46 protein-coding genes and 1 pseudogene (1 of these 47 running past the window's edge) are annotated in these 57,375 nt (G+C 67.6%); 35 read left to right on the plus strand and 12 right to left on the minus strand.

What is annotated here, in order from left to right; all coding sequences use genetic code 11:
* The first annotated feature begins 610 nt into the window (after positions 1-610).
* The 15 genes from mnmG to CUJ89_RS00615 all read left to right on the plus strand — a co-directional run bounded on the left by mnmG (position 611) and on the right by CUJ89_RS00615 (position 16,209).
* Positions 611-2,581, plus strand: a complete 1,971-nt coding sequence (gene mnmG, locus CUJ89_RS00545) for a tRNA uridine-5-carboxymethylaminomethyl(34) synthesis enzyme MnmG (RefSeq protein ID WP_114175414.1) — start codon at positions 611-613, stop codon at positions 2,579-2,581.
* The gene (rsmG, locus tag CUJ89_RS00550) at positions 2,578-3,264 is read left to right on the plus strand and encodes a 16S rRNA (guanine(527)-N(7))-methyltransferase RsmG (RefSeq protein WP_114175416.1); all 687 of its coding nucleotides are present in this window, start codon (positions 2,578-2,580) and stop codon (positions 3,262-3,264) included. The genes mnmG and rsmG overlap by 4 nt, the downstream gene beginning before the upstream one ends.
* Positions 3,265-3,317: 53 nt before the next feature.
* Positions 3,318-4,097 carry a ParA family protein gene (locus CUJ89_RS00555; protein WP_114175418.1) on the plus strand — a complete coding sequence of 260 codons (780 nt, stop codon included), beginning with the start codon at positions 3,318-3,320 and terminating at the stop codon, positions 4,095-4,097.
* A gap of 31 nt (positions 4,098-4,128) precedes the next feature.
* Positions 4,129-5,022 (plus strand): ParB/RepB/Spo0J family partition protein, encoded by an 894-nt coding sequence (locus CUJ89_RS00560; protein WP_114178437.1) that lies wholly within the window; start codon positions 4,129-4,131, stop codon positions 5,020-5,022.
* Positions 5,023-5,033: 11 nt separating this feature from the next.
* The gene (locus CUJ89_RS00565) at positions 5,034-6,164 is read left to right on the plus strand and encodes an SLC13 family permease (RefSeq protein ID WP_114175420.1); all 1,131 of its coding nucleotides are present in this window, start codon (positions 5,034-5,036) and stop codon (positions 6,162-6,164) included.
* Between the two features lie 565 nt (positions 6,165-6,729).
* Positions 6,730-7,260, plus strand: a complete 531-nt coding sequence (locus tag CUJ89_RS00570) for an ATP synthase subunit I (protein ID WP_114175422.1) — start codon at positions 6,730-6,732, stop codon at positions 7,258-7,260.
* Positions 7,261-7,372: 112 nt separating this feature from the next.
* Positions 7,373-8,224, plus strand: coding sequence for a F0F1 ATP synthase subunit A (atpB, locus tag CUJ89_RS00575; RefSeq protein WP_114175424.1), 852 nt, complete (start codon positions 7,373-7,375; stop codon positions 8,222-8,224).
* Positions 8,225-8,299: 75 nt separating this feature from the next.
* The gene (gene atpE, locus CUJ89_RS00580) at positions 8,300-8,569 is read left to right on the plus strand and encodes a F0F1 ATP synthase subunit C (protein ID WP_025990054.1); all 270 of its coding nucleotides are present in this window, start codon (positions 8,300-8,302) and stop codon (positions 8,567-8,569) included.
* Positions 8,570-8,696: 127 nt separating this feature from the next.
* Entirely contained in the window at positions 8,697-9,167 is a 471-nt protein-coding gene (locus CUJ89_RS00585; protein WP_114175426.1) for a F0F1 ATP synthase subunit B, read from the plus strand.
* Positions 9,168-9,169: 2 nt separating this feature from the next.
* Positions 9,170-9,709 carry a F0F1 ATP synthase subunit delta gene (locus CUJ89_RS00590; RefSeq protein ID WP_114175428.1) on the plus strand — a complete coding sequence of 180 codons (540 nt, stop codon included), beginning with the start codon at positions 9,170-9,172 and terminating at the stop codon, positions 9,707-9,709.
* A 44-nt stretch (positions 9,710-9,753) separates the two neighbouring features.
* Complete coding sequence (gene atpA / locus CUJ89_RS00595) at positions 9,754-11,295, plus strand: F0F1 ATP synthase subunit alpha (protein ID WP_027783165.1); 1,542 nt, start codon at positions 9,754-9,756, stop codon at positions 11,293-11,295.
* Between the two features lie 71 nt (positions 11,296-11,366).
* Positions 11,367-12,242, plus strand: a complete 876-nt coding sequence (gene atpG, locus CUJ89_RS00600; RefSeq protein ID WP_114175430.1) for a F0F1 ATP synthase subunit gamma — start codon at positions 11,367-11,369, stop codon at positions 12,240-12,242.
* Between the two features lie 75 nt (positions 12,243-12,317).
* Positions 12,318-13,712: a F0F1 ATP synthase subunit beta gene (gene atpD / locus CUJ89_RS00605; protein WP_114175432.1), complete on the plus strand. Its 1,395-nt coding sequence runs from the start codon at positions 12,318-12,320 to the stop codon at positions 13,710-13,712.
* A 103-nt stretch (positions 13,713-13,815) separates the two neighbouring features.
* On the plus strand, positions 13,816-14,241 hold the full coding sequence (locus CUJ89_RS00610; protein WP_027783168.1) for a F0F1 ATP synthase subunit epsilon: 426 nt from the start codon (positions 13,816-13,818) through the stop codon (positions 14,239-14,241).
* A gap of 240 nt (positions 14,242-14,481) precedes the next feature.
* Positions 14,482-16,209, plus strand: coding sequence for an AMP-binding protein (locus CUJ89_RS00615; protein WP_114175434.1), 1,728 nt, complete (start codon positions 14,482-14,484; stop codon positions 16,207-16,209).
* 288 nt (positions 16,210-16,497) lie between these two features.
* On the opposite strand, the gene CUJ89_RS38165 is transcribed toward CUJ89_RS00615, so the two are convergent.
* Positions 16,498-16,653 carry a hypothetical protein gene (locus CUJ89_RS38165; protein WP_201752256.1) on the minus strand — a complete coding sequence of 52 codons (156 nt, stop codon included), beginning with the start codon at positions 16,651-16,653 and terminating at the stop codon, positions 16,498-16,500.
* 268 nt (positions 16,654-16,921) lie between these two features.
* Positions 16,922-17,722 (minus strand): transporter substrate-binding domain-containing protein, encoded by an 801-nt coding sequence (locus tag CUJ89_RS00630; RefSeq protein ID WP_114175438.1) that lies wholly within the window; start codon positions 17,720-17,722, stop codon positions 16,922-16,924.
* 149 nt (positions 17,723-17,871) lie between these two features.
* Here CUJ89_RS00630 and hemE point away from each other — a divergent pair, with 149 nt between their 5' ends.
* From hemE to CUJ89_RS00650, 4 genes are all read left to right on the plus strand, one after another.
* Positions 17,872-18,966: a uroporphyrinogen decarboxylase gene (hemE, locus tag CUJ89_RS00635; RefSeq protein WP_321970379.1), complete on the plus strand. Its 1,095-nt coding sequence runs from the start codon at positions 17,872-17,874 to the stop codon at positions 18,964-18,966.
* Between the two features lie 448 nt (positions 18,967-19,414).
* The gene (locus CUJ89_RS00640) at positions 19,415-21,676 is read left to right on the plus strand and encodes a primosomal protein N' (protein WP_114175442.1); all 2,262 of its coding nucleotides are present in this window, start codon (positions 19,415-19,417) and stop codon (positions 21,674-21,676) included.
* 383 nt (positions 21,677-22,059) lie between these two features.
* Entirely contained in the window at positions 22,060-25,992 is a 3,933-nt protein-coding gene (gene putA / locus CUJ89_RS00645; protein WP_114175444.1) for a trifunctional transcriptional regulator/proline dehydrogenase/L-glutamate gamma-semialdehyde dehydrogenase, read from the plus strand.
* 84 nt (positions 25,993-26,076) lie between these two features.
* Positions 26,077-27,216, plus strand: a complete 1,140-nt coding sequence (locus tag CUJ89_RS00650) for a branched-chain amino acid ABC transporter substrate-binding protein (protein ID WP_114175446.1) — start codon at positions 26,077-26,079, stop codon at positions 27,214-27,216.
* 112 nt (positions 27,217-27,328) lie between these two features.
* Here CUJ89_RS00650 and CUJ89_RS00655 read toward each other — a convergent pair whose 3' ends face one another.
* A complete protein-coding gene (locus CUJ89_RS00655; RefSeq protein WP_114175448.1) occupies positions 27,329-28,837 on the minus strand; it encodes a class I adenylate-forming enzyme family protein in 1,509 nt (502 codons plus the stop codon).
* Between the two features lie 61 nt (positions 28,838-28,898).
* Positions 28,899-30,551, minus strand: a complete 1,653-nt coding sequence (locus CUJ89_RS00660) for an acyl-CoA dehydrogenase family protein (protein ID WP_114175450.1) — start codon at positions 30,549-30,551, stop codon at positions 28,899-28,901.
* A 122-nt stretch (positions 30,552-30,673) separates the two neighbouring features.
* Here CUJ89_RS00660 and CUJ89_RS00665 point away from each other — a divergent pair, with 122 nt between their 5' ends.
* The 4 genes from CUJ89_RS00665 to CUJ89_RS00680 all read left to right on the plus strand — a co-directional run bounded on the left by CUJ89_RS00665 (position 30,674) and on the right by CUJ89_RS00680 (position 34,992).
* Positions 30,674-31,342, plus strand: a complete 669-nt coding sequence (locus CUJ89_RS00665; RefSeq protein WP_114175452.1) for a TetR/AcrR family transcriptional regulator — start codon at positions 30,674-30,676, stop codon at positions 31,340-31,342.
* A gap of 211 nt (positions 31,343-31,553) precedes the next feature.
* Positions 31,554-32,708, plus strand: a complete 1,155-nt coding sequence (locus CUJ89_RS00670) for a pyridoxal phosphate-dependent aminotransferase (RefSeq protein ID WP_114175454.1) — start codon at positions 31,554-31,556, stop codon at positions 32,706-32,708.
* Between the two features lie 51 nt (positions 32,709-32,759).
* Positions 32,760-33,548 carry an ABC transporter substrate-binding protein gene (locus tag CUJ89_RS00675; protein WP_114175456.1) on the plus strand — a complete coding sequence of 263 codons (789 nt, stop codon included), beginning with the start codon at positions 32,760-32,762 and terminating at the stop codon, positions 33,546-33,548.
* A gap of 13 nt (positions 33,549-33,561) precedes the next feature.
* A complete protein-coding gene (locus CUJ89_RS00680; protein WP_114175458.1) occupies positions 33,562-34,992 on the plus strand; it encodes an FAD-binding oxidoreductase in 1,431 nt (476 codons plus the stop codon).
* A 45-nt stretch (positions 34,993-35,037) separates the two neighbouring features.
* Here the strand turns inward: CUJ89_RS00680 and CUJ89_RS00685 are convergent, their stop codons facing one another.
* Both CUJ89_RS00685 and cadR read right to left on the minus strand, forming a co-directional pair.
* Entirely contained in the window at positions 35,038-35,610 is a 573-nt protein-coding gene (locus CUJ89_RS00685; RefSeq protein WP_114175460.1) for a PadR family transcriptional regulator, read from the minus strand.
* A 68-nt stretch (positions 35,611-35,678) separates the two neighbouring features.
* A complete protein-coding gene (cadR, locus tag CUJ89_RS00690) occupies positions 35,679-36,110 on the minus strand; it encodes a Cd(II)/Pb(II)-responsive transcriptional regulator (RefSeq protein WP_011546785.1) in 432 nt (143 codons plus the stop codon).
* An 81-nt stretch (positions 36,111-36,191) separates the two neighbouring features.
* Here cadR and CUJ89_RS00695 point away from each other — a divergent pair, with 81 nt between their 5' ends.
* Both CUJ89_RS00695 and CUJ89_RS00700 read left to right on the plus strand, forming a co-directional pair.
* The gene (locus CUJ89_RS00695) at positions 36,192-38,744 is read left to right on the plus strand and encodes a heavy metal translocating P-type ATPase (RefSeq protein ID WP_114175462.1); all 2,553 of its coding nucleotides are present in this window, start codon (positions 36,192-36,194) and stop codon (positions 38,742-38,744) included.
* A 10-nt stretch (positions 38,745-38,754) separates the two neighbouring features.
* Positions 38,755-39,120 carry a zinc ribbon domain-containing protein gene (locus tag CUJ89_RS00700; protein WP_114175464.1) on the plus strand — a complete coding sequence of 122 codons (366 nt, stop codon included), beginning with the start codon at positions 38,755-38,757 and terminating at the stop codon, positions 39,118-39,120.
* 59 nt (positions 39,121-39,179) lie between these two features.
* On the opposite strand, the pseudogene CUJ89_RS00705 reads toward CUJ89_RS00700, so the two are convergent.
* Positions 39,180-39,797 (minus strand): annotated as a pseudogene (locus tag CUJ89_RS00705) (AraC family transcriptional regulator); the annotation flags it as partial.
* A 199-nt stretch (positions 39,798-39,996) separates the two neighbouring features.
* On the opposite strand from CUJ89_RS00705, the gene CUJ89_RS00710 reads away from it, so the two are divergent.
* From CUJ89_RS00710 to eutC, 4 genes are all read left to right on the plus strand, one after another.
* Positions 39,997-41,460, plus strand: a complete 1,464-nt coding sequence (locus CUJ89_RS00710; RefSeq protein ID WP_114175468.1) for a mechanosensitive ion channel — start codon at positions 39,997-39,999, stop codon at positions 41,458-41,460.
* Positions 41,461-41,703: 243 nt separating this feature from the next.
* Positions 41,704-43,116: an ethanolamine permease gene (gene eat, locus CUJ89_RS00715; RefSeq protein WP_114175470.1), complete on the plus strand. Its 1,413-nt coding sequence runs from the start codon at positions 41,704-41,706 to the stop codon at positions 43,114-43,116.
* A 99-nt stretch (positions 43,117-43,215) separates the two neighbouring features.
* Positions 43,216-44,613: an ethanolamine ammonia-lyase subunit EutB gene (locus CUJ89_RS00720; RefSeq protein WP_114175472.1), complete on the plus strand. Its 1,398-nt coding sequence runs from the start codon at positions 43,216-43,218 to the stop codon at positions 44,611-44,613.
* The gene (gene eutC / locus CUJ89_RS00725; protein WP_114175474.1) at positions 44,610-45,401 is read left to right on the plus strand and encodes an ethanolamine ammonia-lyase subunit EutC; all 792 of its coding nucleotides are present in this window, start codon (positions 44,610-44,612) and stop codon (positions 45,399-45,401) included. Before CUJ89_RS00720 ends, eutC begins: the two co-directional genes overlap by 4 nt.
* Before the next feature lie 30 nt (positions 45,402-45,431).
* On the opposite strand, the gene CUJ89_RS00730 is transcribed toward eutC, so the two are convergent.
* Positions 45,432-46,316: a LysR family transcriptional regulator gene (locus CUJ89_RS00730; protein ID WP_114175476.1), complete on the minus strand. Its 885-nt coding sequence runs from the start codon at positions 46,314-46,316 to the stop codon at positions 45,432-45,434.
* Positions 46,317-46,462: 146 nt separating this feature from the next.
* Here CUJ89_RS00730 and CUJ89_RS00735 point away from each other — a divergent pair, with 146 nt between their 5' ends.
* Positions 46,463-48,076, plus strand: coding sequence for an MFS transporter (locus CUJ89_RS00735; RefSeq protein WP_114175478.1), 1,614 nt, complete (start codon positions 46,463-46,465; stop codon positions 48,074-48,076).
* Between the two features lie 99 nt (positions 48,077-48,175).
* Here the strand turns inward: CUJ89_RS00735 and CUJ89_RS00740 are convergent, their stop codons facing one another.
* Positions 48,176-48,604 carry a pyridoxamine 5'-phosphate oxidase family protein gene (locus tag CUJ89_RS00740; RefSeq protein ID WP_415859031.1) on the minus strand — a complete coding sequence of 143 codons (429 nt, stop codon included), beginning with the start codon at positions 48,602-48,604 and terminating at the stop codon, positions 48,176-48,178.
* A gap of 331 nt (positions 48,605-48,935) precedes the next feature.
* Between CUJ89_RS00740 and CUJ89_RS00745 the strand changes: the two genes are divergently transcribed.
* The 3 genes from CUJ89_RS00745 (at position 48,936) to CUJ89_RS00755 (ending at position 52,517) form a co-directional block, all read left to right on the plus strand.
* On the plus strand, positions 48,936-50,462 hold the full coding sequence (locus tag CUJ89_RS00745) for an aldehyde dehydrogenase family protein (protein WP_114175480.1): 1,527 nt from the start codon (positions 48,936-48,938) through the stop codon (positions 50,460-50,462).
* Positions 50,463-50,734: 272 nt separating this feature from the next.
* The gene (locus CUJ89_RS00750; RefSeq protein ID WP_114178440.1) at positions 50,735-51,277 is read left to right on the plus strand and encodes a hypothetical protein; all 543 of its coding nucleotides are present in this window, start codon (positions 50,735-50,737) and stop codon (positions 51,275-51,277) included.
* A gap of 205 nt (positions 51,278-51,482) precedes the next feature.
* Positions 51,483-52,517, plus strand: coding sequence for a helix-turn-helix domain-containing protein (locus tag CUJ89_RS00755; protein ID WP_114175481.1), 1,035 nt, complete (start codon positions 51,483-51,485; stop codon positions 52,515-52,517).
* Between the two features lie 48 nt (positions 52,518-52,565).
* Here the strand turns inward: CUJ89_RS00755 and CUJ89_RS00760 are convergent, their stop codons facing one another.
* Both CUJ89_RS00760 and CUJ89_RS00765 read right to left on the minus strand, forming a co-directional pair.
* The gene (locus CUJ89_RS00760; RefSeq protein ID WP_114175483.1) at positions 52,566-53,660 is read right to left on the minus strand and encodes an ADP-heptose--LPS heptosyltransferase; all 1,095 of its coding nucleotides are present in this window, start codon (positions 53,658-53,660) and stop codon (positions 52,566-52,568) included.
* Entirely contained in the window at positions 53,657-55,360 is a 1,704-nt protein-coding gene (locus CUJ89_RS00765; RefSeq protein ID WP_114175485.1) for a thiamine pyrophosphate-binding protein, read from the minus strand. Before CUJ89_RS00765 ends, CUJ89_RS00760 begins: the two co-directional genes overlap by 4 nt.
* Positions 55,361-55,650: 290 nt before the next feature.
* Between CUJ89_RS00765 and CUJ89_RS00770 the strand changes: the two genes are divergently transcribed.
* Positions 55,651-56,112 (plus strand): hypothetical protein, encoded by a 462-nt coding sequence (locus CUJ89_RS00770; protein ID WP_114175487.1) that lies wholly within the window; start codon positions 55,651-55,653, stop codon positions 56,110-56,112.
* A complete protein-coding gene (locus tag CUJ89_RS00775; protein WP_114175489.1) occupies positions 56,109-56,393 on the plus strand; it encodes a type II toxin-antitoxin system RelE/ParE family toxin in 285 nt (94 codons plus the stop codon). The genes CUJ89_RS00770 and CUJ89_RS00775 overlap by 4 nt, the downstream gene beginning before the upstream one ends.
* Positions 56,394-56,403: 10 nt before the next feature.
* Here the strand turns inward: CUJ89_RS00775 and CUJ89_RS00780 are convergent, their stop codons facing one another.
* A protein-coding gene (locus CUJ89_RS00780) for an L-serine ammonia-lyase (RefSeq protein WP_114175491.1) crosses the window boundary here: on the minus strand, positions 56,404-57,375 show its 3' portion. 417 nt of this gene lie beyond the right edge of the window; the window shows 972 of its 1,389 coding nt (coding positions 418-1,389); its start codon lies off the right edge, out of view; the stop codon is at positions 56,404-56,406.

Consider the following 57,375-nt stretch of genomic DNA (forward strand, 5'->3'; position numbering starts at 1 on the left):
TTCACGTGAAACACGCCGTTTTTGTTTGGGGACCGAGGCGATATCTCGATGCCACGATGATCCGCGGCCAGGGGATAAGTGTCGGGGGAACAGTCGGAAGTCCTGTGCGATGCTGGCGGATAAGCTGTCCACAGCGCGGGTGACGATCTTGCGTGTCGTTGAGGAGTGGGTAGTGGCTCGTTCCACAGGCTGAATTTCCGGTGCACGAATCTCTGCACAGGCTGACGACGTGCTGCATCTCAGGGGATAAGTATCAGACCAACAGCTGGAAATTCTGTGAAAAAGAGGAAGAGGGTGGGCGCGGTAGGCACCGGCTGTCGCGTCCAGACTATTGTGTCGACCACAGGCGTTGATTCAGTCATGTGTTCCCCGTGTTGTTTTCCCGGCGAGCGGGTGGTCTTTGCACAGGCGCAACGATGTGCGGTGAGCCGGCCGGAAGCATTGCCGGAGCTGGCCGGCACCACGGATTCATCTATTCACAGCCGAAAAATCGACGAAATGCACAGACCCTACCATTCGGACGGCCTTCGGGCGAAATGCGAACCCGCTATAATTCGGCCCATACATTTCTCAGATAGGTTCGTGCGCAGTCCTGCGTCCGGAATCCACCATGCTTTTTCCCACAGAATTTGACGTCATCGTCGTCGGTGGCGGTCACGCCGGCACGGAAGCCGCGTTGGCGTCCGCCCGCATGGGCGCGAAGACACTGCTGCTGACCCACAACATCGAAACGCTTGGGCAGATGAGCTGCAATCCGTCGATCGGCGGCATTGGCAAGGGCCATCTGGTCAAAGAAGTCGACGCGCTGGGCGGCGCGATGGCGGCTGCGACGGACGAGAGCGGTATTCAGTTCCGGATCCTCAATTCGTCGAAGGGCCCGGCCGTGCGTGCGACGCGTGCGCAGGCCGATCGCATCCTGTACAAGGCCGCGATCCGCCACCGGCTCGAGAACCAGCCGAACCTGTGGCTGTTCCAGCAGGCCGTCGACGACTTGATGGTTGAAGGCGACCGCGTGGTGGGCGCCGTCACGCAGATCGGCATCCGCTTCCGCGCTCGCGCGGTCGTGCTGACAGCCGGCACGTTCCTCGACGGCAAGATCCACGTCGGCCTGAACAACTACACCGGCGGTCGCGCGGGCGATCCGGCGGCCGTGTCGCTGTCGTCCCGCCTGAAGGAGCTGAAGCTGCCGCAGGGCCGCCTGAAGACCGGTACGCCGCCGCGTATCGACGGCCGCACGATCGACTTCTCGAAGCTGGACGAGCAGCCGGGCGACTTCGATCCCATCCCCGTGTTCTCGTTCCTGGGCCGCGCGGAACAGCATCCGCAGCAGTTGCCGTGCTGGGTCACGCACACGAATGAGCGCACGCACGACATCATTCGCGGCGGCCTCGACCGTTCGCCTATGTATACAGGCGTGATCGAAGGCGTCGGGCCGCGCTATTGCCCGTCGATCGAGGACAAGATCCACCGGTTCGCATCGAAAGAGTCGCACCAGATTTTCCTCGAGCCGGAAGGGCTGACGACCAACGAGTTCTACCCGAACGGGATCTCGACGAGCCTGCCCTTCGACGTCCAGCTCGAGCTCGTGCATTCGATGCGCGGCCTCGAGAACGCGCATATCCTGCGTCCCGGCTACGCGATCGAGTACGACTACTTCGACCCGCGCGCGCTGAAGGCGTCGCTCGAGACGAAGGCGATCAACGGGCTGTTTTTTGCGGGCCAGATCAACGGGACGACCGGCTACGAAGAGGCAGCCGCGCAGGGGCTGCTGGCCGGCCTCAATGCGGGCCGTTACGTGCAGCAGAAGGATGCCTGGTGCCCGCGCCGCGACCAGGCCTACCTTGGCGTGCTGGTCGACGATCTCGTGACGCGCGGCGTCGCCGAGCCGTATCGGATGTTCACGAGCCGCGCCGAGTATCGCCTGAGCCTGCGTGAAGACAACGCCGATATGCGCCTGACCGAGATGGGCCGCGAACTGGGGCTCGTCGACGACGTGCGCTGGGACGCGTTCAGCCGGAAGCGCGACGCTGTTTCACGTGAAACCGAACGCCTGAAGTCGACGTGGGTCACGCCGAAGACGCTGCCGCCGGAAGAGGCGACCGCGCTGCTCGGCAAGGCGATCGATCACGAATACAGTCTCGCTGAGTTGCTGCGCCGTCCAGGTATCAGCTACGACGGCGTGTGCGGCCTGAAGGGCGGCGAATGCGGCCCCGCGGAGCCGCTGATTGACGACCCGGTGCTGCTCGCGCAGATCAAGGAACAGGTCGAGATCGGCATCAAATATCAAGGCTATATCGAGCGCCAGGCATCCGAGATCGAACGCAACGACGCGAACGAGAACACGCGCCTGCCGGACGGTATCGATTACCGCGAAGTTCGCGGCCTGTCGTTCGAAGTGAGCCAGAAGCTCAATGAGTTTCGGCCGGAAACGATCGGGCAGGCGTCGCGCATCTCGGGCATCACGCCGGCGGCCATCTCGTTGCTGATGGTGCACCTGAAGCGCCGCGGCTTGGGCCGCCGTAATGGCACTGCCACAGAGGCAACGGAGCAGGGGGACGGTGCCGTCCCGACGCAACAATGACGGCGCGTCGCGCGCCGGCCGTTAATCGGGACGTACTGGAAGGGATGCTCGTCGAAGGCACGACGGCACTCGACCTCAAGCTGACGGATGCACAACGCAACCAGCTCCTCGATTATGTCGCGCTGCTCGGCAAGTGGAACGCGGTCTACAACCTGACCGCGATCCGCGACCCGAAGCAGATGCTGATCCAGCACATCCTCGATTCGCTTTCCATCTTCCCGCATCTGCGTGGCCATGCGTCGGCCCGCGTGCTCGACGTCGGTTCGGGCGGCGGGTTACCCGGTATCGTGCTGGCGATCGTCCAGCCGGACTGGCAGGTCACGCTGAACGATATCGTGCAGAAGAAGTCTGCATTCCAGACGCAGATGCGCGCGGAACTGAAGCTCGCGAACCTGTCGGTTGTCACCGGACGAGTCGAATCGCTGCAGCCGGGTGTCGAAGTGCCGGAAAAATTCGACATGATCGTATCCCGCGCCTTCGCTGATCTGTCCGACTTCGTTAAACTTGCTCGACATCTGGTCGCGCCGGGCGGATCGATCTGGGCAATGAAGGGCGTACACCCGGACGACGAGATTGCACGGTTGCCGGAAGGCAGCCGCGTAAAGCAGGCGATGCGGCTGGCGGTGCCGATGCTCGATGCCGAACGGCATCTGATCGAAGTGGCCGTCGACGAGGCGATTTGACGGCGCGCGGCTTCGCGCGCCGAATGTTTGAAGGTAAGAGGAACACACCAACGATGGCAAAGATCTTCTGCGTTGCGAACCAGAAGGGGGGCGTCGGCAAGACGACGACATCGGTCAATCTCGCCGCAAGCCTTGCAGCGCAGGAGCAACGAGTCCTGCTGATCGATCTCGACCCGCAGGGCAACGCGACGATGGGCAGCGGGATCGACAAGGCTGCCTGCGACGCGACCGTGTACGAGGTGCTGGTCGACGGCGTGTCTGTGACCGACGCACGCGTGCGTCCGGAAGGCGTCACCTACGACGTACTGCCCGCGAATCGCGAACTGTCCGGTGCCGAGATCGAACTGATCAGCATCGACAACCGCGAGCGCCGGCTGAAGGCCGCGCTCGAGCACGTTTCCGACGACTACGACTTCGTGCTGATCGATTGCCCGCCGACGCTGTCGCTGCTGACGCTGAACGGGCTGTGCGCGGCGCATGGTGTCGTGATCCCGATGCAGTGCGAATACTTCGCCCTGGAGGGGTTGTCGGACCTCGTCAACACGATCAAGCAGGTTCACGCGAACATGAACCGCGACCTGAAGATCATCGGCTTGCTGCGCGTGATGTTCGATCCGCGCATCACGCTGCAGCAGCAAGTCTCCGATCAACTGAAAGCGCACTTCGGCGACAAGGTGTTCGACGTGGTGATTCCGCGCAACGTGCGCCTGGCGGAAGCGCCAAGTTACGGGCTGCCGGGCGTCGTGTTCGACCGCAGCTCGCGTGGTGCGCAAGCGTATCTCCAGTTCGGTGCCGAGATGATCGAACGCGTTCGCGCGTTCGAGGTGTCGTGATCCGGACATGAGCGAAGCGAGGAAGAAAGACATGAGCGCGGTACCAAAGAAGAAGGGCTTGGGGCGTGGCCTCGAAGCGCTGCTCGGCGGCAGCGCCGATATCACCGAGGCGGTGAAGATCGAAGGGGCGCCGAATACGCTCGCGCTTGGCAAGTTGCAGGCCGGCAAGTACCAGCCGCGAACGCGAATGGACGAAGGCAGCCTGCAGGAACTCGCGGCGAGCATCCGCGCGCAGGGCGTGATGCAGCCGATTCTGGTGCGGCCCATTTCGTCAGATAAATACGAAATCATCGCAGGCGAGCGTCGTTTCCGCGCGGCCCGCCTGGCCGGTCTCGACGAAGTGCCGGTGCTCGTGAAGGACGTGTCCGACCAGGCCGCTGCGGCGATGGCGCTGATCGAGAACATCCAGCGCGAAGATCTGAACCCGCTTGAAGAAGCGCATGGTATCCAGCGCCTGCTCGACGAGTTCGGTTTCACGCACGAACAGGCGGCCGAATCGGTCGGCCGTTCGCGCAGCGCGGTGTCGAACCTGCTGCGCCTGCTGAACCTCGCGTCGCCGGTGCAGACGATGCTGCTGGCCGGCGATCTCGACATGGGGCACGCGCGTGCGCTGCTCGCCGTCGATGCGGCAACGCAGATCACGCTCGCCCATCAGGTGGTCAACAAGCGCATGTCGGTGCGCGAGACCGAGAAGCTCGTCTCGCACACGACGAAGGAAGCGCCGGCCGTGAAGGCGCGTGCGAAGGACGACGGCGGCCGCGACACGCGCCGTCTCGAAGAGGAGTTGTCCGACCTGCTCGCGTCGACGGTGAAGATCAAGCTCGGCCGCCGCGGGCGAGGGCAGGTGATGATCGATTTCGGCAACCTCGACGCGCTCGAGGGCATTCTCGTGCGGCTGCGCGGCAACGTGGCGACCGAAGAGTAACGAGGCGATCGATGGAGAACACGGGCGCGGCGGCGCCGCGCCGGTGGCTCGGATGGGTACTGCAGGAGCCGGTGCTGACGGTGCTGGTGCTTGCGCTGATTGTCCTGCAATGGTTGCGCCCGCAACCAATTGACGCACTGGCCGGCCGCGTCGACTGGCAGACCGTCGCGACGCTCGCGGGCCTGCTGATGCTGACCAAGGCGCTCGAATTGTCCGGCTGCCTGATGTGGCTCGCGCACCGCATCGTGCATCACGTGCATTCAGAACGCGGGCTCGCGATGCTGCTCGTCACGTTCGCCGCAGTGCTGTCGATGTGGCTCACCAACGACGTTGCGCTGTTCGTCGTCGTGCCGTTGATGGTATCGCTGCGTGCGCTGACGCCGCTGCCGTTCCGGCGGCTCGTGATCGTCGTCGCGCTGGCCGTCAACGCGGGGTCCGTCGCGACGCCGCTCGGCAATCCCCAGAATCTTTTCCTGTGGCAATTGAGCGGCGTGTCGTTCGGCCGCTTCGTGGTCACGCTCGGGCCGCTCGCGATCGCGCTGATGGCGCTGCTGCTCGCGCTGACTGCATGCGCGTTTCGCGCGAAGCCGCTCGACCTGTCCGGCGACGTCGCCGCATTTCCCGTACAACGCATGCACGCGCTGATCGCCGCGGTGCTGTTCGCGGCATTCGTGCTGCTCACCGATGCGCACCATCCGCTGCCGGGTCTGGCTGCTGTCGCGATCATGTTGTTCGCTGTAAAACGTGACGCAGTCCTCAGGATCGACTGGCTGCTGCTGATGATCTTCGTGCTGATGTTTGTCGTGCTGCGCAGCGCGGCTGCGTTGCCCGTCGTGCACGACGCGATCGCGCATGCGCGTCTCGATTCGCCGCTGCGCGTATTCGCGGCCGGTGCGGTGCTGTCGCAGGGGATCAGCAACGTGCCGGCCGCGATCCTGCTGTCGGAGTTCACGAGCGACTGGCGCGCGCTCGCGTTCGGCGTATCGGTCGGCGGCTTCGGCTTCGCGATCGGTTCGCTCGCGAACCTGATCGCGGTGCGTCTCGCGAAGGAGTCGCGCATGTGGCTACCGTTCCACCTGGTCTCGATTCCGTTCGCGCTCGCGAGCGCGGCACTGGGCGCGTGGCTGCTCGTTCACGGTTGAGCGATGTGGGTGCGTGCGGCACAGGCGCACCGTTCGGGTGACGGGGAGGTGCACAGGGTTCGCGATGGTTGCGGGCTGTTGATAAGTGCGGCGATCCACAGTCGATCATCTGTGGTGGCGCGACAACTGATTGGCGGTATCGATGCGTCAGCGTCCGACCGAATTTCACGCATCGGGCACGGCTGATCGGCCGCAGTGCTTTGCTTGTCCGGTGTCCTCGCGCGGGGTTCGAATCGCGCGACCCTCTGCACAGCGGATTTTCGGCGGCAATCGTGCTGCACCGCCAGGGCCCGCGTCGGGCATCGTTTCCATGCCATTCCAGCGGCGCCGGATTTTTCGAGCAAGAACTACCGGCGCAAAAATGCGACCTTACAACTGTCATCGTACGTCGTCGAATCGCGTGTTTTTTTCACATGATGACGTGTCGTTTTATGCCGGTTTTTATCGCGTCTAAAGCCTTGAATCACTTGCAACTATCGCTTACAATCGCCCGGATTTGTTAGCTAGGCACCCCCGAAAGCTTTCGGAAAGTTTGGGGCGGATTGGGAATTTGCGGAAGGTTGCGATGGCGAGTCAGGAGCCGATCGAAGGTCACGACAAGCACAGCGCGCGCCGCACTCAACCGGTGGTCGACGGGCGGCATGCAGCTGCCGACGACGAATGGGATGCCGAGCAGCAAGACAATACAATCGTTCCGCTTACGCGGGCAGAAGCGGAGACGCTGTTCGGCCCGGACGTGAGCCGACCCTCACGGGTCACGCCTTACCGGGTGGTGATCGCGCAAGTGGTCTTGTCCCTGGTTGCAACGCTGGCGTGGTGGCTGTTTTCCTCGAAGCCGCCGGGCGCCGCTGCGCAATCGGCATTCATGGGCGGAGCGATTAGCTGGGTGCCGAGCGCATTGTTCGCGGCGCGTTTGAGACGAGGCGGTGCCGACACCGTGATGGGCTGGGTGGTCGGTGAAGTAGTCAAGATGGGTGCGACGATCGCGATGTTCGTGGCGATCGCCGTGTGGTATCCCGGTGTGCACTGGGTGCCCCTGCTGATTACGTACTTGCTCGTGCTGAAAACGTACTGGATAGCGCTGGCCTGGCGGTAGGCTTTGAAGTCTTGCGCGGTTTGACCGGAACCTGCGCAGGCGCGTTCCCGCAATACATTGTTGCGGCGAAGCGGACGACCGATTTTCGACAATTTGGGTGGCACTAAAGATTATGGCAACCAGCGAAGGCTCGCGTGCTCTGGATCCGTCCGAGTACATTGCGCACCACTTGCAGAATTTCTCCACCGCGCATCAGACGTCGATTTTCGATATCCACGTCTGGAATCTCGACACGCTGTTCTGGTCGATCGTCTGCGGTCTCGCTACGATTCTGATCCTGTACATGGCTGCCCGCAAGGCAACGCCGGGCGTGCCGGGCCGCTTCCAGTGCGCGATCGAGATGATCGTCGAGATGGTGGAAGACCAGTCGAAGGCCGTCGTGCACGGCAATCGTACCTTCATCGCGCCGCTCGCGCTGACCGTGTTCATCTGGGTCGCGCTGATGAACTCCCTCGACTTCCTCCCCGTCGACCTGCCGGGCCGCATCATCGGCCTGCTCGGTCTGTCGGACGTGATTTCCCACCATCGCATCGTCCCGACGGCCGACCTCAACGGCACGCTCGGCATCGCACTCGGCGTGTTCGTGCTGATGATCTACTACAGCATCAAGATCAAGGGCGCGGGCGGCTTCCTGCATGAACTCGTGTCGGCTCCGTTCGGTGCGCATCCGCTGCTGTGGATCCCGAACCTCGGCCTGAACATCGTCGAATACGTCGCCAAGACCGTGTCGCTCGGCATGCGGCTGTTCGGCAACATGTACGCAGGCGAACTGCTGTTCCTGCTGATCGCGTTGCTTGGCAGCATGTGGGGCTTCGGCGCGGACGCGTCGGTGCTCGGCTTCATCGGCCACATCCTCGCGGGCAGCATCTGGGCGGTCTTCCACATCCTGATTGTTTTGCTGCAGGCGTTCATTTTCATGATGCTCACGCTGGTGTATCTCGGTCAGGCACACGAGTCGCACTAAGCGGCGGGACAATCAAGCAGGTTTGTTTTTAGTTTTTTTAATTCCAGTTCCAAGTCTTTTCACAAAGGAGTGATCATGCAAGCTTTCATCGCCAACATCCAGGGTCTGACCGCTATCGGTATCGGCATCATCATCGGCCTGGGTGCTATCGGCGCCTGTATCGGTATCGGCCTGATGGGTGGCAAGTACATCGAAGCATGCGCACGTCAGCCCGAGCTGATCAACCCGCTGCAAACGAAGATGTTCCTGCTGGCTGGCCTGATCGATGCGGCGTTCCTGATTGGCGTCGGCGTGGCAATGCTGTTTGCATTCGCGAACCCGCTCCTGTCGAAGCTCGCAGGCTAAGGTTCCTCGGAAGCATTGCGCCAGGCATCGCCGGCGCAGGGTGGAACGGATGACGAGCGCCAATCGAATTCAGTTTCGACGCGCTCCTCCTCGTTTCAATTTCCGGAATAGCAGATAAGGAAACACCGTGAATCTTAACGCAACCCTGTTTGCGCAAATGGTCGTGTTCCTGATCCTCGCGTGGTTCACGATGAAGTTCGTGTGGCCGCCGTTGATCAACGCCCTCGACGAGCGCTCGAAGAAAATTGCCGACGGCCTCTCGGCTGCGGAAAAGGGGCAGGCGGAACTCGTGGCGGCGCACAAGCGCGTCGAACAGGAACTCGTGCAGGCCCGTAACGACGGTCAACAACGCATTGCCGACGCTGAAAAGCGCGCGCAGGCCGTTGCCGACGAAATCAAGGCCCAGGCACACGCCGAAGCCGCCCGCATCATCGCGCAAGCGAAGGCGGACGCCGACCAGCAAATCGTGAAGGCGCGTGAAACGCTGCGCGGCGAAGTCGCCGGCCTGGCCGTCAAGGGCGCCGAGCAGATCCTGATGCGCGAAGTCGATCAAACGGCCCACGCCCAACTGCTGAATCAACTGAAAGCCGAGCTCTGATCATGGCCGAACTTGCAACCATCGCCCGCCCTTACGCTGAAGCGCTGTTCCGCGTGGCCGAGGCGGGTGACATCGCCGCCTGGTCCTCGCTCGTGCAAGAGCTGGCCCAGGTTGCGCGTCTGCCCGATGTGTTGTCCGTCGCGTCGAGCCCGAAGGTGACCCGTGCGCAAGTGGTGGAGCTGTTGCTCGCCACGCAGAAGTCGCCGCTCGCGGCAAGCGCCGAGGCGAAGAACTTCGTGCAGATGCTGGTCGACAATCATCGTATCGCGCTGCTGCCGGAAATCGCCACGCAGTTCGACGAGCTGAAAAATGCGCGTGAAGGCGCCGCCGATGCCACCATCGTCAGCGCGTATCCGCTGAACGGTACCGAGCTCGAAGGGCTCGTCTCCGGCCTCGAGCGCAAGTTCCAGCGCAAGCTGAAGCCGACGGTCCAAGTCGATTCGTCGCTGATCGGCGGCGTGCGCGTGACGGTCGGCGACGAAGTGCTCGACACCTCGGTTCGCGCGCGCCTTGCTTCGATGCAGGCCGCCCTGGCCGCCTGAGCGCCACGCCGGCACGCAACAGAATTGACTATCAGGAGCGAATAATGCAACTCAATCCCTCTGAGATCAGCGAGCTGATCAAGAGCCGGATCCAGGGCCTTGAAGCGAACGCGGACGTTCGCAACCAGGGCACCGTGATCTCCGTGACCGACGGTATCGTGCGTATCCACGGCCTGTCGGACGTGATGCAGGGCGAAATGCTCGAGTTTCCGGGCAACACGTTCGGCCTCGCGCTGAACCTCGAGCGCGACTCGGTCGGCGCGGTGATTCTCGGCGAATACGAACACATCTCGGAAGGCGACATCGTCAAGACGACGGGCCGCATTCTCGAAGTCCCGGTCGGCCCGGAACTCATCGGCCGCGTGGTCGATGCGCTCGGGAACCCGATCGACGGCAAGGGTCCCGTCAACGCGAAGCTGACCGACGCAATCGAAAAGATCGCGCCGGGCGTGATCTGGCGCAAGTCGGTGTCGCAGCCGGTGCAGACGGGCCTCAAGTCGATCGACGCGATGGTGCCGATCGGCCGTGGCCAGCGTGAGCTGATCATCGGCGACCGTCAGTGCGGCAAGACCGCGGTGGCGATCGACGCGATCATCAACCAGAAGGGCAAGGACCTGATCTGTATCTACGTCGCGATCGGCCAGAAGGCTTCGTCGATCATGAACGTGGTGCGCAAGCTCGAAGAAACGGGCGCGATGGAATACACCATCGTGGTCGCCGCTTCGGCGTCGGATTCGGCCGCGATGCAGTACCTCGCACCGTATGCGGGCTGCACGATGGGCGAATACTTCCGCGATCGCGGCCAGGACGCGCTGATCATTTATGACGACTTGACCAAGCAGGCATGGGCATACCGTCAGATCTCGCTGCTGCTGCGCCGCCCGCCGGGCCGTGAAGCGTACCCGGGCGACGTGTTCTATCTGCACTCGCGTCTGCTCGAGCGCGCGGCTCGCGTGTCGGAAGACTACGTCGAGAAGTTCACGAACGGCGAAGTGAAGGGCAAGAGCGGTTCGCTGACGGCACTGCCGGTCATCGAAACGCAGGCAGGCGACGTGACGGCGTTCGTTCCGACGAACGTGATCTCGATTACCGACGGCCAGATCTTCCTGGAAACCGACCTGTTCAACGCAGGCATCCGCCCGGCAATCAACGCCGGCGTGTCGGTGTCGCGTGTCGGTGGCGCCGCGCAGACGAAGGTCGTCAAGAAGCTGTCGGGCGGTATCCGTACCGACCTCGCGCAGTACCGTGAGCTCGCCGCGTTCGCACAGTTCGCGTCGGACCTCGACGAAGCGACCCGCAAGCAGCTCGAGCGCGGCCGCCGCGTGACGGAACTGCTGAAGCAGCCGCAGTATCAGCCGCTGCAGGTGTGGGAGCTGGCCGTGTCGCTGTTCGCGGCGAACAATGGCTACCTCGACGACATCGACGTCAAGGACGTGCTGCCGTTCGAAAAGGGCATGCGCGAATTCCTGAAGACGAGCCACGCTGACCTCATCAAGCGCATCGAAGACAACAAGGACTTGTCGAAGGACGACGAAGGCGCGCTGCGCGCCGCGCTCGACGCCTTCAAGAAGTCCGGTGCCTATTGATCCGCGAGGGACACCTTGAAGCGGCGCGGGCCGCGTAAAGCGCCCGCGCCGCTTCGGTCAAGGAGCAAGCTATGGCTGGAATGAAGGAAATTCGCGGGAAGATCAAGAGCGTGCAAAACACGCGCAAGATCACGAAGGCGATGGAGATGGTGGCCGCATCGAAGATGCGCCGCGCGCAGGAACGCATGCGCGCTGCCCGCCCGTATGCGGAGAAGGTCCGCGCCATCGCCGCGCACATGGGCCGCGCGAACCCGGAGTACCGCCACCCGTTCATGGTGGCGAACGACGGCGCGAACACGGCCGGCATCATCCTCGTCACGACCGACAAGGGTCTGTGCGGCGGCCTGAACACGAACGTGCTGCGCGCCACGGTGCAGAAGTTCAAGGAGCTGGACGAGAAGGGCCAGAAGGTCGAAGCCACCGCGATCGGCGGCAAGGGCCTCGGGTTCCTGAATCGTTTCGGCGCGAAGGTGATCTCGCAGGTCGTGCATCTCGGCGATACGCCGCATCTCGACAAGCTGATCGGCGCAGTGAAGACGCAACTCGATCAGTACTCGGAAGGCAAGCTGTCGGCTGTCTATATCGGGTACACGCGCTTCATCAACACGATGAAGCAGGAAGCGGTGATCGAACAGCTGCTGCCGCTGTCGTCGGATCGTCTCGAGGGCGACAGCGACACGCCGTCCACGGCGTGGGACTACATCTACGAGCCGGATGCGCCCGCGGTGGTCGACGAACTGCTCGTGCGTTACGTCGAGGCGCTGGTGTACCAGGCCGTGGCGGAAAACATGGCGTCGGAACAATCGGCGCGAATGGTCGCGATGAAGGCGGCTTCGGACAACGCGAAGACGGTGATCAGCGAGCTGCAATTGGTTTACAACAAGAGCCGTCAGGCCGCGATCACGAAAGAACTGTCGGAGATCGTCGGCGGCGCTGCTGCTGTTTAAGCGCGCGCGGGAATTTGACGCTCGGGAAACTGCGCCTTTGCGCGAGTAAAGAATCAGGTATTTAAAGGAAAAGCGATGAGTACTGCTGCTTTGGTAGAAGGCAAGATCGTACAGTGCATCGGCGCCGTTATCGACGTGGAATTCCCGCGCGAAACCATGCCGAAGATCTACGACGCGCTGACGCTCGATGGCTCGGAACTGACGCTCGAAGTCCAGCAGCAGCTGGGCGACGGCGTGGTCCGCACCATCTGTCTGGGTGCATCCGACGGCCTGCGCCGTGGCCTGGTCGTGAAGAACACGGGCAAGCCGATCTCGGTGCCGGTCGGCAAGCCGACCCTCGGCCGGATCATGGACGTGCTCGGCCGTCCGATCGACGAGGCTGGCCCGATCGACAGCGAAGTGACGCGTTCGATCCACCAGAAGGCGCCGGCGTTCGACGAACTGTCGCCGTCGACCGAACTGCTCGAAACGGGCATCAAGGTCATCGACCTGATCTGCCCGTTCGCAAAGGGCGGCAAGGTCGGTCTGTTCGGTGGTGCAGGCGTGGGCAAGACCGTCAACATGATGGAGCTCATCAACAACATCGCGAAGGAGCACGGCGGTTACTCCGTGTTCGCGGGCGTGGGCGAGCGTACCCGTGAAGGGAACGACTTCTACCACGAAATGAAGGACTCGAACGTTCTCGACAAGGTCGCGCTCGTGTACGGCCAGATGAACGAGCCGCCGGGCAACCGTCTGCGCGTCGCGCTGACGGGCCTGACGATGGCCGAGCACTTCCGTGACGAAGGCCTCGACGTGCTGTTCTTCGTCGACAACATCTACCGTTTCACGCTGGCCGGCACCGAAGTGTCGGCACTGCTCGGCCGTATGCCGTCGGCAGTGGGCTATCAGCCGACGCTGGCTGAAGAAATGGGCAAGCTGCAAGAGCGCATCACGTCGACCAAGAAGGGCTCGATCACGTCGGTTCAGGCCGTGTACGTCCCTGCGGATGACTTGACCGACCCGTCGCCGGCCACCACCTTCGGCCACCTGGACGCAACCGTCGTTCTGTCGCGTGACATCGCTTCGCTGGGTATCTACCCGGCAGTCGATCCGCTCGACTCGACGTCGCGCCAGATCGACCCGAACGTGATCGGCGAAGAGCACTACTCGATCACGCGCGGCGTGCAGCAGACGCTGCAGCGCTACAAGGAACTGCGCGACATCATCGCGATTCTGGGCATGGACGAACTGTCGCCGGAAGACAAGCTGTCGGTCGCGCGCGCACGTAAGATCCAGCGTTTCCTGTCGCAGCCGTTCCACGTCGCTGAAGTGTTCACGGGCTCGCCGGGCAAGTACGTGCCGCTGAAGGAAACGATCCGTGGCTTCAAGATGATCGTCGAAGGCGAGTGCGACCACCTGCCGGAACAGGCGTTCTACATGGTCGGCACGATCGACGAAGCCTTCGAAAAGGCCAAGAAGATCCAGTAAGGGTCATGGGACCGGAGTGAGCGCTGAAGCGCTGACTCTGGCCAACCACGGCATGGGATCGGAGTAAGCGCTAAAGCGCCAACACCGATCGACAGGAGTCGATATGGCAACCATCAAAGTAGACGTCGTCAGCGCGGAAGAGCAGATCTTCTCGGGCGTGGCGAAATTCGTCGCGCTGCCGGGCGAAGCGGGTGAGCTGGGCATCCTGCCGGGCCACACGCCGCTGATCACGCGGATTCGTCCGGGTGCGGTGCGCATCGAAGTCGAGGGCGGCAACGACGAATTCGTGTTCGTCGCGGGCGGCATTCTCGAAGTGCAGCCGGGCGCCGTGACGGTGCTCGCCGATACCGCGATCCGCGGCAAGGACCTCGACTCGGCGAAGGCCGAGGAAGCGCGCAAGCGCGCCGAGGAGACGCTGCAGAACGCGAAGTCGGATCTCGACCTCGCGAAGGCGCAATCCGAGCTCGCGACCGCGATGGCGCAGCTCGAGGCGATCCAGCGTCTGGCGAAGATTCGCAGCCGGCACTGAGCCGCGCCGCGTATCCCGCGAAAGAAAGCAGCCTTCGGGCTGCTTTTTTTTCGTCTGCAGTTTGCGCGCCGGGTCGTTGCGTCCGGTCGTGCTATTTCATCCGTCCGCCGCGATTTGATGTCAGAGTGTCGTCAGCGGAGCGCGTCATCATCCGCGGTGAGGCCGTCCGTCGCGATTGCGGCGGCGGAGACGGGTGCCGGAAGCGCGCGGGCCGATCAGTCAAAAAAGACGGAGACATTCATGGCAGCAGACCTTGGCGTAGGGGCGCTGATCGCGCCCGAAAGCGGATTGTCGTACGTGCGCGGCGCGACCGACGTGCCGCTATCCGAAGCGACGATCGGCCGGTTTCTGCGCGATACCGCCGGCCGCTTTCCCGACCGTCCGGCCGTCGTGTTCCGCGAGCAGCAGGTGCGCTGGACCTGGCGCGAGTTCGCGAACGAGGTCGACGTGCTCGCGGCCGGCCTCGCCGCGTTCGGGATCGTGAAGGGCGATCGCGTCGGCATCTGGTCGCCGAACCGCAGCGAATGGCTGCTCACGCAGTTCGCGACCGCGCGTATCGGCGCGGTGCTCGTCAACCTCAATCCGGCCTACCGGCTTGCCGAGATCGAATACGCACTGAACAAGGTCGGCTGCAAGGCCGTGATCGCGGCCGAGCGCTTCAAGACATCCGCGTACGTCGAGATGCTGCAGACCATCGCGCCGGAACTCGCGACCGCGACGCCGGGCGACCTGCATGCGGCACGCGTGCCGAGCCTGCGCACGGTCGTGTCGATGGGCGACGTCGCGCCGGCCGGCATGTTCCGTTTCGCCGACGTGATGACGCGCGGCCGCCAGGCCGTCGACCCCGCATTGCTCGATGCGATCGGCGCGACGCTCGCGGCCAACGACCCGATCAACATCCAGTTCACGAGCGGCACGACGGGCAGCCCGAAGGGTGCGACGCTCACGCATCGCAACGTCGTCAACAACGGGCGCTCGATCGCGACGGCGATGCGTTTCAGCGAGCAGGACATGCTGTGCATCCCGGTGCCGCTGTACCACTGCTTCGGGATGGTGCTGGCCGTGCTCGCGTGCGTGTCGAAGGGCGCGGCGATGGTGTTTCCCGGCGAAGCGTTCGATCCGGTCGCGACGCTCGCGGCGGTGGCTGACGAGCGCTGCACCGCACTGCACGGCGTGCCGACGATGTTCATCGCGGAGCTCGACCATCCGCAGTTCGCGAGCTTCGACCTGTCGACGCTGCGCACCGGGATCATGGCCGGCTCGCCGTGCCCGATCGAGACGATGAAGCGCGTCGTGTCGCAGATGCACCTGTCTGAGATCACGATCGCGTACGGGATGACGGAGACGAGCCCCGTGTCGTTCCAGAGCTCGACCGACGATCCGCTCGAGAAGCGCACGACGACGGTCGGCCGCATCCAGCCGCATCTCGAGGTGAAGATCGTCGATCCGAACGGCGATATCGTGCCGGTCGGCGCGACCGGCGAGCTGTGCACGAAGGGCTATTCGGTGATGCTCGGCTACTGGGACGACGATGCGAAGACGCGCGACGTGCTGGTCGACGGCTGGATGCATACGGGCGATCTTGCGACGCTCGATGCGGACGGTTACTGCAACATCGTCGGCCGCCTGAAGGACATGGTGATTCGCGGTGGCGAGAACGTTTATCCGCGCGAGATCGAGGAGTTCCTGTTTCGGCATCCGAAGATCCAGAGTGCGCAGGTATTCGGCGTGCCCGATGCGAAATACGGCGAGGAGCTGTGCGCGTGGATCGTGCTGCGCACCGACGAGCAGATGACCGAGGACGACGTGCGTGCGTTCTGCAACGGGCAGATCGCGCACTACAAGATTCCGCGCTACATTCGCTTCGTCGACGAGTTGCCGATGACGGTGACGGGCAAGGTGCAGAAGTTCGTGATGCGCGACCGGATGATCGAGGAACTGAAGCTCGACGTGCAGAAGACCGCATAAAGAGCCGCCCGGCGGCGGGACAAGCGCGGCGGCCTGCGGGCCGTTGCGTTTTCGATGGACGAAAAAAAGCGGGCTTATTAGCCCGCTAAAAACCACACGCTACGGGGTTAGCGCGAGGAGACCAAAGATGAAACCGTGTCCGGCGGGGAGCCGGAAACGACTCCAACAGGGATGCCCCTCGGAAGGGCTTCGGTACGTGACCGACTGGCTCGCAGCGCTTCGCGTCCGCTCACACTTGGCACACGAGACCGCATCCGTGTTGAAACCGTTGAGGCCATTGTGGGCGAATTAATGACCCGTCGCGGTAACAAAGTGTTTCAGGTTGTAACGCCCGCCAGATAAGGCTTCCCGGGATTTTTTGCTGTTTTCGGGGTCCTGAAAAAGGTCATTTTTACCCATATTTTCCGCAACGTTTTCATCGTATGCGCGCGATGCGCTTTTCATGCGTATCAGGCTCGACGAACTGCCGATTTACACGCGAGAAAGTGCGTCGCGCGGCAGATACCGCGTATGACGATTCATTCGTCAGAAAGATTTTGAAACGTGATTGGAATGTGCGGAAGTCGGCCTTTTGGCCAATTCGGCGGTTTCGGGCCGCCAGCGCGTGGCGTCGAAGTGTAACGGCGACAGTCCGGCCGCCGCCACGCAGCGACTTTCGCGGGTAGCGGCCACGGGGTCGTTGCCCGCTATCGGCCGCTGCGCGCGTGCCTGCTTACTTCAGCCACTTGTCCGAAATCGCCTGGTATTCGCCGGTCGACAGCGCGAGATGCAGCCACTGGTCGACGTACTGCTGGAACACGGCATCGCCGCGCGGCACCATGTACGCCTTCTCGCCGAACTGGAACGGCTTGTCCGGATGCACCGAGCACAGGCCCGGATTCAGTTTTTGCTGCAGCAGCGTCTCGGACGCATCCGTCACCATCACGTCCGCCTTGCCCGCGAGGATCTGCTTGAAGATCGTCACGTTGTCCGGATAGACGGTCAGGTTCGCGTGCGTGAAATACTGCTTCGCGAAACGCTCGTTGGTGCCGCCCGGGTTCACGATCACGCGCGTGTCGGGCCGGTCGATCTGCGTGATGGTCTGGTATTTGCCGGCGTCCGCGCAGCGCGTGATCGGCGTCTTGCCGTCGACGACGTACGGCTGCGTGAAGAACACGCGCTTCTGACGTTCGAGCGTTGTCGATACGCCGCCCACCGCGATGTCGCATTTCGCGACGAAATCGCCGGTCAGGTTCGACCAGCTCGTCTTCACGTAGTCGGTCTTCACGCCGAGCGACTTCGCGAGCGATTCGGCCATGTCGATGTCGATGCCCTCGAAGCGGCCGTCCGCGCGGTGGTACGAATACGGCTTGTAGTCGCCCGTCGTGCAGACGCGCAGCGCGCCGCGCGCGAGCACGTCGTCGAGCCGCGAGCCGGCGCCCGGTGCGGCCGCGGCGGCGCCCGCGCCGGTTTGTGCGTGCGCGGCGGCGCAGCAGAGCAACGCGGCCGCGGCGAGCGTGGCGAATGGTTTCATCGGTCTCCTCCTTCGTTTCGTTCGATATGAGCGTCCGATCATAACGGAGCCATCGCGCGCGTCATATGGCCGCCATCGCATCGGCGTGCGCAGCCTGGCGGCGGCTGTCCGGTAAAATGCCGCTTTGCCTTCGCATCGTCGCTCCTACCGTGGCCCATACCCTGCTCAACGACACCTTCCTGCGCGCGCTTCTGCGCGAGCCGACCGACTACACGCCGATCTGGCTGATGCGCCAGGCGGGTCGCTACCTGCCCGAATACAACGCGACGCGCGCGCGCGCCGGCAGCTTCCTCGGCCTCGCGAAGAATCCCGACTACGCGACCGAAGTGACGCTGCAGCCGCTCGAGCGCTTTCCGCTCGACGCCGCAATCCTGTTCTCGGACATCCTGACGATTCCGGACGCGATGGGGCTCGGCCTCGACTTCCAGGTCGGCGAAGGGCCGAAGTTCGCGCATCCGGTGCGGACCGAGGCCGACGTCGCGAAGCTCGCGGTGCCGGACATCGACGCGACGCTCGGCTACGTGACCGGCGCCGTGCGCGAGATCCGTCGCGCGCTCACCGACGGCCAGGGCCGTCAGCGCGTGCCGCTGATCGGCTTCTCGGGCAGCCCGTGGACGCTCGCGTGCTACATGGTCGAAGGCGGCGGGTCGGACGATTTCCGCACGGTGAAGTCGATGGCGTATTCGCGCCCCGACCTGATGCACCGGATCCTCGACGTGAACGCACAGGCGGTGGCGGCGTACCTGAACGCGCAGATCGAAGCAGGCGCGCAGGCCGTGATGATTTTCGATACGTGGGGCGGCGCGCTGGCGGACGGCGCGTACCAGCGCTTTTCACTCGACTACATCCGCCGCGTGGTGGCGCAGCTCAAGCGCGAGCACGACGGCGAGCGCGTACCGGTGATCACGTTCACGAAGGGCGGCGGGCTGTGGCTCGAGGAGATCGCGGCGACCGGCGTCGACGCGGTCGGGCTCGACTGGACGGTCAACCTCGGCGCCGCGCGCGAGCGCGTCGCGGGGCGCGTCGCGCTGCAGGGCAACCTCGACCCGACGATCCTGTTTGCGCCGCCGGCCGCAGTGCGCGAGCAGGCGCGCGCGGTGCTCGACAGCTACGGCAATCATCCGGGCCACGTGTTCAACCTCGGGCACGGCATCTCGCAATTCACGTCGCCCGATCACGTCGCCGAACTCGTCGACGAAGTGCATAGCCACAGCCGCAAGATCCGTAGCGGAGCCGCCGGCTGAACGCAAGCGCCGTCATGCTGCACCGCGGGGTGACGGCGTTTCGTTGTCGGCACTAAACAGGGCGCAACCCCGTACCGGTTGCCGATTCGTCGCTTGTCAAGACTTGACTTATACACATTTTCCACGTTGCAGCGCGGTAGAGCCCTGTATCGGTCAATTTGTCTGGCTATGGTTCGGTAATTTGAATAGCAGCCTTATGGAATAAGGCTTCGCGGGGCACCGCAGCAAGCGGCGAAAAACAGCGGAAAGCACGGCCCCGCGCGCGTTGCAGCCATTGAACGGCGAGTTCTCAACAAAGTTATCCACAGGCTGGGCAGGGTATACGGCGATTCCTAATGCGAATCCAAAACTTAGCGCCGAATCTGAAGTTTTACTTTAAGTCCGCCGTCGCGATGCGGGGGCGGGTGCAAGCCGTCCACGCCGCGCGTGCCGCTGCCGGAGCGCCGTGATGGAGGGCACCTACCTGCGCGTCGCGCTCGACCATCCGCTCGCGACGCTGTTCGACTACCGCTGCGACGCGCAGCCGGCGCCCATCCCCGGCACGCTGGTGCAGGTGCCGTTCGGCAAACGGCTGGCCGTCGGGCTTGTCTGCGAAGTGACGACTCACACCGATGTGCCGCCGTCCCGGCTGCGCGCGATCGACGCGATCTGCGCCGACCTGCCGCCGCTGTCGGCGGACTGGCTCGCGCTCGTGTCGTTCGCCGCCGACTACTATCAGCGCGGGCGCGGCGAGGTCGCGCTGCCGGCGCTGCCGCAGGCGCTGCGCGACGCCGGGCGCTGGGGGCGGCTGCTGGCGCCCGAGGTGCGCTACCGGCCGACGGAAGCCGGCCGCGCGGCGCTGCCCGATGCATTGCCCGCGCGCGGGGCCGCGCTGCGGCGGCTCGCGCAGGCGCTCGTCGATACCGGCTCGCTGGCGCTGCCCGACGCGCGCGCGCTGCATCCGAAGGCGGCCGCGACGCTCGACGACTGGGCGGCGCGCGGCTGGGTCGACGTCGAGGAGATCGGCTGGGCCGACGCACCTGTGCCCAAAGCTGTGGATAACCTGTCGACAACCGGTGGACGAGCTGTGCCGCCGGCGCTGACCGACCAGCAGGCCGAGGCGCTCGACGCGCTCCGCGCCGCGCAGGGCTTCGCGCCGTTCCTGTTGCACGGCGTGACGGGCAGCGGCAAGACCGAGGTCTATCTGCATGCGCTCGCGTCGCTGCTCGACGCGCGGCCGGACGCGCAGGCGCTCGTGCTCGTCCCCGAAATCAACCTGACGCCGCAGTTCGAGGCCGCGTTTCGCGCGCGCTTCGCGGGCGCGCTCGCCGACGACGCGATCGTCACGCTGCACAGCGGGCTCGCCGAGGGCGAACGCGCACGCAACTGGCTCGCCGCGCACACGGGCCGCGCGCGGATCGTGCTCGGCACGCGCCTCGCGGTGCTCGCGTCGATGCCGACGCTCGCGCTGGTCGTCGTCGACGAGGAGCACGAGCCCGCGTACAAGCAGCAGGAGGGGCTGCGCTATTCGGCGCGCGATCTCGCCGTGTGGCGCGCGAAGCAGCTCGGCATCACGGTCGTGCTCGGCTCGGCGACGCCGTCGCTCGAAAGCTGGTGGCAGGCCGAGCAGGGCCGCTACACGCGGCTCACGCTGTCGCGCCGCGCGGTGGCCGACGCGACGCTGCCGACCGTGCGGCTGATCGATCTCGAAGAAGAGCGGCGGCGCGGGCGCGCGTCGATGGGCGGGCTGTCCGGGCCGCTCGTCGCGGCGCTGAAGGCGCGGCTCGAGCGCGGCGAACAGAGCCTGGTATTCCTGAACCGGCGCGGCTACGCGCCGCAGCTCGCGTGCGACGCATGCGGCTGGGTCGCGGGCTGCCCGCGCTGCAGCACGTACGTCGTGCTGCACAAGCCCGAGCATGCGCTGCGCTGCCATCACTGCGGCTGGGAAGCGCGCATTCCGCGGTCGTGCCCCGAGTGCGGGAACGTCGACATCGCGCCGCTCGGGCGCGGCACGCAGCGCATCGAGGAGGCGCTCGCCGAGGCCGTGCCGGGCGCGCGCGTGCTGCGGATCGACGCGGACAGCACGCGCCGCAAGGGCAGCGCGCAAGCGCTCTTTTCCGATGTGCATGCAGGCGAGGTCGATATCCTCGTCGGCACGCAAATGATCGCGAAGGGGCACGACTTCCAGCGCGTGTCGCTCGTCGGCGTGCTCAACGCCGACACCGCGCTGTTCTCGCACGACTTCCGCGCGAGCGAGCGGCTGTTCGCACAGCTGATGCAGGTGAGCGGTCGAGCGGGGCGTGCCGGGCTGCCGGGCGAGGTACTCGTGCAGACGCGGTACCCGCGTCACGCGCTGTACCACGCGCTCGGGCGGCAGGATTACGTCGGCTTCGCGAATTCGACGCTCGGCGAGCGCCGCGACGCGCACCTGCCGCCGTTCGTCTACCAGGCGCTGCTGCGCGCCGAAGGGCGCACGCTCGACGCGGCGCTCGCGTTCCTGCTGCAGGCCGCGGCCGCGTTGCCGGGGTTGCCGGGCGCCGATCGCGTGACCGTCTACGACGCGGTGCCGATGACGATCGTCAAGGTCGCGAACGTCCACCGTGCGCAGTTGCTGCTCGAAAGCGCGTCAAGGGCGGCGCTGCAGCATGCGCTGCGCGCGTGGCAGCCGGAGCTGCGCGCGCTGAAGGGCGTGCTGCGGTGGAGCGTCGAGGTCGATCCGCTGGATATCTGAGCGGCGCCCGCGCGAGCGTCGCGCGGCGCGCTGCTGCCCGAAGCCCGAAGCCCGGGCCGCCGTGCCCCCTGAACTGTCTCTCGTCACGCGCTCGCAACCCCGGCGCAACGCCCGCCGGCCTGCCCAGTGCAACCCGTTTTCGTCCGCTTCCGCCCGCACCGAAGGTTGCACACGCATGCCGAACCGGCCCGCTCAGGGAAAACACCGATCCCCCGACCACGGGCAACCCCTAGGTTGCAACGGTGTAAGTGGCTGATTATATTGACTAACCAAAGGGTGCAACCCACCTCTCAATTTGGTTGCACCTTTTTATTGCGTGCCGTAGGATTTCGCGCATCCTCTCACACCCTATTGCCGGGCTCGCACCGGCGCACGAACCCACCATGGCAAGCACGACTCTCGGCGTCAAGGTCGACGACCTTCTCCGCTCGCGCCTGAAAGACGCCGCCGCGCGTCTCGAGCGCACTCCCCACTGGCTGATCAAGCAGGCGATCTTCGCGTATCTCGAGCGGATCGAGCACGGCCAGTTGCCGCCCGAGCTGTCGGGCCACAGCGGCGTCACGGAGCTCGCCGACGGCCAGGCTGCGGACGGCGACGACGACAACGCGTCGCATCCGTTCCTCGAGTTCGCGCAGAACGTGCAGCCGCAATCGGTGCTGCGCGCGGCGATCACGGCCGCGTATCGCCGCCCCGAGCCGGAATGCGTGCCGTTCCTGCTCGGCCAGGCGCGCCTGCCCGCGAACCTGCAGGCGGACGCGCAGGCGCTCGCGACCAAGCTCGTCGAGGCGCTGCGCGAGAAGAGCTCGGGCGGCGGTGTCGAAGGGCTGATCCACGAGTTCTCGCTGTCGAGCCAGGAAGGCGTCGCGCTGATGTGCCTCGCCGAAGCGCTGCTGCGCATTCCCGACCGCGCGACGCGCGATGCGCTGATCCGCGACAAGATCAGCAAGGGCGACTGGCGCTCGCACGTCGGCCACGCGCCGTCGCTGTTCGTGAACGCGGCGACCTGGGGGCTGATGATCACCGGCAAGCTGGTGACGACCAACAGCGAAGCGGGCCTGTCGTCGGCGCTCACGCGGCTGATCGGCCGCGGCGGCGAGCCGCTGATCCGCAAGGGCGTCGACATGGCGATGCGCCTGATGGGCGAGCAGTTCGTCACCGGCGAGACGATTTCCGAAGCACTGGCCAACAGCCGCAAGTACGAAGCGCGCGGCTTCCGCTACTCGTACGACATGCTCGGCGAAGCGGCGACGACCGAAGAGGACGCGCTGCGCTACTACGCGTCGTACGAACAGGCGATCCACGCGATCGGCAAGGCGGCCGGCGGCCGCGGCATCTACGAAGGCCCGGGCATCTCGATCAAGCTGTCGGCGCTGCACGCGCGCTACTCGCGCTCGCAGCAGGACCGCACGATGAGCGAGCTGCTGCCGCGCGTGCGCTCGCTCGCGCTGCTCGCGCGCCGCTACGACATCGGGCTGAACATCGACGCGGAAGAAGCCGACCGCCTCGAACTGTCGCTCGACCTGCTCGAGGCGCTGTGCTTCGATCCGGATCTCGCGGGCTGGAACGGCATCGGCTTCGTCGTGCAGGGCTACCAGAAGCGCTGCCCGTTCGTGATCGACTACCTGATCGATCTCGCGCGCCGCAGCCGTCACCGCCTGATGATCCGCCTCGTGAAGGGCGCGTACTGGGATACCGAGATCAAGCGTGCGCAGGTCGACGGCCTCGAAGGTTATCCGGTCTATACGCGCAAGATCTACACCGACGTGTCGTACCTCGCGTGCGCGAAGAAGCTGCTCGCGGCGCCCGATGCCGTCTACCCGCAGTTCGCGACGCACAACGCGTACACGCTGGCTGCGATCTACCAGCTCGCGGGCCAGAACTATTACCCGGGCCAGTACGAATTCCAGTGCCTGCACGGGATGGGCGAGCCGCTGTACGAGGAAGTCACGGGCCGCGACAAGCTGAACCGTCCGTGCCGCGTGTACGCGCCGGTCGGCACGCACGAGACGCTGCTCGCGTACCTGGTGCGCCGCCTGCTGGAAAACGGCGCGAACACGTCGTTCGTGAACCGCATCGCGGATAAAACCGTGTCGGTGAAGGAGCTGGTCGCCGATCCGGCCGATGAAGCGTCGAAGGTCGTGCCGCTCGGCGCGCCGCACACGAAGATCCCGCTGCCGCGCAACCTGTACGGCGACGAGCGTCCCAATTCGATGGGCCTCGACCTGTCGAACGAACACCGTCTCGCGTCGCTGTCGTCCGCGCTGCTCGCGAGCGCGCATTTCCCGTGGCGCGCGGCGCCGATGCTCGCCGACGACGCGCTGGCCGACGCACCGGCCCGCGACGTGCGCAACCCGGCCGACCAGCGCGACGTGGTCGGCACGGTCAGCGAAGCGACGGCCGAGCACGTGAGCGCGGCACTCGCGCACGCGGTGGCCGCGGCGCCGATCTGGCAGGCGACGCCGGTCGACGCGCGCGCCGATTGCCTGGTGCGCGCAGCGGACCTGCTCGAAGCGCAGATGCACACGCTGATGGGCCTGATCGTGCGCGAAGCCGGCAAGTCGCTGCCGAACGCGATCGCCGAGATCCGCGAAGCGGTCGACTTCCTGCGCTACTACGCCGCGCAGATCCGTGACGAATTCTCGAACGACACGCACCGCCCGCTCGGCCCGGTGGTCTGCATCAGCCCGTGGAACTTCCCGCTGGCGATCTTCATGGGCCAGGTGGCAGCCGCGCTGGCAGCCGGCAACACGGTGCTCGCGAAGCCGGCCGAACAGACGCCGCTGATCGCGGCGCAGGCCGTGCGCCTGCTGCGCGAGGCCGGCGTGCCGGCCGGCGCGGTGCAACTGCTGCCGGGCGACGGCGAGACCGTCGGCGCGGCGCTGGTCGCCGATCCGCGCACCCGCGCGGTGATGTTCACGGGTTCGACCGAAGTCGCGCGCCTGATCAACAAGACGCTGTCCGCGCGCCTCGACCCGGACGGCAAGCCGATCCCGCTGATCGCGGAAACGGGCGGCCAGAACGCGATGATCGTCGACTCGTCGGCGCTCGCGGAGCAGGTCGTCGCGGACGTGATGCAGTCGTCGTTCGACTCGGCCGGTCAACGGTGTTCGGCGCTGCGCGTTCTGTGTCTGCAGGACGAGGTCGCGGACCGCACGCTGACGATGCTCAAGGGCGCGATGCACGAGCTGGCGCTCGGCAACCCCGACCGGCTGTCGACCGACGTCGGCCCGGTGATCGACGGCGACGCGAAGCAGACGATCGACACGCACGTCGCGGCGATGACGGAGAAGGGCCACGCGGTCACGCAATTGCCGGCGCCTGATGCGTGCGCACACGGCACGTTCGTGGCGCCGACGCTGATCGAGATCGGCAGCATCGACGAGTTGAAGCGTGAAGTGTTCGGCCCCGTGCTGCACGTGGTGCGCTACCGCCGCAACCAGCTCGACAAGCTGCTCGAGCAGATCCGCGCGACCGGTTACGGCCTGACGCTCGGCATCCACACGCGGATCGACGAGACGATCGCGCACGTGATCTCGAACGCGCACGTCGGCAACATCTACGTGAACCGCAACGTGATCGGCGCGGTGGTCGGCGTGCAGCCGTTCGGCGGCGAAGGGCTGTCGGGCACGGGTCCGAAGGCCGGCGGCGCGCTGTACCTGCAGCGCCTGCTCGCGACGCGTCCGTCGGGCCTGCCGCGCTCGCTCGCGCAGATGCTGATGGCGGACGGCGCGGTCGAAGGCGACGCGCGCGGCAACCCGGCGGCGGCGCTCACCACGCTGCGCGACTGGCTGATCGAGCAGCGCGAACCGGCGCTGGCCGCGCGTTGCGACGGTTATCTCGCCCAGGTGCCGGCCGGCGCAACCGCGGTGCTGACCGGGCCAACGGGCGAGCGAAACACGTATACACTCGGCCCGCGCGGCACGGTGCTGTGTGTCGCGGCCACGCCGGGCGGCGCGCGCGCGCAGTTCGCGGCGGTGCTGGCTACGGCCAACCGCGCATTGTTCGCCGGCGCGGCCGGCGAGGCGCTGGTCGCCGCGCTGCCGGCGTCGCTGAAAGCGCACGCGGCCGTGCGCAAGCAGGCCGACGCGGCGTTCGACGCGGTGCTGTTCGAAGGCGACAGCGACGAACTGCAGACGCTCGTTAAGGATGTCGCGCAGCGACCGGGCCCGATCGTGTCGGTGCAGGGCGTGTCGGTGGGCGCGTTCGAGAACGGCGACGCGGAAGACTACGCGCTCGAGCGGCTGCTGACGGAGCGCTCGGTGAGCGTGAATACGGCCGCGGCGGGCGGCAATGCGAATTTGATGACGATCGGCTGATCATCCTTGCCGTTCGGATCAAACAAAGGAAGCGGCAAGGCGATCCCGAAGCCGCTCCATTTACCCTGGTACCAAGGAGATGCTATGCAACACACGATGAAAAAGCTGGCAGGCGCGACGTTCGTCGCGGTCATGTCGCTGGCGGGGACGGCCCATGCGGATGACGTGAAGATCGGTTACGCAGGGCCGATGACGGGCGCGCAGGCGCACTACGGCAAGGATATGCAGAACGGGATCGCACTCGCGGTCGAAGATTTCAACGCGACGAACCCGAAGATCGGCGGCAAGGCCGTGAAGTTCGTGCTCGACACGCAGGACGACCAGGCTGACCCGCGCACCGGCACGACGGTTGCGCAGAAGCTGGTCGACGACGGCATCAAGGGCATGCTCGGCCACTTCAACTCGGGCACGACGATCCCGGCCTCGCGCATCTACGCGAACGCGGGCATCCCGCAGATCGCGATGGCGACCGCGCCGGAATACACGCAGCAAGGCTACAAGACGACCTTCCGCATGATGACGTCCGACACGCAGCAGGGCTCCGTGGCCGGCACGTTCGCGTCGAAGGATCTCGGCATGAAGAAGATCGCGATCGTCGACGACCGCACGGCCTACGGCCAGGGTCTCGCCGACCAGTTCGAGAAGGCCGCGAAGGCCGGCGGCGCGACGATCGTCGACCGCGAGTTCACGAACGACAAGGCTGTCGACTTCAAGGCGATCCTGACCAAGCTGAAGGCCGTGAAGCCGGACCTCGTCTACTACGGCGGTGCGGATTCGCAGGCCGCGCCGATGGTCAAGCAGATGAAGACGCTCGGCATCGCCGCGCCGCTGATGAGCGGCGAAATGGTGAAGACGCCGACGTTCCTGAAGATCGCGGGCAATGCGTCGGAAGGCACGATCGCGTCGCTGGCCGGCCTGCCGCTCGAGGAAATGCCGGGCGGCAAGACGTACGCCGACAAGTACAAGAAGCGCTTCGGCGAAGACGTGCAGACCTACTCGCCGTACGCGTATGACGGCGCGATGGCGATGTTCAACGCGATGAAGAAGGCCGATTCGACCGATCCGGCGAAGTACCTGCCGCTGCTCGCGAAGACGGACATGGCCGGCGTCACGTCGACGCACGTCGCGTATGACGCGAAGGGCGACCTGAAGAACGGCGGTATCACGATGTACAAGGTCGAGAAGGGCGAGTGGAAGCCGCTGAAGAGCATCGGCGGCAAGTAAGCAGCCGGTGACGTGAAGCGCGGGCGGCGGCGAGCGTCGCCGCCCGGCCGATCATGCGAAACAGCCACCGGGCCGTCGGGCCCGGTGGCTTTTTCTTCGGCCGGACGCGCGGCTACTCGCGACGCACGCGCAGCAGGAATTTCTGCAGCTTGCCGGTCGGCGTGCGCGGCAGCGCCTGCGCGAACGCGAACTCGCGCGGGATCTTGTACGCGGCGAGCCGCTCGCCGCAGAACGCGCGCAGCGCGTCCGCATCGGGCACCGCGCCTGCGCGCATCACGACGTGCGCGATGACCGTCTCGCCCCACTCGGGGTGCGGGACGCCGACGACGGCCGCCTCGGCGATGTCCGGGTGCGCGCCGAGCACGTCTTCCACTTCCTTCGAATAGACGTTCTCGCCGCCCGTCACGATCATGTCCTTCAGCCGGTCGACGATGAACAGGTAGCCATCCTGATCGATCCGCGCGATGTCGCCGGTGCGATACCAGCTGTCCGGCGCGAACGCGGCGCGCGTCGCGGCTGCGTCGTCGAGATAGCCGAGCATCATGCTGTCGGCCTTCAGCCAGATCTCGCCGGTCTCGCCCGGCTGCGCATCGATGCCGTCCATCCGCACGACGCGCAGGTCGACGCCCGGGCCGCCGTGGCGGCCGATCGAACCGGCTTTCGCGATCTGCTCGTCCGGATACAGCGTCGTGCCGGCCGGGCCCGTTTCCGTCATGCCGTATACCTGGAAGAACGCGTCGCTGCGATACGCGCGCGCGAGCCGTTCGGCCTGCGCGGTGCCGATCGGGCCGCCGCCGACCAGCCACGCGCGCACGCTCGACAGGTCGAACGCCGCGAAGCCGTCGATCGTGTCGAGCGGCAGCGTGTACGACACGGGCGCGCCGAAATACAGCGTCACGCGCTCGCGCTCGACGGCCTGCAGGAACCGCAGCGGATGGTATTCGCGCAGCAGCACGACGGTGCCGCCCGCGTACAGCGTGCCGCCGAACCAGTTGTTGAGCGGCGACGAATGCCAGATCGGCATCGCCATCAGCGTGCGCTCGTTGCGGCCGATGCCGGTCGCGAGCGCCGCCGACATCGCCGCGAGCGTCACGGTGCGGTGGCTGTGCACGCAGCCTTTCGGCCGGCCGGTCGTGCCGGACGTATAGAGGATCTGCGCGATGTCGCCGTCGGCCGGCTCGATGCCCGCGACGCCGTCCATCGTTGCGCACATCGTGTCGAAGCACGGCACGCCGCCGAGCTCGCCTTCGGTCACGAGCCGCCGCGCCGGATGAACGATGCGTTCGAGCACCGGCGCGAGCGCCACGTCGAACAGGATCACCTTGCTGCGGCTGTGTTCGAGCACATAGTCGACTTCCGGGGCCTGCAGCTTGTGGTTGATCGGCACGAACGTCGCGCCGAGTCGCCACGCGCCAAACATCAGGTCGACGAAGGCCGGCGTGTTGAAGCACATCGCGGCGACGCGGTCGCCGGCCGCGATGCCGAGCGCGCTCAGCACGGCCGCCGCACGGTGCGAACGCTCGCGCGCGGCGGCATAGGTGATCGTCGCGGATTCGCTGACGAGGAACGGCTTGTCGGGCGTCGCGCGGGCGGCGCGGTCGAGGGCGGCGACGAGGTTCATCGGGGCTCCGGGCGGGGCGAACGAAGGCGAACTGACGCGAACTGACGCAAACGGACAGGCGTCAGGCCGGGTAGGCACGCCGCAGCAGCGCGGCGACGTCGATCGCGTGCGGATCGAAGCCGCCTGCGATGCGGCCCCAGTCGGGTGCAGCGAGCCGCGTCGCGACGAACGCGTCGGCGACGGCGGCCGGCGCATCGCGGCGCAGCAGGCACGCCTGCGCGACGAGCGCGAGCCGCTGCGCGAACACGCGGCCCGACGCCTCGAGCGTGTCGGCCGGCGCGGCGAGCATCGCGCGCAGCGCGTCGAGCGCCGCGCGGATGCGCGGTTCGCCCGCGCCGAGGTCGGCCAGTTCGGCGAACAGCGCGGCGGCCGCGTCGGGCTCGCGCGACACCGCGCGCAGCACGTCGAGGCACATCACGTTGCCCGAGCCTTCCCAGATCGAGTTGACGGGGGCCTCGAGGAACAGCCGCGCGATCCGGCCGTCGTCGACATAGCCGTTGCCGCCGAACACTTCCATCACCTCGCCGCTCAGCTCGACCGCGCGCTTGCAGACCCAGAATTTCGCGGCGGGCGTGACGATCCGCTTCCATGCGCGTTCGCGCGGCGAGTCGTCGCGCTCGAACGCGTCGGCAACGCGCATCGCGAGCGCGAGCGCGGCTTCGCTTTCGAGCGCGAGATCGGCCAGCACGGTGCGCATCAGCGGCTGCTCGGCGAGCGCGCGGCCGAACGCGTGGCGCTGGCGCGTGTACGCGATCGCCTGCACGACGCCCTGGCGCAGCATCGCCGCGCTGCCGAGCACGCAGTTCAGCCGCGTGGTGGTGGCCATCTCGATAATGGTCGGAATGCCGCGGCCTTCGTCGCCGAGCATGATGCCCCACGCGTCGTTCAGCTCGATCTCGCTGCTCGAGTTGCTGCGGTTGCCGACCTTGTTCTTCAGCCGCTGGATCTCGACCGCGTTCTTCGTGCCGTCCGGCCGCCAGCGCGGCACGTAGAAGCACGACGGGCTGCCGCCCTCGGTGTGCGCGACGACGAGATGCGCGTCGCACATCGGCGCGGAGAAGAACCACTTGTGGCCGCGCAGCCGGTATTCGCCGCCGCGCCCGCCCGCGCCGACGGCGGTCGCGAGCGTCGTGTTCGCGCGCACGTCGGAGCCGCCCTGTTTCTCGGTCATCCCCATGCCGAACCAGATCGAGCGCTTGTCGGCGACCGGCACGTCGCGCGGATCGTAGTCGTCGCTGTAGAGCTTGTCGCGCAGCAGATCCCACAGCGCGGGCTCCTTCTGCAGCACGGGAATCGCGGCTTGCGTCATCGTCGCCGGGCACAGCGTGCCGGCCTCGATCTGGCCATGCAGGTAGAAGCCGGCGGCGGTCGCGGCCCAGCGGCCGCGGCGCGTATCGCGGAACGCGAGCGACACGAAGCCTTCGCGGCGGTACTGGCCGAGCAGCGTGTGCCACGCGGGATGGAAGTCGACGCGGTCGATGCGCCGGCCGCGCCGGTCGAACGTGTTCAGCTCCGGCGTGTGGCGGTTCGCGTCATCGGCGAGTTGCGCGGTGTCGGCGCTGCCGAGCCGCGCGCCGTACGCGTCGAGCTGCGGCACGGCCCAGTCGGCGCCCGCGCGGGTAAGCGCGTCGCGCAGCGCGACGTCCGTCGCGAAGAGGTTATAGTCGGCCAGTTCGTCGAACTGGTTCGTGACGGCGTGAGTCGATTCGGTCATCGAGGTTGTCTCCGGTCTCATGCTTCGCGGGGCAGCCGGCGTCATGCAACACGGGTGGCGCTTCGGCGCTGGTTCCTGCCCCCGGTAAAACGCGTTCCCTGCTGAATTCCAGAGTAGCAAATATGCCGCCGCGACATGTTCAGGTTCCGGCGCCGCCCGGCCAGCCGGCGGCGCAACCCGCGCCCGCGTTGCGCCGCCGGCCGCGCCAGTCGCGCGCGCAGGCGAGCTCCGCCGCGTTGCAGCAGGCGTTCGTTCAGCTTTTGCTCGAACGCGGCTACGCGAAGGCGACGATCCGCGAGATCGCGGCCGTCGCGGGCGTCAGCATCGGCACCTTCTACGCGTATTTCGGCGACAAGCAGAGCCTCGCTGCGCTCTGTATCCACCGTCGCGTGCTGGCAATGGCCGACCGGCTGCGCGACGCGGCGCAGCGGCTGCGCGGCGTGCCGCGGGCCGAACTCGCCGCGGCGCTCGTCGACCTGCAGGTCGACGCGATCGGCGCCGACGCGGCGCTGTGGAGCGCATTCTTCGCGCTGGAGCGGCAGGTGTCGCCGCTCGCCGCCTACCGCCGGCATTACGACGCGTATGTCGTGCTGTGGCGCGACGCGCTCGCTCACGCGGCCGACCCGCCGCCGGCCGCGCGGCTCGACGGGGTTGCGCGGATGGCGCACACGGTCTGCTACGGCGGGATCTCGCAGGCGTTGCTGACGCTCGGGCCCGCGCTCGACCTCGTCGCGTTGCGCGGCGAACTGCGGGCCGTGCTGCTCGCGTATCTGGCGGCGGCGGGCGGGTAGCCTTCCCTAGGGGTAATGCCTGATGCGCATGTCAGGCCGGCAGGTCGGCCTTGCCGCTGCACGCTTCATATCGCGAGCCATGAGAAAAATGCATGGCCGCCATGACGAACTTTCGATTGTCCGCCGATATTGGCTGGGGCTAAATCATGCGGCAGATGCAGGGCCGCGCGCTGCGCGCGGGCCAGCCCGAAGGACATCAGAAGGAGGAGTCATGCGAAGCGCCACCGCGCCCCGTTCGAAACTGCCGGACGTCGGGACGACGATCTTCACGGTGATCGGCCAGCTGGCCGCCCGGCACGATGCGTTGAACCTGTCGCAGGGCGCGCCGAATTTCGCGCCCGATCCGGCGCTCGTCGAAGGCGTCGCGCGCGCGATGCGCGACGGGCACAACCAGTACGCGCCGATGGCCGGCGTCGCGGCGCTGCGCGAGCGGCTCGCCGAGAAGACCGAGGCGCTGTACGGCGCGCGCTACGACCCGGCGACCGAGATCACGGTGATCGCGAGCGCGAGCGAAGGGCTCTACGCGGCGATCAGCGCGCTCGTGCATCCGGGCGACGAGGTGATCTATTTCGAGCCGTCGTTCGACAGCTATGCGCCGATCGTACGGCTGCAGGGCGCGACGCCCGTCGCGATCAAGCTGTCGCCCGAGCATTTCCGCGTGAACTGGGACGAGGTGGCCGCGGCGATCACGCCGCGCACGCGGATGATCATCGTCAACACGCCGCACAACCCGACCGCGACCGTGTTCTCGGCCGACGATCTCGCGCGGCTCGCGCAGCTCACGCGCGGCACGGACATCGTGATCCTGTCCGACGAGGTCTACGAGCACGTCGTGTTCGACGGCGCACCGCACCAGAGCATGGCGCGCCACCGCGAGCTGGCCGAGCGCAGCGTGATCGTGTCGTCGTTCGGCAAGTCGTTCCACGTGACGGGCTGGCGGGTCGGCCATTGCCTCGCGCCGGCCGAACTGATGGACGAGATCCGCAAGGTGCACCAGTTCATGGTGTTCGCGGCCGACACGCCGATGCAGGTCGCGTTCGCGGAAATCCTCGCGCGGCCGGACAGCTATCTCGGCCTGTCGGCGTTCTACCAGGCCAAGCGCGACCTGCTCGCGCGCGAGCTGGCCGATTCGCGTTTCGAGCTGCTGCCGAGCGAAGGCTCGTTCTTCATGCTCGCGCGTTTCCGGCACTTCTCGGACGAAAGCGATAGCGATTTTGTGCTGCGCCTGATCCGCGACGCGCGCGTGGCGACGATTCCGCTGTCGGCGTTCTATACCGACGGCACCGACGCCGGCGTGATCCGGCTCAGTTTTTCGAAGGACGACGCGACGCTGGTCGAAGGCGCGCGGCGGCTGCGTTCGCTGTAGTACGGAAACCGGCGACGGGGACGTCGCATCGACCAGACACAGGAGATCACCATGAAGCACACGGCAACCCTGAAACTCGCGTTCGCACTCGCGTGCGCAATCGGCTCCGGCGCGGCGCTCGCCGATGCGCAGACGCTGCGTTTCGGCCTCGAGGCGCAATACCCGCCATTCGAGTCGAAAGCGCCGAACGGCGACCTGCAGGGCTTCGACATCGACGTCGGCAATGCCGTCTGCCAGACGGCGAAGCTGTCGTGCAAATGGGTCGAGACGTCGTTCGACGGCCTGATTCCCGCGCTGAAGGGCCGCAAGTTCGACGCGATCAACTCGGCGATGAACGCGACCGAGCAGCGGCGCCAGGCGATCGACTTCACGACGATCATCTACCGCGTGCCGACCCAGCTGATCGCGCGCGCCGGCAGCGGCCTGCTGCCGACACCGGAAGCGCTGAAGGGCAAGCGCGTCGGCGTGCTGCAGGCGTCGATCCAGGAAACCTACGCGAAGGCGCACTGGGAGCCGGCCGGCGTCGCGATCGTCGCGTACCAGGACCAGAACCAGGCCTATGCGGACCTCGTGGCGGGCCGCCTCGATGCGACGCTCGTGCTCGCGCCGTCCGGCCAGCGCGGCTTCCTGTCGCGCCCGGACGGCAAGGGCTTCTCGTTCGTCGGCCAGCCCGTGCACGACGACCGGATCCTCGGCAGCGGCATCGCGTTCGGCCTGCGCAAGGGCGACGACGCGCTGAAGGCGAAGCTCGATGCGGCGATCGACAAGCTGAAGGCGGACGGCACGGTGAAGTCGCTCGGCCTGAAGTATTTCGGCGATATCGACATCTCGACGAAGTAAGCGGGGCCGCGCGATGCAGACCCGGGATACGGCCGCCGCGGGCGGCAAACAGGGCGGCGCGCCGCTGTCGGGCGATGCGCTCGACGCCGTGCTCGTCGCCGAACTGGGCGACGCGCTCGTCACGCGCTCGGCAGACATCGATCCGCGCTACTTCACCGCATACAACGAGCCGACCGGCGTGCGGCCGCGCGCGCTGGTGCGCCCGCGCAGCGTCGACGACGTGTCGCGCACGCTCGCGCTGTGCGCGCGGCTCGGCCAACCGGTCGTGCCGCAAGGCGGGCTGACGGGGCTCGCGCGCGGCGCGGTCGCGCTCGGCGGCGAGATCGTGCTGTCGATGGAACGCTTCGCGGGCATCGAAGCGCTCGACGCGGCGGCCGGCACGCTGACCGTGCGCGCCGGGACGCCGCTGCAGACGGTGCAGGAGGCCGCGGCAGCGGCGGGTTTCACGTTCGGTGTCGATCTCGGCGCGCGCGGCTCGTGCCAGATTGGCGGCATGCTCGCGACGAATGCGGGCGGCACGCGCGCGATCCGCTACGGGATGATGCGCGAGCAGGTGCTCGGGCTCGAGGCCGTGCTCGTGGACGGCACGATCGTGTCGTCGATGAACCGGATGCTGAAGAACAACGCGGGCTACGACCTGAAGCAGCTGTTCATCGGCAGCGAGGGGACGCTCGGCGTCGTCACGCGCGCGGTGCTGCGGCTGCACCCGTTGCTCGCCGCGCCGGCCACGGCGCTCTGCCGCGTGCGCGACTACGACGCGGTGGTCGGATTGTGGAACCGCGTGCGCACGCTGCCGGAGGTCGTCAGCTTCGAGGCGATGTGGCCGGCGTTCTACGACTACGTCGCGCGCCATACGCCGGGCATTACCGCACCGTTCGCGGGCGACGGCGGCTTCGCGGTGCTGATCGAGTGCGCGACGAGCGCGCCGGGCGGCGACGCGCACCACGCGCTGGAAACCGGCCTTGCGGCGGGGCTCGACGCAGGGCTCGTCGACGATGCGGTGCTCGCGACGTCGGAGCGCCAGGCGCGCGATCTGTGGACGCTGCGCGAAGGCCTCTCGATCGATGCGCTGCCGCATCTCGTCAACTTCGACGTGAGCCTGCCGACGGGCGAGCTCGGCGCGTTCGCCGAGCGCTGCGAGGCGGCGCTGCGGGCGCGCTGGCCGGAGGTCACGTGCCTGTTCTTCGGCCATGTCGGCGACGGCAACGTGCATATCGGCGTGTCGCTGGCCGGGATGACCGATACGGACGCCGACGCGCTCGATCACGGCGTGTACGCGGTGGTGCGGGACATGGGCGGCTCGGTGTCGGCCGAGCACGGGATCGGCGCGCTCAAGCGGCCATATCTCGCGCACACGCGCAGCGATGCGGAAATCGGCCTGATGCGACGCCTGAAGGCCGCGCTGGACCCGCGCGGCATCCTGAATCCCGGCAAGGTACTTTGACCGGGTCGATTCCCGTTGCCGGCGGGAGCCGGCCTTCGTGACGCGTCAGCCGTCCACCCAGCGCAGCGCGCCGATCTTCAGGTGTTCGACGACGCTGCGCGCCCAGTCGAGTTCCGCATTGAGCAGCACGAGCGCGTGTTCATTCTGCAGCAGGAACAGGCGCGGCACCTGCTCGGCCTGTGCGGCGTTGCGCAGCGCTTCCAGGCGCTCGCGCTCGGCGTCGAGCCGGGCGATGCGAAGCTCGAGCTGGCGCCGTGCATCGTCGGCGTCGAGCAGCGGCAGGAACGCGAGGCCGGCGCCGAACGCCGGAAATTCGCGCGCGGGCTCCGCGAGCAGCGCATGCAGCCACGTTTGTCCGGCCGTGTGCCCGGCCTCGGTCAGCGCATAGAGCGTGCGCTCCGGAAAGGCGCCATCGCGCTCGGTGTCGTGCACGGCGATCATGCCGTCGCGCAGCAGCCGGTCGATCGTCTGGTAGAGGCTCGTGCGCTGCCGCACGTTGACGACTTCGTCGTACCCGCGGGCCTTCAGTTGCTGCAGCATCCCGTACGGATGCATCGGCGTTTCGGTGAGCGTCGCGAGGACGGCCAGCGCTAGCGGGGACGGGCGGCTCGTTGACATGAATAGTTATAAATAACCTAGTAAGAATATGACTATTCTCGATCAGACTATCTTATTTCACAAGGGTTTCAGCCGAGGTGCGAGCGCTTCGCGGCCGGCGCAACGGTTTCCATGGTCGCGAGACCGTGCACGATTCCGCAATCCTCGACCGAATGCTCGCCGACGCACTGGCGGCGCAATTCGGTGAGCTGGTCGCGCAGATGCGTGAGTTCCGCGAGGCGCGCGTCGACGTGTCCGATGTGATCGTCGAGCAACGAATTGATCGAATCGCAGCGGTCGGCCGGCGTGTCGGTGAGCTGCAGCAGCGCGCGGATCTCGTCGTGCGCCATGTCGAGAGCGCGGCAGTTGCGGATGAAGCGCAGCCGTTCGACGTGCACGTCGGTGTAGTTGCGGTAGTTCGAGTCGGTGCGCTCGGCATCCGGCATCAGACCCTCCTTCTCGTAGAAGCGGATCGTTTCGGGCGTGCAGCGGGCCGCTTTGGCCAGTTCGCCGATCTTCATACCTTTCTCCCGTGCAAGGGTTGACCTTGTAGTGGCTTCAGGGTGTTAACTCTACACCGTCAAGCCATAAAGGAGGTTGTCATGACCGACGCCCAGCGTACCCCCGACCCACGACACCGTCATGCCGATGGCGCCGATACGTGCTGCGCCGACTCGCGCGGTACGCAGACGGCGACCGTTGCCGACGCGGCGCCGGCGGCCGGCGAGCACGCGCACGGCGAGGCCGCGTCGCGCGGCCACGACCATGATCACAGCCACGGCGGCAGCAACGGGCACGATCACGACCATGCCGCGCACGGTAATGCGGACCATGATCACGATCATGCGCACGGCGAAGCGCATGTGCACGGCGCCGCGTGCTCGCACGGCCACGCGGCGCACGACGATGCCGGTCACGACCACGACCACGACCACGACCACGCGGCCGGCGACTGCTGCGCGCCTGCCGCGCTGGCGCTCGCGCCGCTGCCGGTCGCGCAGGCGACCGCGTTGGGCCACGTGCGCTCCGCGTTCCGGATCATGCAGATGGACTGCCCGACCGAGGAAACGCTGATCCGCAAGAAGCTCGGCGGGATGAGCGAAGTGTCGGCGCTCGAATTCAACCTGATGCAGCGGATGCTGACCGTCGACCACGTGCCGGGTGCACAGCCGGCGATCGAAAGCGCGATCCGCACGCTCGGGATGACGCCCGAGGCCGCGGCGGCCGGCGCGCCGACGCCGCGTGTCGCCGATGCGCCCGCGAAGCCGTGGTGGCCGCTGGCGCTGGCCGGCGTCGCCGCGATCGCGTCCGAGGGGGCGACCTGGGCCGGCCTGCCCGTGTGGCTGTCGGCGGCGCTCGCGCTCGTGGCGGTGCTCGCGTGCGGGCTCACCACGTACAAGAAGGGCTGGATCGCGATTCGCAACGGCAACCTGAACATCAACGCGCTGATGAGCATCGCGGTGACGGGCGCGATGGCGATCGGCCAGTGGCCCGAAGCCGCGATGGTGATGGTGCTGTTCACGATTGCAGAACTGATCGAGGCGAAGTCGCTCGACCGGGCGCGCAATGCGATCCAGGGGCTGATGCAGCTCGCGCCGGACACGGCGACCGTACAGGACGCGGACGGGGCGTGGCGCACGATCGAGGCCGCGCAGGTCGCGCTCGGCGCGGTCGTGCGCGTGAAGCCGGGCGAGCGGATCGGGCTGGACGGCGAAGTCGTCGCGGGCCGCTCGACGGTCAACCAGGCGCCGATCACCGGCGAGAGCCTGCCCGTCGAAAAGACGGCCGGCGACGCCGTGTACGCGGGCACGATCAACGAATCGGGTTCGTTCGAATACCGCGTGACGGCCGTCGCGGCCAACTCGACGCTCGCGCGGATCATCCACGCGGTCGAGGAGGCACAGGGCGCGAAGGCGCCGACCCAGCGCTTCGTCGACCAGTTCGCCCGCATCTACACGCCGATCGTGTTCGCGGTCGCGCTGCTGGTCGCGGTGGTGCCGCCGCTCGTCGCGGGCGGCGCGTGGCACGACTGGATCTATCGCGCGCTGGTGCTGCTCGTGATCGCGTGCCCGTGCGCGCTGGTGATCTCGACGCCCGTGACGATCGTGTCGGGGCTCGCGGCCGCGGCGCGGCGCGGGATTCTCGTGAAGGGCGGCGTCTATCTGGAAGAAGGGCGCAAGCTCGCGTGGCTCGCGCTCGACAAGACCGGCACGATCACGCACGGCAAGCCGGTGCAGACCGACTTCGACGTGCAGGCGACCGACGTCGACGCGGCGCGTGTCCGGCACCTCGGCGCGAGCCTTGCGGCGCGCTCGGATCACCCGGTGTCGCAGGCGATCGCGGCCGCGGCCCGCGATGCTGGAACGGCGGCATTCTCCGATGTGCAGGACTTCGAAGCACTGGTCGGGCGCGGCGTGCGCGGCACGATCGACGGCGCGCGCTACTGGCTCGGCAACCACCGGCTCGTCGAGGAGCTCGAGCGCTGCTCGCCGGCGCTCGAGGCGAAGCTCGATGCGCTCGAGCGGCAGGGCAAGAGCGTCGTGGTGCTGGTCGACGCTGCGCGCGTGCTCGGCATCTTCGCGGTGGCCGACACGATCAAGGACACGAGTCGCGACGCGATCGCCGATCTGCATGCGCTCGGCATCCGCACCGCGATGCTGACGGGCGACAACCCGCATACCGCGCAGGCGATCGCGCAGCAGGCCGGCATCGACGACGCACGCGGCAACCAGTTGCCGGAAGACAAGCTCGCGGCGGTCGAGGAGCTGTCGGCCGGCGGCGCGGGGGCGGTCGGGATGGTCGGCGACGGGATCAACGATGCGCCGGCGCTCGCGCGCGCCGACATCGGCTTCGCGATGGGCGCGATGGGCACCGACACGGCGATCGAGACGGCCGACGTCGCGCTGATGGACGACGACCTGCGCAAGATTCCCGCGTTCGTGCGGCTGTCGCGCGCGACGCATCGCGTGCTGGTGCAGAACATCGGCTTCGCGCTCGGCGTGAAGGTCGTGTTCCTCGGCCTGACGGTCGCGGGGCTCGGCACGATGTGGATGGCCGTATTCGCCGACGCGGGCGCGAGCCTGATCGTCGTGGCCAACGGCTTGCGGCTGCTGTCGTCCTCCGGGGCGTTCGGCGGCGCGCAGGCCAGGGGTTGAGGAGCGGGCGATGAGCTTTCTGAAACGAATCCTGGGCGGCCATGGCGGTGGTCATGGCGGCGGGCCGGGCAGCAGCGGCCACGGCGGCGGGCATCACGGCGAGCCGCGCCGGGACGGCCACGGCAGCCACGATGCGCGCGTCCGCGATCGCCACGGCTGGGGCTGGCAGGCGCCGGCCGACGGTCAGGGCGGCCTGGGCGGCAATGCGCCGCCGAGCCAGCTCGCCTGCGCGGGCTGCGGCGCGCTCAATGCGGCGGATGCGCGTTTCTGCGCGCAGTGCGGCGCGTCGCAGCGCGGCAAGGCCTGCAGCCGCTGTCACTCGGCGCTGGCTGCCGACGCGCGTTTCTGTCCGGGGTGCGGGACGCAGGCCGCATAAGCGTGCCGGCCATTCGCGCTGGCGGCGCATGAACGCCGGCCGGCGCACCGGCGCTTCGATCAGCGCAGCGGCAGATGAATCTCGGTGCGCAGGTCGGCCGGCGCCGCGTCCATCGGCGTATTGAGGTACAGCTCGAACGGCGGCGCGTCGGCGGCTTCGCGGCCCGAGTGGCGCAGCCAGTCGCCGTAGAGCCACTGGTAGGCCGTCTTCAGGTCCGCATACGGCCCCGTATGCAGCAGCACCGCGTATTCGCCGCCCGATACCGTCGCGCGTTCGACCGGCGGCGCGGGCTCGACGTCCGGTGCGCCGTCGGCTGGCATGAAGCAGGCCTTCGCGCGCAGTTGCGCTTCGGGCGTCGTATCCGGATCGTCGTAGAAGATCCCGATCATCTTCGCGCCCGGGCCGATCAGCCCGTGTTGCCCGACCCACGAGCCGATCCGCGCGAACGCGTCGCCGACCTTCATGTACGCGCCGGTGTGCGCCACCGCGTAGCCGCGCAGTTCCGGCAGGCGCCGGATCTCGACTTCATGCTTGAACATGTCTTCCTCTCCACTCCGTAGCGGATAAATCGGCCGGTACGCGCCCGCGCGCCGCGAATCTTGTCGATCGGCCGGGCAAGAACCGACGTCACGGTAGCACGGCCCGAATGGATAAATCTTGCGGAAATGCGTAGCGCCGAGAAATCCGCCCCTTTTTAATTTTTGCAAAATGGGGTCTCGCCCCCTGCGATCTATGTCTAAAGTTAAAGACGGTGAAATAGGGTGAAGGCGTCATTTTTCTCAGGTAAGTTGCTCGGGCAGCAACGCAGGTTTTTCGAAGTACGCAGGTAGTTCGTCGATGTTCAATCGCAACGCCACGTTTTCGGGAGAAGAAGAAATGGATGCTTCCAGCTTCATCACGTCGCTGCAGGCCACGCTAGGCGGATACCTGCCCAAGATCGCCGGCGCGATCGGCATCCTGGTGATCGGCTGGCTGATAGCCGTGGTGGTGCGGGCCGGCGCGCTGCGCCTGCTCGGCGCGCTGAAGGTCGACCAGCGGATCAACGAAAGCACCGGCCAGGGTGCGTATGTCGAGCGCATCATTGCCGGCGGCCTGTTCTGGCTCGTGCTGCTGGTCACCGCGGTGGGCATCTTCAATGTGCTCAACCTGTACGCGGTGTCCAATCCGTTCTCGCTGCTCGTCACGCACATCGTCAACTACCTGCCGAACCTGATCGGCGGCGCGGCGCTGACGCTGATCGCGTGGCTCATCGCGTCGCTGCTGCGCAGCCTCGCGAACCGCGCGTTGAAGGCCAGCAAGATCGACGACAAGCTGTCCGACGGCGCGGGCATGCAGCCGATGAGCGGCTATCTCGGCGACGTGCTGTTCTGGCTCGTGATCCTGATGTTCCTGCCGGCGATTCTCGCGTCGTTCGCGCTGTCGGGCCTGCTGTCGCCCGTGCAGGGGATGGTCGACAAGCTGCTGGCGATCGTGCCGAACCTGTTCGCGGCCGCGGTGATCGGTTTCGTCGGCTGGATCGTCGCGCGCGTGCTGCGCGGCCTGGTGACGAACCTGCTCGTCGCCGCCGGCGCCGACCGCCTCACGCAGCGCCTCGACAGCCCGACGCCTGTGCGCGTGTCGAGCCTGGTCGGCACGATCGTCTACGTGTTCGTGTTCGTGCCGACGCTGATCTCCGCGCTCGACGCGCTGAAGATCGACGCGATCTCGGGCCCCGCGACCAACATGCTGAACCAGTTCCTCGGCGCGGTGCCGGACATCGTCGCGGCGATCGTGATCGTGCTCGTCACGTTCTACTTCGCGCGCTTCGTCGCGTCGCTCGCGCAGAAGCTGCTGGAAGCCGCCGGCGTCGACGGGCTGCCGACCGTGCTCGGCGTCGAGCGCGTGTTCTCGGGGATCCTGCAGCCGTCGGTGCTGGTGGCGCGGCTGATCGTGTTCTTCGCGATGCTGTTCGCGTCGGTCGAAGCCGCGAACCGGCTCGGTTTCTCGCAGGTGCGCGACGTCGTCACGCTGTTCATCGAATTCGGCGGCCACGTGCTGATGGGCGGCGTGATCCTCGTGATCGGCGTGTGGCTCGCGGGCCTCGCGCGCCGCGTGATCGAGCAGGCCGACCGCGAGCACAGCGTGCTGTTTGCGCGCATCGCGCAATTCGCGATCCTCGGCCTCGTGTTCGCGATGGGGCTGCGCGCGATGGGCATCGCGAACGAGATCGTCCAGCTCGCGTTCGGCCTCGTGCTCGGCGCGATCGCGGTGGCCGTCGCACTGTCGTTCGGCCTCGGCGGCCGCGAAGCGGCCGGCAAGCTGCTCGACCGCTGGTTCAACCAGCGCGGCGGCGGCCAGTAATACCGCCGTGCGCGTGCGGCCGGCCGCTGCGTGCGGCCGGTGACGCCCGCTGCGGCGAGGCCCGGTCAGGCGCTCGCGTCTCGCGCATCGAGATGCGGCGCGCCGCCGGGCGCGGTGTTTCCGCAAGCGAAATGTCAGCCGCGATCTTTGCCGAATTTCGATAACACGTCGTTTAATGACTCTCTAGCATCGATTCTCAGTCGCGCAGGCCGACAGGCCGGGCGCCTTTGAGGAGAGAGTCCGATGAAAGCAGAGTCGAATGGCCGGCCCGCCGCCGGCGCCAAGTCGTCCGGCCAGCCCGCGCTGCAGCAGACGCTCGGGACCTGGCAACTGTGGGGTATTGCGGTCGGCCTGGTGATTTCCGGCGAATACTTCGGCTGGAGCTACGGCTGGGCGAGCGCCGGCACGCTGGGTTTCGTCGTCACCGCGCTGTTCGTCGCGGCGATGTACACGACCTTCATCTTCAGCTTCACCGAGCTGACGACGTCGATCCCGCACGCGGGCGGCCCGTTCGCGTATGCGCGCCGTGCGTTCGGCCCGACGGGCGGCTATCTCGCAGGCGCGGCGACGCTCGTCGAGTTCGTGTTCGCGCCGCCCGCGATCGCGCTCGCGATCGGCGCCTACCTGCACGTGCAGTTCCCGGGCCTCGAGCCGAAGCATGCGGCGATGGGCGCGTATCTCGTGTTCATGGCGCTGAACATCGTCGGCGTGCAGATCGCCGCGACCTTCGAGCTGGTCGTCACGCTGCTCGCGATCTTCGAGCTGCTGGTGTTCATGGGCGTCGTGTCGCCGGGCTTCGCGTGGAGCAACTTCACGAAGGGCGGCTGGTCGGGCGCCGATCATTTCAGCGTCGGCGCGTTCCACGGGATGTTCGCGGCGATCCCGTTCGCGATCTGGTTCTTCCTCGCGATCGAAGGCGTCGCAATGGCCGCCGAGGAAGCGAAGAACCCGAAGCGCTCGATTCCGATCGCCTACGTGGCCGGGATCCTGACCCTCGTTGCGCTCGCGATCGGCGTGATGGTGTTCGCCGGCGGTGCAGGCGACTGGACCAAGCTCGCGAACATCAACGATCCGCTGCCGCAGGCGATGAAGTACATCGTCGGCGCGAACAGCGGCTGGATGCACATGCTCGTGTGGCTCGGGCTGTTCGGGCTCGTCGCGTCGTTCCACGGGATCATCCTCGGCTATTCGCGCCAGATCTTCGCGCTGGCCCGCGAAGGCTACCTGCCGGAGTGGCTCGGGAAGGTGCATCCGCGCTTCAAGACCCCGCATCGCGCGATCCTCGCGGGCGGCGTGGTCGGCATCGCGGCGATCTACAGCGACGAGCTGATCCAGTTCGGCGGGCAGACGCTGACGGCGAATATCGTGACGATGTCGGTATTCGGTGCGATCGTGATGTATATCGTCAGCATGGCATCGTTGTTCAAGCTGCGCCGCTCGCAGCCGAACATGGCGCGGCCGTTCCGCGCGCCGCTGTACCCGATCTTCCCGGCATTCGCGATTCTGGCGGCGCTCGTCTGTCTCGGTACGATGGTGTATTTCAACGGGCTGGTCGCGCTGGTGTTCGTCGGCTTTCTCGCGGTCGGCTATGCGTACTTCCTCGCGACCCGCGCGCAGCGCGCGAGCGCACCGGGCAATGCGCTGCTGGAGGAGTGAGCGGCACGAAGGTGAAGGGCCGTTTCTGACGGCATCCGGCGCGCCCCGTCGAACGGGCGCGCCGTCGGCTTTGGGCAAGGATGGGCAAGGAGACGCACGATGTCCTACACGGAGACGATCGGTCCGCGCACGTACCGCTTCGCGGACCTGAAGACGCTGCTCGCGAAGGCGAGCCCGCTGCGTTCCGGCGACCAGCTCGCCGGCGTCGCGGCGGCGAGCGAGGAGGAGCGCGTCGCCGCGAAGATCGCGCTCGCGGGCGTGCCGCTGAAGGCGTTCCTGAACGAAGCGGTGATCCCGTATGAAGACGACGAGGTTACGCGCCTCATCGTCGACGATCACGACGCGCAGGCGTTCGCGGAAATCTCGCACCTGAGCGTCGGCGATTTCCGCAACTGGCTGCTGTCGCCCGTGGCCGACGGCGCCGCGCTCGAACGGATCGCGCCGGGCCTCACGCCCGAGATGGTCGCGGCCGTGTCGAAGCTGATGCGCAACCAGGACCTGATCGCGGCCGCGCGCAAGCGCCGCGTGGTCACGCGCTTTCGCAACACGGTCGGGCTGGCCGGCCGGATGTCGGTTCGGCTGCAGCCGAACCACCCGACCGACGACGTGAAGGGGATCGCCGCATCGATGCTCGACGGGCTGATGTACGGCTGCGGCGACGCGATGATCGGCATCAACCCGGCGACCGACAGCCTCGCGGCGATCGTGAAGCTGCTCGCGATGATCGACGGGTTTCGCGAACGCTACGGCGTGCCGACGCAGTCGTGCGTGCTCACGCACGTGACCAACACGATCGCGGCGATCGGGAAGGGTGCGCCGGTCGATCTCGTGTTCCAGTCGATCGCGGGCACCGAGAAGGCGAACGCGAGCTTCGGGATCTCGCTCGCGCTGCTCGGCGAGGCGCGCGAGGCCGCGTTGTCGCTGAAGCGCGGCACCGTCGGCAACAATCTCATGTACTTCGAAACGGGCCAGGGCAGCGCGTTGTCGGCGAACGCGCATCACGGCGTCGACCAGCAGACCTGCGAAGTGCGCGCGTACGCGGTCGCGCGCAAGTTCGAGCCGTTTCTCGTGAACACGGTGGTCGGTTTCATCGGCCCCGAATACCTGTACGACGGCAAGCAGATCATCCGCGCGGGGCTCGAGGATCACTTCTGCGGGAAGCTGCTCGGCGTGCCGATGGGCTGCGACATCTGCTACACGAACCACGCGGAAGCCGACCAGGACGACATGGACACGCTGCTCACGCTGCTGGGCGCGGCCGGCATCAACTTCATCATGGGGATTCCGGGCGCGGACGACGTGATGCTGAACTACCAGAGCACGTCGTTCCACGACCAGCTCTACGTGCGCGAGGTGCTCGGCCTGCGCCGCGCACCGGAGTTCGAGGAGTGGCTGGAGACGATGGAGATCGCCGACGCGCACGGCGCGCTGCGCGCCGCGACGTCGCGTGTGCCGCTGCTGGCGGGCGCGAACGACTGGATGGGGATTTCGGCATGAGCGACGCCGTCGAAAAGAACCCGTGGGCGCAGCTCAAGTCGTTCACGAACGCGCGGATCGCGCTCGGCCGCGCGGGCAACAGCCTGCCGACCGCGCCGCTGCTCGCGTTCAACCTGTCGCACGCCCAGGCGCGCGACGCGGTGCACCAGCCGCTCGACGCGGATGCGCTGCGGCGCGAGCTCGACGCGGCCGGCTTCGCGACGCTCGGCGTGCAGAGCGCCGCGCCCGATCGCCAGCATTACCTGCGTCGGCCCGACCTCGGCCGCACGCTGTCCGACGAAGGGCGCGCGCTGCTGGCCGGCTACGGCGCGGCGCTCGACGATGCGCCCGACGTCGTGTTCGTGGTCGGCGACGGGCTGTCGGCGTTCGCGGCCGCGAAGCAGGCGCTGCCGCTGCTGCAGGCCGTGCGGCCGCGGCTCGACGCGGACGGCTGGCGGATCGGCCCGGTGGTGGTGGCGACGCAGGCGCGCGTCGCGCTCGGCGACGAGATCGGCGAGCTGCTGCGCGCGAAGGTCGTCGCAATGCTGATCGGCGAACGGCCGGGGCTCAGCTCGCCCGACAGCCTCGGCGTGTACCTGACGTGGGCGCCGAAGGTCGGCTGCCACGACGCGCTGCGCAACTGCATCTCGAACGTGCGGCCCGAAGGGCTGCCGCACGCGGCCGCCGCGCACAAGCTGCATTACCTGATGACGCACGCGCGCCGGCTCGGGCTGACGGGCGTCGCGCTGAAGGACGACAGCGACGCGCTGCTGCCGCCGGATGAAGCGGAGCGGATCGGGGCGGCGTGACCGGGCGGCGCGCGACGGCGTGCCGGCGGGCTACTTGAACAGCCGCTCGCACAGAAAATCGACGAACACGCGCAGCTTCGGCGACAACTGCCGGCTCGACGGCCACACGATCGAGAACTGCCCCGGCGCGATCCGGTAGGCGTCGAGCACGGTGACGAGCGCGCCGTGTTCGAGCGCGTCGCGCGCGAGGAAGTCGGGCATGTAGCCGATGCCGAGCCCGGCGAGCACGGTGCCGCGCAGCGCTTCCATGTTGTTGCAGGTCATCGCCGTGCGCAGCTTCAGCGGCGTGCCGTCGTCGGCCGCGAGCGCCCAGTCCTGCAGCTTGCCGGTGGTCGGGAAGCAGTAGCGCACGCATTCGTGCGCTTCGAGATCGCGCGGCGTGCGCGGCGTGCCGGCCTGCGCAAGATAGGCGGGCGTTGCGCACAGCACGAACGCGAACGGGCCGAGCCGCCGCGACATCAGGCGCGAATCGGACAGCGGGCCGCTGCGGATCACCGCGTCGAAGCCGCCTTCGACGACGTCGACCATCCGGTCGTTGAAATCGAGATCGAGCTCGACGTCCGGATAGCGCTGCCGGAATTCGGGCAGCACGGGCAGCAGGAAGCGGTAGCCGATCACCGGCAGGCTCACGCGCAGCTTGCCGCGCGGGCGCTGCGCCGATGCCGTCACGGTCGCTTCCGCATCGCGAAAATCTGCGAGGATCCGCTGGCAGCGTTCGTGGAAATGCCGGCCCTCGTCGGTCAGCGTGACGCGCCGCGTCGTGCGGTTGAACAGCCGCACGCCGAGCGACTGCTCGAGTTTCGCGATCGTCTTGCCGACCGCCGACGCCGAGATGCCGAGCGCGCGGCCGGCCGCGACGAAGCTCAGTGCTTCGGCGGTGCGAACGAAGGCGACGATGCCGGTCAGGTTCTCCATCGAGGTTGGCCAAGGCGGATGGTTGGATGAATTGCGGAATTTTAGTCCGTTATATGTGGAACTTCGCGTGGTTTTTCGCGGATTGAATCGGATTTATCTTCTGTCGCTCTGACGGCGCATCCGCGCCGGCTTTTCGAGGAGCGATGATGGATCACCCGTTTTCAGCTGCTTCAGCCATGTCGGCGCGCCGGCGCGCGTGGGTGCTGGCCGCCGTCTGCATGGCCGCCGTCGCGCTGCCGCTGTCGTTTTCGGGCGGCGCGGTCGCGACGCCGGCGATCGGCCGCGACCTGCACGGCGGCCCGGTCGCGATGAACTGGATCACCAATGCGTTCATGCTCGCGTTCGGCAGCTTCCTGATGGCGGCGGGCGCGCTGGCCGACCAGTTCGGCCGCAAGCGCCTGTTCGCGATCGGCGTCGGCGGCTTCACGCTGATGTCGGTCGCGCTCGCGTTCGCGCCGTCGATGCTCGCGGTCGATCTGCTGCGTGCCGCGCAAGGGCTCGCGGCGGCGGCTGCGCTCGCGGGCGGCACGGCGGCGCTCGCACAGGAATTCGACGGCGCGGCGCGCACGCGCGCGTTCAGCCTGCTCGGCACGACGTTCGGGATCGGGCTCGCGTTCGGGCCTGTGCTCGCCGGCGGCCTGATCGGGCATTACGGCTGGCGCGCGATCTTCGTGACGAGCGCGGTGGCGGGCGTGCTGTCGCTCGGGTTCGGGCTGCCGCGCATGCACGAGTCGCGCGACCCGCACGCGACGGGGCTCGACTGGCCCGGCACGGCCGCGTTCACCGCCGCGCTGACGCTGTTCACGTTCGGCGTGATCGAGGCGCCCGCGCGCGGCTGGACCAGCGCGCTCGTGATCGCGCTGCTGGCCGGCGCGGCGCTCGGCGCATGCGCGTTCGCGACGATCGAGATGCGCGTCGCGCGGCCGATGCTCGACCTGTCGCTGTTCCGCATCGCGCGCTTCGTCGGCGTGCAGGTGCTGCCGGTATCGACCTGCTGCTGCTACATCGTGCTGCTCGTCGTGCTGCCGCTGCGCTTCATCGGCATCGACGGCTTCAGTGAAATCGACGCCGGCTGGCTGATGCTCGCGATCTCCGCACCGATGCTGGTCGTGCCGCTCGTCGCGGCGACGCTCATGCGCTGGCTGTCGGCCGGCGTGATCTCGGGACTCGGGCTGATGATCGCGGCGGCCGGCCTCGTGTGGCTGGGCGTCGCGCTGCGCGGCGGCGCGGGGCCCGCGGCGATCGCGCCGATGCTCGCGATCGGGGTCGGGGCCGGCATGCCGTGGGGGCTGATGGACGGGCTGTCGGTGAGCGTCGTGCCGAAGGAGCGTGCAGGGATGGCGACGGGGATCTTCAGCACGACGCGCGTGGCCGGCGAGGGGATCGCGCTCGCGATCGTCGGCGCGGTGCTGGCCGCGCTCGCGCAGACGGGGCTACGGCAGGCAGCCGGCGCCGCCGGCACGCCCGACGCGACGCTGCGTGCGGCCGCGCGGCTCGCGACCGGCGATCTCGCGGGCGCGGCGGCTGCGCTGCCGGGTGTCGGCCACGCGGCGCTGCTCGCGAGCTACACGCATGCGTTCGACCGGCTGCTGACCGGGCTGGCCGTCGTCACGGTGCTGTGTGCGGTGGTGGTGTTCGTGTTTCTCGGCCGGCGGCCGGCGGCGGCCGAAGCGGGCGACGACGCGGACGGGCATGCGCATGCCGACCTGCCCGCGCGCAGCCGGGTCGAACCGGCCTGTGTGGACACGCACGGGCGATGAGCGTCGCGTCGTCGCGCACGAGCGCTTCGGCCATGGCAGCCGGCGCGCCGTTGCATGTCGTCATGACCGCACTCGCACGCTGACGATCCGCCCATCGCATCACGCCAGGACGAGCGGCGGCAGCGCCGCATCCGCCCGCGCCTGCGCCCGTTCCACCGCGATCACCACATGGCGCCGTGCGTCGGGCCACAGGTGCGCGCGGCTTCCCGTCTCCTCGTCGATCGTCGCGCGACCCTGCACGAGCCAGGTCGTCTGGCGCACGAAATCGACGAACAGCAGCGCGATGGCCGGATTCACGAGCAGGTTGCCGATCGTGTTGAACAGGTTGTTGCCCGCGAAGTCGGGCAGCACGAGCGTGCGGCGGTCGGGGATGTCGACGAGCGGCGCGAACGAGCCGTCGGCGCGCGGCTGGCGGCCGCGGTACGAGCAGTCGCTGTCGCCGGCCGCGTCGGCGGTCGCGACGATCAGGAACGCCTGCTCGCGGATGAACGCGATGGCGTCGTCGGTCAGGGGGCCGTGGTCGCTCATGGAATCGGCCGGCGCGAACGCCGCTGCGTGTGGATGCACGATTCGCACGCAAGCGACATGCCACGCGTCGCTGCCCGGCTGCCCGTGCCGCCCGGTGGGCGCACTGTGAAAAATCCGGACACCGGCCACGCCGCTGCGCAATCACGGTGTTCAGAATCGGCACACCCGCCGTGCTGCGTGCGTGAACACGGCACGACGCGCACCCGGGCCGGCCTCGGTCGCGGTGCTTCCGTGCCGCTCCCGTCCTGTTTGGCACGCATGTTGCGTAAACGGGTACAGCGCGATCCAACCGGCGCTGTACTTACACAAGCACGATGAACAGGAGACATGTATGAACCCGTTTGACCTGAAGCAACTGGGCCTCGACGTCGAATACCCGTACCGTCAGCAGTACGACAACTACATCGGCGGCAAGTGGGTGGCGCCGGTGAAGGGCGAGTATTTCGAGAACGTGTCGCCGATCAACGGCCAGCCGTTCTGCCGCGTGCCGCGCTCGGGCGCCGACGATATCGAGCTGGCGCTCGACGCCGCGCATGCCGTGCGGCGCAAGTGGGGCAAGACGTCCGTGGCCGAGCGCGCGAACCTGCTGCTCGCCGCCGCCGACCGGATGGAAAAGAACCTGAAGCTGCTGGCCGTGGCCGAGACGATCGACAACGGCAAGCCGCTGCGCGAGACGATGGCGGCCGACCTGCCGCTCGCCGTCGACCACTTCCGCTACTTCGCGGGCTGCATCCGCGCGCAGGAAGGCGGCATCTCCGAAATCGACGACAACACCGTCGCGTACCATTTTCACGATCCGCTCGGCGTCGTCGGGCAGATCATCCCGTGGAACTTCCCGCTGCTGATGGCCGCGTGGAAGCTCGCGCCGGCGCTCGCGGCCGGCTGCTGCGTCGTGATGAAGCCGGCCGAGCAGACACCCGCGTCGGTACTCGTGCTGATGGAACTGATCGGCGACCTGTTCCCGGCCGGCACGATCAACATCGTGAACGGCTTCGGCAAGGAAGCGGGCGAAGCGCTCGCGACCAGCAAGCGGATCGCGAAGATCGCGTTCACGGGCTCGACGCCGGTCGGCAAGCACATCCTGCGTGCGGCGGCCGACAGCCTGATCCCGTCGACGGTCGAACTCGGCGGCAAGAGCCCGAACATCTTCTTCGCCGACGTGCTCGACCAGGACGACGCGTTCCTCGACAAGGCGCTCGAAGGGCTCGCGATGTTCGCGCTGAACCAGGGCGAAGTGTGCACGTGCCCGTCGCGCATCCTGATCCAGGAATCGATCTACGAACGCTTCATCGAGAAGGCCGTCGCGCGCGTCGAGCGTATCAAGGCCGGCCACCCGCTCGACCTGCAGACGATGATCGGTGCGCAGGCGTCGCAGCAGCAGCTCGACAAGATCCTGTCGTACATCGACATCGGTCGCGGCGAAGGCGCGCAATGCCTGACGGGCGGCGAACGCACGGCGCCGGCCGCCGAACTCGGCACGGGCTACTACGTGAAACCGACGATGCTGCTCGGCAACAACAAGATGCGCGTGTTCCAGGAAGAGATCTTCGGGCCGGTTGCGTCGGTGATGACGTTCAAGGACGAGCAGGACGCGATCGAACTCGCGAACGATACGTTCTACGGGCTCGGTGCGGGCGTGTGGACGCGCAACGGCACGCGTGCGTACCGGATGGGCCGCGAGGTCGAGGCCGGCCGCGTGTGGACCAACTGCTACCACCTGTACCCCGCGCACGCGGCGTTCGGCGGCTACAAGCAGTCGGGGATCGGCCGCGAGACGCACAAGATGGCGCTGTCGAACTATCAGCAGACGAAGTGCCTGCTGGTCAGCTACCAGGCCGAGGCGCTCGGGTTCTTCTGATCGCCGACACGGTGGCGAAGCGCCGGGGCCGGCCGGTCGGCAGAGCAATGCCGGCCGGTCCGGTTGCCGGTTTTCGGCGGTGACGCGAGCGGCGCACGCGTGGGTGCGATGCGCCGCCGCCGGTCATCCGGCACTTCGCCATTTTCGACTGCGACATCCGACATCCGACACCCGGCGCAGGCCGCGCATCGTCGCGGCCTGCGCCGGAAACGATACCGGCAGCCGCGCGTTCGCGGCGGCATGGTGCGCCGATGCATGCGACAGACACCAGCATGGCAGAACAGCCCCGATCCTTGCCGCGCCACGCCGTATTCCACGCGGGCGAACTCGATGCGCATCACCGCTTCGGCGTCGTCGACGAAGCCGAGCGGATGAGCAACGTCGTGACGACGCGGCTGAGCATCGGCGTGCGGCAGTTCGTCGAGTCGCAGCCGTTCATGTTCGTCGGCACCGCATGCGGCTCACGCGCACCCGTGACCTGCGACATCGTGCAGAGCCTGCGCGACGCGAACGGCGATCTGCTGCCCGTCGTCTGCGTGATCGACACGAAGACGCTGCGGTTCGCGTTGCCCGTGCATGGCGACGGCGGCCGGATCGACACGGCAGCGTGCGACGGCAGCGGTGTCGGGTTGCTGTTCGTCGATTTCGTGCGTGGCATCCGCTACCGGATCAACGGTCGCGCAACGCTGCGTGCCGATCTGCGGAAAGCGGACGCGGCGCCCTGGCCGGCCGGCAGCGCGATCGTCGAGCTGGCGGTCGCGCAGGCGTACGGCAATTGCGGCACGCGGGTCGTACGGCTGAAGCAGGCCAGGTAGCCGGTAGTCGGTAGCCGCCGGCGGCGGGCCTGTGCGGTCGTCGCGCGTATCGCACCGGCAGCGTGCGCGACACGCCGCGTCCGGGTGCGCACGCATGGCGCGCGCCGGCCGGGCCGTGTGGAATGACGGGCTTGTTGCCGGGCCGCGCGGTTCGGCACGGGATTTGCGTGACAGGCGCGGTTCCGGGCAGGTGAGGGAGGACACGATGGATCAACACGTGGCGTGTATCGAAGAAACGACGGCTGAAGACACGCGGCGCAACGCGCAGGGCGACGACGCGCTGGCCGGGCAGGCCGTCGTCAGCGTTGCGCACGACGCCGACGAGCAGGCGCGCAACCTGATCGGCTGGCGGCAAACCTACGACCAGCTCGCGGCCGGCCGCTTCGTCGGCACGCTGACCGAGCTGCCGCTCGACACGATGAAGCTGTTTCGCGAATCGACGAGCCACCTGCTGCGCCAGGCGTGCGAGGTGCGCGGCGATGCGTACTGGTTCGGCATCCCGCTCGTGTGCGACGGCACGGCGCGCGTCGATGCGTGCCGCATCGGGCCCGGCGCGCTTGCGTTCCGGCCCGGCAACGTCGAATTCGAACTGGTGACGCCGGCGCAGTTCTCGATCTACGGCGTGGTCGTGCGCGGCGACGTGTTGCGCCGTTATGCGGAGGAGGTCGAACGTAGTGCGCTCGACGAGCGGCTGTTCACGCAGTGCGTGATGCAGGTCGGCGATGCGCGGCTCGCGCGCCTGTGCGCGCTGCTCGGCCGCCGGCTCGATGGCGCGGTGACCATGGCCGGCCCGCTGCCCGATGCGCAGCGCGACGACCTGCAGGCCGAGGTGCTGGCCGCGCTGTTCGATGCGTGCGCGCAACCGGCCGACGACGGCGCCGGCCGTGCGCCGTCGACGCGCCGCTGGATCGTCGGACAGGCGCGCGACTATGTGCTCGCGCACCGCACGCGCCCGGTCGGCGTGCCCGAGCTGTGCGAGCAGTTGCTCGTCAGCCGGCGCACGCTGCAGTACTGCTTCCAGGACGTGCTCGGGATGGCGCCCGCGACCTATCTGCGTACGCTGCGTCTGAACGGCGCGCGGCGCGATCTGTGCGGCCGCGCGGCCGGCTCGGTGCAGGATGTCGCGGAGGCGTGGGGCTTCTGGCATCTCAGCCAGTTCGCGACCGATTACCGGCGGCTGTTCGGCAAGCGGCCGTCGGAAACGCTGCGCGATCGCACGGTGAGGGTGGCGGCGGGGTGACGAGGGCGGTGCCTGCGGCCGTCCGGTTCGCTGCCGCGTGCTGTTTCCTTATCCGGTCGTTGCCGCCGTTTCGCGCGGCGCCGGCCAAGCGAGCGCGTCCCAGTCGATCGCGCGATACGCGGCTTCGACTGCCGCGAGATCGTCCGGATGCTCGCTGCGATGCAGCCCGTGCAATTCGGCCGGCACGTCGAGCGCGACCGGCACGCAATGCGGATAGTCGCGCACGCGCAGCGCCGGCCCGATCGTCGTGAAGCACGCGAGCGTCGGCACGTCGAACCCGTCGGCAAGATGCAGCGCGGCCGTGTCGGGTGCGAACAGCAGGCTTGCGCCCTTGACCCATGCAATGAACCGCGCGGTGTCGGCCGCGTCGCCGCTCACGTCGACGTAGGCCGGATGCGCAACCGGACCGAACCCGACCACCGGCAGCCCGTAGCGTTGCGCGAGCTGCTCCACGAACGCCGCGCGCAGCGCCGGCGGCACGCTGCGCACCGCCGTGCTCGCGTTCGGGCAGAACAGCACGTACGGCCGCTGCCATGCGGCCGGCAGCGCGGGCAGCGGCAGTCGCGCGAGCCAGCGGTTGCGCTTCGCGGCAGCCGGCACGGTGGCCGGGTCGACGCCGAGCGCATCGAGGAAGAAATCGATCATCGGCAGCCGTGCGAACGCGGGCCAGTACAGGTGATTGCCGATGTCGATGCACGGCAAGTCCGGGGGCAGCGCTGCGACGGGGCACGGCAGCGCGCGCGACGGCGCGACGACATCGGCCGCGAGCGCATACAGCGCATCCACATAGCGCGGCGCGCGGGCCGGCCGGTACAGCGTGAAGCGCAGGCCCGTGTGCGCTGCGCGCAGCGCCGCGAGCGCGCTCAGCCCGATCACCGAATCGCCGAGCGTGACACCCATCCCGTTGATCACGTGCACATGCTGCGCGCGGTCGTAGTCGAGCCGGAACGGCTGGTGCGCCGCGTGCAGCAGCCCGAGCGCAGCCGCGGCCGGTACGTGGCCGACGGCGCGGGCATTGCCGTGTTCGATGTCGTAGGGTGCGACGAGCGTGCCGTCCGGCGCGAGCAGCGTGCCGGGGAGCACGAGCGCGTCGTCGTGCGACAGCGGGGCGCCGGGCGGCGCGATGCGCATCTCCATCGTCATCCGCCGCGCGCGCGGCGGCCCTGCTCGCGGATCTGTTCGAGCGTCGCGGCTGGCGTGCTGGCGTCCTGCGGGATGCGGATCTCGATCAGTGCGGGCAGCCCGCAGGTCAGCGCGCGCTCGAGCGCGGGCGCGAAATCGGCGGTGCGCTCGACCGTCTCGCCATGCGCGCCGAATGCGCGCGCATATGCGGCGAAATCGGGATTCGTGAGCCCCGTGCCGTGCACGCGCCCCGGATAGTTGCGCTCCTGATGCATGCGGATCGTACCGAAATGCCCGTTGTTGACGACGATCGCGACGATGTTCAGCCCGTACTGCATCGCGGTCGCGAGCTCGTTGCCGGCCATCATGAAGCAGCCGTCGCCTGCGAGCGCGACGACGGCGCGCGACGGGTACAGCGACTTCGCCGCGAGCGCGGCCGGAATCCCGTAGCCCATCGCGCCGCTCGTCGGCGCGAGCTGCGAGCGGAAGTGCCGGTACGCGAAGTGGCGATGCAGCCAGATCGCATAGTTGCCGGCGCCGTTGGTCAGGATCGCGTCGTGCGGCAGCCGCTCGCGCAATTGCACCATCACGTCGCCGAGCTGGACGTCGCCGGGCATCGGCAGCGGCGCATGCCATTCGCGGTACGCGCGATGCGCGTCGGCGGCCGTGCCGGCCCAGGCCGGTTGCGCCGGCGGGTCGAGCGCGGCGAGCGGCGCGGCAATCTCGGGCATCCCCGATACGATCGGCAGGTCGGCCGCATAGACGCGGCCGAGTTCGTCCGCGCCCTGATGCACGTGGATCAGCGTCTGGCGCGTCTTCGGGATGTCGAGCAGCGTGTAGCCGTTGGTCGTCGCTTCGCCGAGGCGCGGCCCGAGCACGAGCAGCAGGTCGGCGTCGCGGATGCGCTTCGCGAGCGCGGGGTTGATCCCGAGCCCGACGTCGCCCGCGTAGTTCGGATGCGCGTTGTCGATCGTGTCCTGGTAACGGAACGCGCACGCGACCGGCAGTTGCCAGCGCTCGACGAAGGTGCGCAGGTTCGCGCACGCGTCGGGCGTCCAGCCGCTGCCGCCGACGATCGCGAACGGCCGTTCCGCGCGCGCGAGCCGCTCGCGCAGCTCGTCCAACTGCGCGGCCGACGGCGCGGCCGCGACGCGCTTCGCAGCCGGCACGGCGGGTTGCGCCGCGCACGCTTCGGACAGCACGTCCTCCGGCAGCGCGAGCACGACCGGCCCGGGACGGCCGGACGTCGCGACGTGGAACGCATGGCTCAGATATTCGGGGATGCGGCGCGGGTCGTCGATCTGCGCGACCCATTTCGCCATCTGGCCGAACATCCGGCGGTAGTCGATTTCCTGGAAGGCTTCGCGGTCGAGGTGCTCGCGCGCGCACTGGCCGACGAACAGGATCATCGGCGTCGAATCCTGGAACGCGGTATGCACGCCGATCGACGCGTGGGTCGCGCCGGGCCCGCGCGTGACGAACGCGATGCCCGGGCGGCCGGTCAGCTTGCCGACGGCCTCGGCCATGTTCGCGGCGGCCGCCTCGTGGCGGCACACGATCGTCTGGATGCGCGCGGTGTCGTCCGCCAGCGCATCGAGTACGGCGAGGAAGCTCTCGCCCGGCACGCAGAACACGCGTTCGACGTGATTGGCGAGCAACGCATCGACGAGCAGTCGCGCACCGGTGGTGGCGCGCGGCTCGAGATCCTTGGAATGCGACATGGGCTGCCGTCTCCCTGGGTAACGGGACGTACAGCTTACGCCCGTTGGCGGGGCGGTGAAAGGTGCCGGAGCGCGGGGCTGGGCCGGGCGGCGCGTCTGCCGTGTTCGTCAGTTCCGGCTGGCCGAAAGGATAGCTTGTGCGCGATCGCCCGACGGTGAAAAGTGAGCGCTTCGGATGTCGAGTCGAACACGCATTTCGCTCACCGATGCCGTGTGACCAAATAACAATAAAATGGGTGGCTGTTCAATAGTAAAATTTCCCGGAATGACTAACGGGATCGAGGATCATCATGGCAACCGAAACGATCGATCAGAAGACGCTCGTCCAGCTCGTCGAAGCCGGCGCCGTGCGCGCCGCGCGCGTGGTCGGCTGCGGCAACGGCTGGGCCGTTTCGGCCCGCTGCGGCGCGAACGAACGATTCCTGTCGGCCAAGCGCGGCGATGTGCGCGTGTTCCGCCGTTTTGAAACGCTGGTCAGTTTTCTGCGCGATATCGGCATCAGCCGGTTCGACGTGGACGCATCGGATTTCGACCCGGATGCGGCTGGAGGGGCGACCCGGCCCGATCGCGCGGCCGCGTTGAAAGCGGCCCACGAAGCGGCCGCCCACGATCGCTGGTTCCGCGATCAGGTGCAGCAGGCGCTGGACGACCCGCGCCCGTCGGTTCCCGATGCCGAGGTCAGGGCCGGGCTTGCGTCGCGCCGCGCCGCGCTGCGCCAACGGATCGCGGGCAAGCGGGGTAAGGCTGCTTGACCCTCGCGCTGCACTGGCATCCGAAGGCGTGCGAGGATCGCGCCGCGATCATGGACTACATCGGCCACGACGACCCGCTGGCCGCGCTCGAACTGGACGAGTTGCTGGAGGAGCGGGCCGCGACATTGCCGGCGCACGCTGAGCTGTACCGGCAAGGGCGCGTGGCGGGCACGCGCGAGTTGGTGGTCGCGCCGAACTATATACTCGTGTATCGCATCCGACCGGCCGACGGCATCGTGGAGATCCTCCGCGTCTTGCATGCGCGGCGGCAGTGGCCGTGATGCGTCGCGTTCAGCACTCGACGATATTCACCGCCAGCCCGCCGCGCGACGTTTCCTTGTACTTCGTCTTCATGTCGGCGCCCGTTTCGCGCATCGTCTTGATCACGGAGTCGAGCGACACATAGTGCGAGCCGTCGCCGCGCAGCGCCATGCGCGCCGCGTTGACGGCCTTCACCGACGCCATCGCGTTGCGCTCGATGCACGGGATCTGCACCATCCCGCCGACCGGGTCGCAGGTCAGGCCGAGGTTGTGTTCCATGCCGATCTCGGCCGCGTTCTCGACCTGGTGTGGCGTGCCGCCGAGCACCGCCGCGAGTGCGCCGGCCGCCATCGAGCAGGCGACGCCCACTTCGCCCTGGCAGCCGACTTCCGCGCCCGAGATCGACGCGTTGAGCTTGTAGAGAATGCCGATCGCGGCGGCCGTCAGCAGGAAATCGATCACGCCCTGCTCGTTCGCGCCGGGCGTGAAGCGCGTGTAGTAGTGCAGCACGGCCGGGATGATGCCGGCCGCGCCGTTGGTCGGCGCGGTGACGACGCGCCCGCCGGCTGCGTTTTCCTCGTTGACCGCGATCGCGTACAGGTTGATCCAGTCGATCATCGACAGCGGATCCTGCAGCGCGCGCTCCGGGTTGGCGGTCAGCGCGCGATACAGTTGCGGCGCGCGGCGCTTGACCTGGAACGGGCCGGGCAGGTTGCCTTCGGCGTCCGGGTTGCCGATCCCGCAGCCGCGCGACACGCACGACTGCATCACGGCCCAGATCTTCAGCAGCCCGTCGCGCGTTTCTTCCTCGCTATGCCACGCGCGCTCGTTTTCCCACATCAGTTGCGCGATCGACTTGCCGGTCGATTCCGTCAGCGCGAGCAACTCCGCGCCGGTACGGAACGGGTGCGTCATCTGCTCGGCCGCGCTCAGCACCTTCGTGTTCGGCGCGCCGGCCGTCACGACGAAGCCGCCGCCGACCGACAGGTACGTGCGTTCGAC

The sequence above is a fragment of the Burkholderia pyrrocinia genome (assembly GCF_003330765.1).
Taxonomy (GTDB): domain Bacteria; phylum Pseudomonadota; class Gammaproteobacteria; order Burkholderiales; family Burkholderiaceae; genus Burkholderia; species Burkholderia pyrrocinia_B.

What these genes read in the sequence shown, in the direction of transcription:
- mnmG (WP_114175414.1), top strand. Translation starts at nt 611, where the DNA reads ATGCTTTTTCCCACAGAATTTGACGTCATCGTCGTCGGTGGCGGTCAC.
- rsmG (WP_114175416.1), top strand. Translation starts at nt 2,578, where the DNA reads ATGACGGCGCGTCGCGCGCCGGCCGTTAATCGGGACGTACTGGAAGGG.
- CUJ89_RS00555 (WP_114175418.1), top strand. Translation starts at nt 3,318, where the DNA reads ATGGCAAAGATCTTCTGCGTTGCGAACCAGAAGGGGGGCGTCGGCAAG.
- CUJ89_RS00560 (WP_114178437.1), top strand. Translation starts at nt 4,129, where the DNA reads ATGAGCGCGGTACCAAAGAAGAAGGGCTTGGGGCGTGGCCTCGAAGCG.
- CUJ89_RS00565 (WP_114175420.1), top strand. Translation starts at nt 5,034, where the DNA reads ATGGAGAACACGGGCGCGGCGGCGCCGCGCCGGTGGCTCGGATGGGTA.
- CUJ89_RS00570 (WP_114175422.1), top strand. Translation starts at nt 6,730, where the DNA reads ATGGCGAGTCAGGAGCCGATCGAAGGTCACGACAAGCACAGCGCGCGC.
- atpB (WP_114175424.1), top strand. Translation starts at nt 7,373, where the DNA reads ATGGCAACCAGCGAAGGCTCGCGTGCTCTGGATCCGTCCGAGTACATT.
- atpE (WP_025990054.1), top strand. Translation starts at nt 8,300, where the DNA reads ATGCAAGCTTTCATCGCCAACATCCAGGGTCTGACCGCTATCGGTATC.
- CUJ89_RS00590 (WP_114175428.1), top strand. Translation starts at nt 9,170, where the DNA reads ATGGCCGAACTTGCAACCATCGCCCGCCCTTACGCTGAAGCGCTGTTC.
- atpA (WP_027783165.1), top strand. Translation starts at nt 9,754, where the DNA reads ATGCAACTCAATCCCTCTGAGATCAGCGAGCTGATCAAGAGCCGGATC.
- atpG (WP_114175430.1), top strand. Translation starts at nt 11,367, where the DNA reads ATGGCTGGAATGAAGGAAATTCGCGGGAAGATCAAGAGCGTGCAAAAC.
- atpD (WP_114175432.1), top strand. Translation starts at nt 12,318, where the DNA reads ATGAGTACTGCTGCTTTGGTAGAAGGCAAGATCGTACAGTGCATCGGC.
- CUJ89_RS00610 (WP_027783168.1), top strand. Translation starts at nt 13,816, where the DNA reads ATGGCAACCATCAAAGTAGACGTCGTCAGCGCGGAAGAGCAGATCTTC.
- CUJ89_RS00615 (WP_114175434.1), top strand. Translation starts at nt 14,482, where the DNA reads ATGGCAGCAGACCTTGGCGTAGGGGCGCTGATCGCGCCCGAAAGCGGA.
- CUJ89_RS38165 (WP_201752256.1), bottom strand. Translation starts at nt 16,653, where the DNA reads ATGAAAAGCGCATCGCGCGCATACGATGAAAACGTTGCGGAAAATATG.
- CUJ89_RS00630 (WP_114175438.1), bottom strand. Translation starts at nt 17,722, where the DNA reads ATGAAACCATTCGCCACGCTCGCCGCGGCCGCGTTGCTCTGCTGCGCC.
- CUJ89_RS00640 (WP_114175442.1), top strand. Translation starts at nt 19,415, where the DNA reads ATGGAGGGCACCTACCTGCGCGTCGCGCTCGACCATCCGCTCGCGACG.
- putA (WP_114175444.1), top strand. Translation starts at nt 22,060, where the DNA reads ATGGCAAGCACGACTCTCGGCGTCAAGGTCGACGACCTTCTCCGCTCG.
- CUJ89_RS00650 (WP_114175446.1), top strand. Translation starts at nt 26,077, where the DNA reads ATGCAACACACGATGAAAAAGCTGGCAGGCGCGACGTTCGTCGCGGTC.
- CUJ89_RS00655 (WP_114175448.1), bottom strand. Translation starts at nt 28,837, where the DNA reads ATGAACCTCGTCGCCGCCCTCGACCGCGCCGCCCGCGCGACGCCCGAC.
- CUJ89_RS00660 (WP_114175450.1), bottom strand. Translation starts at nt 30,551, where the DNA reads ATGACCGAATCGACTCACGCCGTCACGAACCAGTTCGACGAACTGGCC.
- CUJ89_RS00665 (WP_114175452.1), top strand. Translation starts at nt 30,674, where the DNA reads ATGCCGCCGCGACATGTTCAGGTTCCGGCGCCGCCCGGCCAGCCGGCG.
- CUJ89_RS00670 (WP_114175454.1), top strand. Translation starts at nt 31,554, where the DNA reads ATGCGAAGCGCCACCGCGCCCCGTTCGAAACTGCCGGACGTCGGGACG.
- CUJ89_RS00675 (WP_114175456.1), top strand. Translation starts at nt 32,760, where the DNA reads ATGAAGCACACGGCAACCCTGAAACTCGCGTTCGCACTCGCGTGCGCA.
- CUJ89_RS00680 (WP_114175458.1), top strand. Translation starts at nt 33,562, where the DNA reads ATGCAGACCCGGGATACGGCCGCCGCGGGCGGCAAACAGGGCGGCGCG.
- CUJ89_RS00685 (WP_114175460.1), bottom strand. Translation starts at nt 35,610, where the DNA reads ATGTCAACGAGCCGCCCGTCCCCGCTAGCGCTGGCCGTCCTCGCGACG.
- cadR (WP_011546785.1), bottom strand. Translation starts at nt 36,110, where the DNA reads ATGAAGATCGGCGAACTGGCCAAAGCGGCCCGCTGCACGCCCGAAACG.
- CUJ89_RS00695 (WP_114175462.1), top strand. Translation starts at nt 36,192, where the DNA reads ATGACCGACGCCCAGCGTACCCCCGACCCACGACACCGTCATGCCGAT.
- CUJ89_RS00700 (WP_114175464.1), top strand. Translation starts at nt 38,755, where the DNA reads ATGAGCTTTCTGAAACGAATCCTGGGCGGCCATGGCGGTGGTCATGGC.
- CUJ89_RS00710 (WP_114175468.1), top strand. Translation starts at nt 39,997, where the DNA reads ATGGATGCTTCCAGCTTCATCACGTCGCTGCAGGCCACGCTAGGCGGA.
- eat (WP_114175470.1), top strand. Translation starts at nt 41,704, where the DNA reads ATGAAAGCAGAGTCGAATGGCCGGCCCGCCGCCGGCGCCAAGTCGTCC.
- CUJ89_RS00720 (WP_114175472.1), top strand. Translation starts at nt 43,216, where the DNA reads ATGTCCTACACGGAGACGATCGGTCCGCGCACGTACCGCTTCGCGGAC.
- eutC (WP_114175474.1), top strand. Translation starts at nt 44,610, where the DNA reads ATGAGCGACGCCGTCGAAAAGAACCCGTGGGCGCAGCTCAAGTCGTTC.
- CUJ89_RS00730 (WP_114175476.1), bottom strand. Translation starts at nt 46,316, where the DNA reads ATGGAGAACCTGACCGGCATCGTCGCCTTCGTTCGCACCGCCGAAGCA.
- CUJ89_RS00735 (WP_114175478.1), top strand. Translation starts at nt 46,463, where the DNA reads ATGGATCACCCGTTTTCAGCTGCTTCAGCCATGTCGGCGCGCCGGCGC.
- CUJ89_RS00740 (WP_415859031.1), bottom strand. Translation starts at nt 48,604, where the DNA reads ATGAGCGACCACGGCCCCCTGACCGACGACGCCATCGCGTTCATCCGC.
- CUJ89_RS00745 (WP_114175480.1), top strand. Translation starts at nt 48,936, where the DNA reads ATGAACCCGTTTGACCTGAAGCAACTGGGCCTCGACGTCGAATACCCG.
- CUJ89_RS00750 (WP_114178440.1), top strand. Translation starts at nt 50,735, where the DNA reads ATGGCAGAACAGCCCCGATCCTTGCCGCGCCACGCCGTATTCCACGCG.
- CUJ89_RS00755 (WP_114175481.1), top strand. Translation starts at nt 51,483, where the DNA reads ATGGATCAACACGTGGCGTGTATCGAAGAAACGACGGCTGAAGACACG.
- CUJ89_RS00760 (WP_114175483.1), bottom strand. Translation starts at nt 53,660, where the DNA reads ATGACGATGGAGATGCGCATCGCGCCGCCCGGCGCCCCGCTGTCGCAC.
- CUJ89_RS00765 (WP_114175485.1), bottom strand. Translation starts at nt 55,360, where the DNA reads ATGTCGCATTCCAAGGATCTCGAGCCGCGCGCCACCACCGGTGCGCGA.
- CUJ89_RS00770 (WP_114175487.1), top strand. Translation starts at nt 55,651, where the DNA reads ATGGCAACCGAAACGATCGATCAGAAGACGCTCGTCCAGCTCGTCGAA.